Annotated in this window: 42 protein-coding genes and 1 tRNA gene (2 of these 43 cut by a window edge); 20 read left to right on the forward strand and 23 right to left on the reverse strand. The window is 58.5% G+C overall.

Annotated features, from left to right (window positions below; translation table 11 throughout):
- Positions 1-625 carry the 5' portion of a DUF1559 domain-containing protein gene (locus H0921_RS13955; RefSeq protein WP_228499737.1) on the reverse strand. 395 nt of this gene lie to the left of the window's left edge, so the window shows 625 of its 1,020 coding nt (coding positions 1-625); the start codon lies at positions 623-625; its stop codon lies off the left edge, out of view.
- Between the two features lie 347 nt (positions 626-972).
- Between H0921_RS13955 and H0921_RS13960 the strand changes: the two genes are divergently transcribed.
- Entirely contained in the window at positions 973-2,379 is a 1,407-nt protein-coding gene (locus H0921_RS13960; RefSeq protein ID WP_194539129.1) for a tetratricopeptide repeat protein, read from the forward strand.
- 116 nt (positions 2,380-2,495) lie between these two features.
- Here H0921_RS13960 and H0921_RS13965 read toward each other — a convergent pair whose 3' ends face one another.
- The gene (locus tag H0921_RS13965) at positions 2,496-2,963 is read right to left on the reverse strand and encodes a carbohydrate-binding domain-containing protein (protein ID WP_194539130.1); all 468 of its coding nucleotides are present in this window, start codon (positions 2,961-2,963) and stop codon (positions 2,496-2,498) included.
- A 277-nt stretch (positions 2,964-3,240) separates the two neighbouring features.
- Between H0921_RS13965 and H0921_RS13970 the strand changes: the two genes are divergently transcribed.
- Together H0921_RS13970 and H0921_RS13975 are read left to right on the forward strand one after the other, a co-directional pair.
- Complete coding sequence (locus H0921_RS13970; protein ID WP_194539131.1) at positions 3,241-5,184, forward strand: ABC-F family ATP-binding cassette domain-containing protein; 1,944 nt, start codon at positions 3,241-3,243, stop codon at positions 5,182-5,184.
- Positions 5,185-5,393: 209 nt separating this feature from the next.
- On the forward strand, positions 5,394-6,779 hold the full coding sequence (locus tag H0921_RS13975; RefSeq protein WP_194539132.1) for a metallophosphoesterase family protein: 1,386 nt from the start codon (positions 5,394-5,396) through the stop codon (positions 6,777-6,779).
- A 250-nt stretch (positions 6,780-7,029) separates the two neighbouring features.
- Here the strand turns inward: H0921_RS13975 and groL are convergent, their stop codons facing one another.
- From groL to H0921_RS13995, 4 genes are all read right to left on the reverse strand, one after another.
- Positions 7,030-8,670, reverse strand: coding sequence for a chaperonin GroEL (gene groL, locus H0921_RS13980; RefSeq protein WP_194539133.1), 1,641 nt, complete (start codon positions 8,668-8,670; stop codon positions 7,030-7,032).
- A gap of 235 nt (positions 8,671-8,905) precedes the next feature.
- Positions 8,906-9,205, reverse strand: coding sequence for a co-chaperone GroES (locus tag H0921_RS13985; protein ID WP_194539134.1), 300 nt, complete (start codon positions 9,203-9,205; stop codon positions 8,906-8,908).
- Positions 9,206-9,645: 440 nt separating this feature from the next.
- Positions 9,646-10,866 carry a TerC family protein gene (locus H0921_RS13990; RefSeq protein WP_228499740.1) on the reverse strand — a complete coding sequence of 407 codons (1,221 nt, stop codon included), beginning with the start codon at positions 10,864-10,866 and terminating at the stop codon, positions 9,646-9,648.
- 30 nt (positions 10,867-10,896) lie between these two features.
- The gene (locus H0921_RS13995) at positions 10,897-11,682 is read right to left on the reverse strand and encodes a hypothetical protein (RefSeq protein WP_194539135.1); all 786 of its coding nucleotides are present in this window, start codon (positions 11,680-11,682) and stop codon (positions 10,897-10,899) included.
- 301 nt (positions 11,683-11,983) lie between these two features.
- Here H0921_RS13995 and trpS point away from each other — a divergent pair, with 301 nt between their 5' ends.
- On the forward strand, positions 11,984-13,027 hold the full coding sequence (gene trpS / locus H0921_RS14000; protein ID WP_390622567.1) for a tryptophan--tRNA ligase: 1,044 nt from the start codon (positions 11,984-11,986) through the stop codon (positions 13,025-13,027).
- 315 nt (positions 13,028-13,342) lie between these two features.
- Positions 13,343-16,108, forward strand: a complete 2,766-nt coding sequence (locus H0921_RS14005; protein ID WP_194539137.1) for a serine/threonine-protein kinase — start codon at positions 13,343-13,345, stop codon at positions 16,106-16,108.
- A 220-nt stretch (positions 16,109-16,328) separates the two neighbouring features.
- On the opposite strand, the gene H0921_RS14010 is transcribed toward H0921_RS14005, so the two are convergent.
- Positions 16,329-20,498, reverse strand: coding sequence for a hypothetical protein (locus tag H0921_RS14010; protein WP_194539138.1), 4,170 nt, complete (start codon positions 20,496-20,498; stop codon positions 16,329-16,331).
- Between the two features lie 118 nt (positions 20,499-20,616).
- On the opposite strand from H0921_RS14010, the gene purN reads away from it, so the two are divergent.
- The gene (purN, locus tag H0921_RS14015) at positions 20,617-21,282 is read left to right on the forward strand and encodes a phosphoribosylglycinamide formyltransferase (protein WP_194539139.1); all 666 of its coding nucleotides are present in this window, start codon (positions 20,617-20,619) and stop codon (positions 21,280-21,282) included.
- On the opposite strand, the gene purD is transcribed toward purN, so the two are convergent.
- Together purD and H0921_RS14025 are read right to left on the reverse strand one after the other, a co-directional pair.
- Entirely contained in the window at positions 21,265-22,638 is a 1,374-nt protein-coding gene (gene purD / locus H0921_RS14020) for a phosphoribosylamine--glycine ligase (protein ID WP_194539140.1), read from the reverse strand. The two genes, purN and purD, sit on opposite strands and share 18 nt — an antisense overlap.
- Before the next feature lie 311 nt (positions 22,639-22,949).
- A complete protein-coding gene (locus H0921_RS14025; protein WP_194539141.1) occupies positions 22,950-23,900 on the reverse strand; it encodes an HPF/RaiA family ribosome-associated protein in 951 nt (316 codons plus the stop codon).
- Positions 23,901-24,148: 248 nt separating this feature from the next.
- Between H0921_RS14025 and H0921_RS14030 the strand changes: the two genes are divergently transcribed.
- Both H0921_RS14030 and H0921_RS14035 read left to right on the forward strand, forming a co-directional pair.
- Complete coding sequence (locus H0921_RS14030; RefSeq protein ID WP_194539142.1) at positions 24,149-25,132, forward strand: metal ABC transporter solute-binding protein, Zn/Mn family; 984 nt, start codon at positions 24,149-24,151, stop codon at positions 25,130-25,132.
- Positions 25,133-25,224: 92 nt separating this feature from the next.
- Positions 25,225-26,028, forward strand: a complete 804-nt coding sequence (locus H0921_RS14035) for a metal ABC transporter ATP-binding protein (RefSeq protein ID WP_194539143.1) — start codon at positions 25,225-25,227, stop codon at positions 26,026-26,028.
- Positions 26,029-26,177: 149 nt separating this feature from the next.
- On the opposite strand, the gene H0921_RS14040 is transcribed toward H0921_RS14035, so the two are convergent.
- Together H0921_RS14040 and H0921_RS14045 are read right to left on the reverse strand one after the other, a co-directional pair.
- Positions 26,178-27,329 carry a chromosomal replication initiator protein DnaA gene (locus tag H0921_RS14040; RefSeq protein WP_228499743.1) on the reverse strand — a complete coding sequence of 384 codons (1,152 nt, stop codon included), beginning with the start codon at positions 27,327-27,329 and terminating at the stop codon, positions 26,178-26,180.
- 1,154 nt (positions 27,330-28,483) lie between these two features.
- Positions 28,484-29,884, reverse strand: coding sequence for an inorganic phosphate transporter (locus tag H0921_RS14045; RefSeq protein ID WP_194539144.1), 1,401 nt, complete (start codon positions 29,882-29,884; stop codon positions 28,484-28,486).
- Between the two features lie 801 nt (positions 29,885-30,685).
- Here H0921_RS14045 and H0921_RS14050 point away from each other — a divergent pair.
- The 6 genes from H0921_RS14050 to H0921_RS14075 all read left to right on the forward strand — a co-directional run bounded on the left by H0921_RS14050 (position 30,686) and on the right by H0921_RS14075 (position 33,908).
- Positions 30,686-31,237 (forward strand): hypothetical protein, encoded by a 552-nt coding sequence (locus H0921_RS14050; RefSeq protein WP_194539145.1) that lies wholly within the window; start codon positions 30,686-30,688, stop codon positions 31,235-31,237.
- 118 nt (positions 31,238-31,355) lie between these two features.
- On the forward strand, positions 31,356-31,742 hold the full coding sequence (locus H0921_RS14055; protein WP_194539146.1) for a hypothetical protein: 387 nt from the start codon (positions 31,356-31,358) through the stop codon (positions 31,740-31,742).
- Between the two features lie 42 nt (positions 31,743-31,784).
- Positions 31,785-32,255 (forward strand): RHS repeat-associated core domain-containing protein, encoded by a 471-nt coding sequence (locus H0921_RS14060; RefSeq protein ID WP_315851908.1) that lies wholly within the window; start codon positions 31,785-31,787, stop codon positions 32,253-32,255.
- 252 nt (positions 32,256-32,507) lie between these two features.
- The gene (locus H0921_RS18000) at positions 32,508-33,029 is read left to right on the forward strand and encodes a hypothetical protein (RefSeq protein WP_228499746.1); all 522 of its coding nucleotides are present in this window, start codon (positions 32,508-32,510) and stop codon (positions 33,027-33,029) included.
- A 21-nt stretch (positions 33,030-33,050) separates the two neighbouring features.
- Complete coding sequence (locus H0921_RS14070; RefSeq protein WP_194539147.1) at positions 33,051-33,347, forward strand: hypothetical protein; 297 nt, start codon at positions 33,051-33,053, stop codon at positions 33,345-33,347.
- A gap of 363 nt (positions 33,348-33,710) precedes the next feature.
- On the forward strand, positions 33,711-33,908 hold the full coding sequence (locus tag H0921_RS14075) for a hypothetical protein (protein ID WP_194539148.1): 198 nt from the start codon (positions 33,711-33,713) through the stop codon (positions 33,906-33,908).
- A gap of 159 nt (positions 33,909-34,067) precedes the next feature.
- Here the strand turns inward: H0921_RS14075 and H0921_RS14080 are convergent.
- Positions 34,068-34,140: transfer RNA gene (locus H0921_RS14080), tRNA-Ala, on the reverse strand.
- 297 nt (positions 34,141-34,437) lie between these two features.
- Here H0921_RS14080 and H0921_RS14085 point away from each other — a divergent pair.
- On the forward strand, positions 34,438-35,706 hold the full coding sequence (locus tag H0921_RS14085; protein ID WP_194539149.1) for a hypothetical protein: 1,269 nt from the start codon (positions 34,438-34,440) through the stop codon (positions 35,704-35,706).
- A 40-nt stretch (positions 35,707-35,746) separates the two neighbouring features.
- On the opposite strand, the gene H0921_RS14090 is transcribed toward H0921_RS14085, so the two are convergent.
- A complete protein-coding gene (locus tag H0921_RS14090) occupies positions 35,747-36,181 on the reverse strand; it encodes an ACT domain-containing protein (RefSeq protein ID WP_194539150.1) in 435 nt (144 codons plus the stop codon).
- A gap of 229 nt (positions 36,182-36,410) precedes the next feature.
- On the opposite strand from H0921_RS14090, the gene H0921_RS14095 reads away from it, so the two are divergent.
- Complete coding sequence (locus tag H0921_RS14095; protein ID WP_315851906.1) at positions 36,411-39,140, forward strand: amidohydrolase family protein; 2,730 nt, start codon at positions 36,411-36,413, stop codon at positions 39,138-39,140.
- A gap of 267 nt (positions 39,141-39,407) precedes the next feature.
- On the opposite strand, the gene H0921_RS14100 is transcribed toward H0921_RS14095, so the two are convergent.
- Positions 39,408-40,328 carry a DUF1559 domain-containing protein gene (locus H0921_RS14100; RefSeq protein ID WP_194539152.1) on the reverse strand — a complete coding sequence of 307 codons (921 nt, stop codon included), beginning with the start codon at positions 40,326-40,328 and terminating at the stop codon, positions 39,408-39,410.
- A gap of 110 nt (positions 40,329-40,438) precedes the next feature.
- Positions 40,439-40,864: a hypothetical protein gene (locus H0921_RS14105; RefSeq protein ID WP_194539153.1), complete on the reverse strand. Its 426-nt coding sequence runs from the start codon at positions 40,862-40,864 to the stop codon at positions 40,439-40,441.
- A gap of 446 nt (positions 40,865-41,310) precedes the next feature.
- Between H0921_RS14105 and H0921_RS14110 the strand changes: the two genes are divergently transcribed.
- Positions 41,311-41,622: a sigma factor-like helix-turn-helix DNA-binding protein gene (locus H0921_RS14110; RefSeq protein WP_315851907.1), complete on the forward strand. Its 312-nt coding sequence runs from the start codon at positions 41,311-41,313 to the stop codon at positions 41,620-41,622.
- Between the two features lie 204 nt (positions 41,623-41,826).
- The gene (locus tag H0921_RS14115) at positions 41,827-42,504 is read left to right on the forward strand and encodes a TIGR00266 family protein (RefSeq protein WP_194539155.1); all 678 of its coding nucleotides are present in this window, start codon (positions 41,827-41,829) and stop codon (positions 42,502-42,504) included.
- A 62-nt stretch (positions 42,505-42,566) separates the two neighbouring features.
- Here the strand turns inward: H0921_RS14115 and lptB are convergent, their stop codons facing one another.
- On the reverse strand, positions 42,567-43,778 hold the full coding sequence (gene lptB, locus H0921_RS14120) for an LPS export ABC transporter ATP-binding protein (protein ID WP_194539156.1): 1,212 nt from the start codon (positions 43,776-43,778) through the stop codon (positions 42,567-42,569).
- Positions 43,779-44,275: 497 nt separating this feature from the next.
- Here lptB and H0921_RS14125 point away from each other — a divergent pair, with 497 nt between their 5' ends.
- Entirely contained in the window at positions 44,276-46,033 is a 1,758-nt protein-coding gene (locus tag H0921_RS14125; RefSeq protein WP_194539157.1) for a Gfo/Idh/MocA family protein, read from the forward strand.
- Positions 46,034-46,338: 305 nt separating this feature from the next.
- Here the strand turns inward: H0921_RS14125 and H0921_RS14130 are convergent, their stop codons facing one another.
- The 5 genes from H0921_RS14130 to H0921_RS14150 all read right to left on the reverse strand — a co-directional run bounded on the left by H0921_RS14130 (position 46,339) and on the right by H0921_RS14150 (position 52,615).
- The gene (locus H0921_RS14130) at positions 46,339-47,610 is read right to left on the reverse strand and encodes a DoxX family protein (RefSeq protein ID WP_194539158.1); all 1,272 of its coding nucleotides are present in this window, start codon (positions 47,608-47,610) and stop codon (positions 46,339-46,341) included.
- Positions 47,607-48,677: an FAD:protein FMN transferase gene (locus tag H0921_RS14135; RefSeq protein WP_194539159.1), complete on the reverse strand. Its 1,071-nt coding sequence runs from the start codon at positions 48,675-48,677 to the stop codon at positions 47,607-47,609. Before H0921_RS14135 ends, H0921_RS14130 begins: the two co-directional genes overlap by 4 nt.
- 104 nt (positions 48,678-48,781) lie before the next feature.
- Positions 48,782-50,167: a DUF4912 domain-containing protein gene (locus tag H0921_RS14140; RefSeq protein ID WP_194539160.1), complete on the reverse strand. Its 1,386-nt coding sequence runs from the start codon at positions 50,165-50,167 to the stop codon at positions 48,782-48,784.
- Between the two features lie 637 nt (positions 50,168-50,804).
- Complete coding sequence (locus tag H0921_RS14145; RefSeq protein ID WP_194539161.1) at positions 50,805-51,434, reverse strand: hypothetical protein; 630 nt, start codon at positions 51,432-51,434, stop codon at positions 50,805-50,807.
- A 335-nt stretch (positions 51,435-51,769) separates the two neighbouring features.
- On the reverse strand, positions 51,770-52,615 hold the full coding sequence (locus H0921_RS14150) for a VWA domain-containing protein (protein WP_194539162.1): 846 nt from the start codon (positions 52,613-52,615) through the stop codon (positions 51,770-51,772).
- Positions 52,616-53,114: 499 nt separating this feature from the next.
- Here H0921_RS14150 and H0921_RS14155 point away from each other — a divergent pair, with 499 nt between their 5' ends.
- A complete protein-coding gene (locus H0921_RS14155) occupies positions 53,115-53,498 on the forward strand; it encodes an STAS domain-containing protein (protein WP_194539163.1) in 384 nt (127 codons plus the stop codon).
- A 40-nt stretch (positions 53,499-53,538) separates the two neighbouring features.
- On the opposite strand, the gene H0921_RS14160 is transcribed toward H0921_RS14155, so the two are convergent.
- The gene (locus H0921_RS14160) at positions 53,539-56,514 is read right to left on the reverse strand and encodes a valine--tRNA ligase (protein ID WP_194539164.1); all 2,976 of its coding nucleotides are present in this window, start codon (positions 56,512-56,514) and stop codon (positions 53,539-53,541) included.
- Between the two features lie 47 nt (positions 56,515-56,561).
- Positions 56,562-57,671, reverse strand: partial view of a citramalate synthase gene (cimA, locus tag H0921_RS14165; RefSeq protein ID WP_194539165.1) — the 3' portion only. The gene runs 492 nt beyond the window's last position; the window shows 1,110 of its 1,602 coding nt (coding positions 493-1,602); its start codon lies beyond the right edge, outside the window — the gene reads right to left on this strand; it ends in the stop codon at positions 56,562-56,564.

Consider the following 57,671-nt stretch of genomic DNA (forward strand, 5'->3'; position numbering starts at 1 on the left):
AACCGGCGCCCAGGATGGTTTGCGACAAAAGCAGCGTGTTGGAAGTGCCATCGGTAATGTCAGTCAACTTGACACGAGAACCACGCCAGAAAACGCCATCGGTCGGCGCAGAATGCGAGACATACGGACCCACGCCGCTCCCCACGTTGATCACGTAATTCGTGCCGGCCAGGGTCGCCGCGAAATAGTTGCGGAAAAGAGGGTCCTGGCCATCCGCCGGGCAGAGGAACAGCTTGACCACCGTTTGAGCCGCGGCAGCATGGACGGGATTGAGTGTCCGCCACGGCCCGCTGCCGAGGTAGAGCGGCTGCCTCAAGTCGATCAAGCGCTGCAAGTTTTCCTGCTCCACATACGGCAGAATCTGGGCGTGGGCTGAGAAGCCGTAGTTGATAGAGCCGCTGACCGGGCCTTCCGCCGCCGGCAGTACTTGCAAGGCATCATGATGATTGTGCATCGCGAGTCCCAGTTGCTTGAGATTGTTTTGACTCGACAAGCGTGCCGCGGCTTCACGGACCTTTTGCACCGCGGGGAGCAGCAGGCCGATCAAGATGGCGATAATCGCAATCACTACGAGCAACTCGATGAGGGTGAACGCCGCCCGCGACATTGGCCGGATAATCTTCATGGTGTATCCTCCACATGACTACGATAAACCAGGTTCCATGATTGACAACATTGATATTACTAAGTAATACCATACAGTCAATCCTCCGAACAAAAATTTTTTCCGGACTTACGTAAAATATCTTTTTACAACATATTACGATTAGGAAATTTGAAGATTCCGAGCATCAGCTTTCCGCTAGCGGGATCGCGTCGTGGTGGGAGATAATGATGGTCGAGGGGTGTGACGTGGTCGAGTGGCACGGGGATGATTCCTCGAAGCCAGAGGCATCAAGCCAACGGTCAAGGTGTCTGAGTGTTGTGAGTGCAGGAGTGGTCTCCAGGAAATGCGGCAGGGAGGATGGAATCATGGGCCGCGGAGTGGCAAGTCTGGCGGTGGTAGTAGTGCTGATGCTGGCGGACGGTTCAGCAGCATGGGGCCAGTTCCGGGCCGGTTTCTTGCCTCCGTCGGGCCGAGGGGTGGTGCGTGGCGGTGGGGTTGGCGTGATCATTCCGGGCCGGCGCGTCATCATCTCCGGTTTTGTCGGAGGGTTTGGGTATCGCTATTGGGATTGGGGGGGCTGGGGACCCGCCGGCTGGTATGGCAGGGGTCCTTGTGGTGGAATCTTGGGATGGGGCAGCACCCCCTGGTTTGGACCTTCGCGGTGGTGGATCGGCGGCTGGTGGTATCCACCGGTGACCACGTGGACGCCGGCTGGGTGGGTCCCTGGCTTTTTACCGCCGGGTTGGGGCGTAGGGCCGGGATGGAACGTTGGTCCTTGGGGCGTCTGGCCGGTGATGTGGGACGATCCCTGGCTGGGGCCGCTGGGCTGGCCGTTGGTTCAAGCGCCGCCGGACCCCGACCTGCCGGGAGCATTTCGAGCGGCAGACCAGATGGCAATGCGTCCGGCAAACCCGCTCCGTGAGGGGAGGATAAATCCTCCTCCAGTCCAGGCACGGGATGCAGAAGTCTGGGATGGCCATCGGCTAACACCTCCGCCTCCGGAAGCGCCGCGGGAGTTCCTCGTGATCAGCCCGCAACAACCAGGAGCAATCGCCGCCTCGTCGGTGCCGCGTCGTGTTGCCCAGGCAGAGCCTATCCCTCCCGCGACTTCCCAGAAGGGGGGAGCACAGCCTTTCGGGGATTATTTGGTGATCAGTCCCCAGAGAAGTGGCGTACCGAGGATTCAGGAGCCGAAGGTTACACCGTCAGTCCATCGCGGCGCAGAACCGGTCAGCACAGTCCCCGAAGCGGCCGTCGGGGCTATGCCTTTTCGGGTGGACCCCTTTGCAGTACCCCTCGCCTTGAAGGTGGAACAGCCCGATCCCGATCCTCGCAAGGAAGCGCAGCGTCTGGTTCAGCAGGGCCGGGCGGCCTTTGCGGCGGGTGAATATGGTCGGGCAGCTCGGTTATTCGCAGGGGCGGCAGAGAAAGACCCGGATTTACCCTTTCCCCGTTACTGGCAAGCTCAAGCGGAGATCGCCGCCGGGCGCTATGCCGATGCCTTTGCCGCTTTACGCCTGGGACTGCAACGCCATCCCCAAGCGGGGCCGCATTTCGATCCCAAGGAACCGTATGGTTCCCAGCCCCGAAAATATGCCGATCATCTAGCGGCACTGCGTCGGGCGGTGGCGGATCAACCCCAGGAGCCGGCCCTCGCCTATCTACTGGCCTGGCAACTCTGGTTGGCCGGAGAAAAAGCCGAGGCCCGCCGCTGGTGGGAGCGATCCCAAACCCTCGGCGGACCCACGGATTGGCCGGCCTTATTCCCGTGATTTTTCCTCCCTGTCAGTCCAGTGCCAGCACACTATTCAGTGTCATTGCAGTGGCAGCAACCAGCATCACCTCAGTTCGCAACGAACCGGGTTCACAACGAACCGTAAGAGGGGAGTTACTTCTTCCGAATCTGGACAGCATGGAGGAAGAAGTTGCGGTCGTATTCATTTTCCTTGTAAGCGTCGTTGAGGAAGGCGATTTCCAGCTTCTGCTTTCCGCCGGCTAGTTTGGCTGTGAAGGAGTACTTTTTTCGCTCTTCACCGGTGCAGGTGTGCTCTTTGACGACGACCGTCTCGCCGCAGGTGATCCGGAACTTCGCCAGTTCCTTTTGCGCTTCGGTGCAACTGGCTTCGATGGTGATGGCGTACTCGCCCGCTTCCGGAAGATGAATTTCTGCCACGGCTGACCCATTCGTGTAAAAGTAAAAACGCTCTTCGCCGGGGTCGTAACCGCCCAATTCCTTGCCGCCTTCAAAAGCCGGCTTCCATTGGAATTCGCTGAGAGGGGGGATTTTCACGTCCTCGGCTGCGAGGATCGTACTGCAAAGACCTCCTGCTAGTGCGAGACAGACGACCAGACGCATGCGAACGGCCTCCTGGAAAAACATGGGTTTCCGGCAGCGTAGATGATGCAGGGAGCAGACTTGACTTGAAACAATAATAGGACAAAACCGATAACCCAGCCAGAGCGCAACCGAGGAAAGGGAACCGAGGAGGAGAGGAACGGCATTCCGCTAAAATGTTAGCCCAGAAGCCGATGGCCTTGCATTCGGAATGCATCCGTAAGAGGGAAGGAAGTACGTACGGGAAGGGAACGCTGATTGCCCAGAAGACACCAATTTCCAGAGGGATGGATCGGGGATGTTGCTATTGTCCTGTAGCGGATTGAGCCGAGGGTATTCGGCCACCCCTTTGTTTGAGGGCGTCGAATTCGAGCTGCACGCTGGGGATCGCCTGGGGCTTGTGGGTCCCAACGGGGCGGGAAAAACCACGTTACTGCGGGTCCTAGCGGGACAGGATAGTCCGGACAGCGGGCGCGTGCAACATCACGCCGGCGCACGTGTCGGCCTGTTGGAGCAACAGGCCCATTTCCCGCCAGATTGGAGCGTGTATCAAGTGGCCCAGAGCGGCCTTGACGAGCTGATAGCCGCCCAACAGCAATTTGAGCAAGTCGCCAGCGAACTGGCCCACTGCACCGATGAGGATCGCCGCCGGCAGCTCAGTGCTCAGTACGATCGCCTGCACGAGTGGCTGCGCCACCACAATGCGTATCAACTCGATCATCAGATCGAAGCGGTGCTGAGCGGCTTGGGGTTTGGGCCAGAGGATTATCACCGACCCGCAGCTACCCTCTCCGGCGGGCAACAGCGGCGCTTGCTGCTCGCCCGATTACTCCTGGCTGCCCCAGATGTCTTGCTGTTGGACGAACCGAGCAACCATCTGGATATTCACATGACCCGCTGGCTGGAGGAATACCTGGTCCGCCAAGCGGAAGGGATGGTGATCGTCAGTCATGACCGCTATTTCCTCAACCGAGTGGCGACCCGCATTTTGGAATTGCATCAGCGGCGGATCACGAGTTATCCCGGCAATTACGACCAGTACGTCCGGCTTCGCCAAGAACGCTACGAGCGGCAACTCAAGGAATACGAGGCCCAACAGGAGTTTATCGCCCGGCAGGAAGAGTACATCCGGCGGGTGCACTACGGCCAGCTTGCGCGGCAGGCGCAATCGCGAGCCAAGGTCCTGGAGAAACTGGAGCGATTGGAAAAGCCAGTGCTGCCGGGTATGCCTCGCATCCGTTTCCGCGAGGTGCCTCGCTGCGGCGATGTGGTCGTCCGGGCGGAAAACCTGGGCATGCGCTACGGACAGCGCGTGCTCTTCCGCAATCTGAACCTGGAGTTGCCGCGGGGCAAGCGCCTCGGCATCCTCGGACCCAACGGATGTGGCAAATCCACCCTCCTGCGCATCCTGATCGGAGAGGAGGCGCCTAGTGAAGGACGGGTCGAGATAGGACATCGTGTTGTCATTGGCTATCTGGATCAGCAACTGGCTGTCTTGAATCCGGAACAGACCGTATTGCAGGCGGTACGCCCTGCCGATGATCCGGACATCACGGAACAGACCCTCCGCGATCTGCTCGGGAGTTTCGGTTTGTCGGGGGAGGTGGTGGAGCAGCCGGTGGGCAGTCTCTCCGGCGGGGAGCGCAGCCGGGCTGCCCTCGCCCGTTTGACCTTACAGCGGGCCAATCTGCTCGTTCTTGACGAACCGACCAATCATCTGGACATCTGGGCTTGTGACGCTCTGGAAGAAGCCTTGCGAGCCTTCGATGGCTCCGTCATCGTGGTCAGTCATGACCGCTATTTCCTCAACCGGGTCGTTGATATGCTCATTGTTTTCGACCACGGCACCACGGAGGTGGTTTACGGGAATTATGACTTGTACGAATCCTTACGGCAAAGCCGCCTGTCGGCCGCTGCGGCCAATAAAGAAGCGGGGGGTTCGGCTCCATCCGCTTCCCGTTCCTCCCGACACGCGGGGGCAGAGGGAGGAGGTATGCCGCGATCCTCTAGCAGTAAGCCGCGGCGCAAACGCCGCTTCCCCTACCGCAAAGTTGCTGACATCGAAGCCGACATAGCCGCGGCGGAAAGCCGCTTGGCTAGCCTGGAAGCTGAATTGCAGAATCCCGACCTTTACCGCGATGCCGATCGTGTCCGCACCACTTTACAGCAGATCGAACAGCTCAAAGCCGCCTTGACCCAACTTTATGAGCACTGGGAAGAGGCCGTGGAACTCAACGGCTGATTCTGGGAGTCCGCCTTTTCCCGCGAGAACGTGCCATCTTTTTTCTAGGAACATGCAACTGTCATAGATTCTGGCTACTCCTGGTGTTACTGTGAAGCACGGAACTTTTGCACGTTACGGTGAAGGACGGGAGTCGGCATACAGACCTCGGACCATCCCGAAACAGGGTTCCGTGGCAAATCACACGCCAAGGGCATGAGGGCAAGGGCATGAAAATCCTGCACACCGCCGATTGGCATCTCGGCGACCGCTTGGGGCAGCGGATCGATCGAACCGAGGATTTGCGTCGTGCTGTCGAGCAGATCGCAGAGTATTGCCAGCAAGAAGAGGTGGATGTGTTGCTGGTGGCGGGCGATCTGTTTAGTGAGATGGTACGGCCCGACTCCTGGAGGGAACATATCGAACACCTGGAACAAACCTTTCGCCCCTTCTTACTCCGCGGGGGAACGATTGTAGCCTTGACGGGAAACCACGACAATGAGCATCTCTGTGGTACCATTGTCGAAGCGATGGGATTGGTTGAACCGGCGGAAGTGACTCCCTCGGCTGCCACTCCTAGCCGCAGCGGCCGCTTCTATTTGGCGACACGTCCCACCCTGCTTTGTCTAGCGGACCGCCGGAATACACGCGTGCAGTTTGTCCTCATGCCTTATCCTCGGCCTACGCATTTCGCGCCGGATTTCTTCGTGCCCCGGTCCGGCACCACCCCCCAGGAACGGGCTAACATGCTGAGTAGCTGCTGGGTCCGAACCTTGGAAAAAATATGCAGTGCGCCGGGATTCGATCCGACCATACCGGCGGTTCTAGCGGGCCACATTCAGCTTTATGGGGCAGACATCAGTCATGGCCTCTTTCGTATCCATCCGCCGGATGATGTGGTGATTCCAAGGGCGCAGTGGGTCGAATGGTTCGACTACATCGCCCTGGGACATATCCACAAGCCCCAGGTGTTGAACGGTCAGCCGCACATCCGCTACAGCGGTAGCATCGAATGCTTGGACTTGGGGGAAAAAGATGATCGGAAGGGTGTGGTCATTGTGGAAGTAGGAGGCCAGGGCTTATCCGCCGAGCCGCGGTTCTTGCCCCTTCCTGCCACTCCCATCGAAGAAATCCACATCCGGGACTCGGAGTCGGACCTGCCGCGATTGGAACAGCTGTATCCACCAGAATGGCGGCAGCGAGCGCTGGTCAAACTTGTCATCCACTATCAGGCCGGCCACGACATCCTAGACGACATCCTAGAGAAAGCTGCCCAGCTCTTTCCTCGTTGGTATGAGCGGGACTGGAGAGAGGTCAACGCTCTGGGGCAACCCTGGCCTCTCGAAGAGTATGAGGCCTGCCATCACCAAAGTGTCGCCCAGGTGGTACGGGAGTATGTGGAGCACAACCTGGCCGATCAACCGGAAGAAGAACGGCAGGCTTTGTTGCAGATGGTGGAAAAAGTGCTGCAAGAGTGCGGGGAAATCCCCACCGGGGCAACGGTGACTTCATCGGGGATTCCCTCCTTATCCTCCTGCCCTGGAGCAGCCGCAATGGAAAGTGAGGACGAGGCGGATGCCGGCGGATTCCTCTGGGAAGAAAGCGAAGGAGAATAAGCGGTTCCTGGTGGGGGACTCTGCCCACTCGCGGCGAGGCATGAGAGCGAATAGCACCGGTGAACAACGCGGGGGGTAAAAAAGGAATACCACCGCACCTGCCTGAAGGGCCGAGTCTTATCGTCGGCGATGCCAGGCGCGGTGGTAGCAGAAAAATGAAGGTTGGCTGATGCGGAGGTGATCGCCGCCCGAACCTGATCAGCCGTCGAGGCTAGCCGCCTGACTGCGACCAAGGTCAATGGCAGAACGATCAATAGAGGTCATCGTAGTTGCCGCCGGCGGCGCCCTTCTTGGCTTCCTCCTTCTTCGGCTCCTCGGCGACGAGCGCATCCGAGGTGAGCAGGAGAGTCGCCACGCTGGCAGCATTTTGCAGGGCACTGCGGACGACTTTGGTGGGGTCGATGATTCCTTTCTTGACCATGTCGCAGAACTCACCAGCCCGCGCGTCGTAGCCGTAGTTAGTGTCCTTGTTTTCCAGGATTTTGCTGGCGATGACATTGCCATCCTCGCCGGCATTTTCGACGATCTGGCGTAGGGGTGCCCGGCAGGCACGCAGGATGATGTTGTAGCCCACCTTTTCATCATCGGTGAGTGATTCCGGCGGCTGGACGGCTGTTGCCGCCCGCAGCAGAGCGACACCGCCACCAGGAAGGATCCCCTCCTGGTAGGCCGCTTTCGTGGCGTGCATCGCGTCCTCTACCCGCATCTTCTTCTCTTTCACTTCCGTTTCTGTGGCACCACCCACATTGATCTTGGCGACCCCGCCCTTGAGCTTGGCGATCCGCTCGCTCAGCTTCTCCCGGTCGTAGTCGCTGGTGCTCTTCTCCAGTTCCTTCTGGATGCTGGCGATGCGGGCTTCGATGTCGGCCTTCTTGCCGGCTCCCTCGATGATGGTGGTGTTGTCCTTATCCACCTTGACTTTCTTGGCCCGGCCCAAGTCCGCCAGGGTGACATTCTCCAGTTTGATGCCCAAGTCCTCGAAAATGGCCCGACCGCCGGTGAGGATGGCGATATCCTGGAGCATGGCCTTGCGGCGGTCGCCGTAGCCCGGCGCCTTGACGGCACAGACGCGGAAGGCCCCCTGCGAGCGGATGACATTGACCACCAGGGTAGCCAGGGCCTCGCCTTCGACTTCTTCCGCGATGATCAACAACGGGCGCCGCTGATCATACACCTTCTCCAGAATGGGGATCAGGTCCCGGCTGCTGGTGATCTTCTTTTCGTGAATGAGGATGTAGGCATCCTCCAGTTCGCATTCCATCGTTTCGGGGTTGGTGATGAAGTAGGGGGAGAGGTAACCCCGGTCGAACTGCATTCCCTCAACAAACTCATAGGTGGTTTCGATGGTCTTGGCTTCCTCCACCGTGATCACGCCATCCTTGCCCACCTTGTCCATGGCCTCGGCAATGATGTTGCCGATAACTTCGTCCCCGTTGGCAGCAACCGTAGCGACGTTTTTGAGATCAGCCTTTCCCTTGACCGGAATAGTCATGTCCTTGAGTTTGGCGACGACATCTTCGACGGCCTTGTCCATGCCGCGCTTCATCAACATGGGGTTGGAACCGGCCACGACGGCGCGCAGTCCCTCCAAGAAGATGGACTCCGCTAGAACCGTCGCTGTTGTGGTTCCGTCCCCGGCCACGTCGCCGGTCTTGGAGGCCACTTCCTTGACCAAGGCGGCGCCGATGTTCTCGGCATGATCGGGCAATTGGATTTCCTTAGCCACGGTCACGCCATCCTTGGTAACGGTTGGGCTGCCGAACGACTTCTGAATCACCACATTACGGCCCTTTGGTCCCAACGTTACCTTGACAGCGCGGGCCAGCTTAGCGATGCCCCGCTTCATGGCCTCACGGGCTTCCTGATCGAAAATCAGTTGTTTGGCGCTCATGCTCGTTTCCTCAGTATTAGTTCAGTGACACCACAAACTTCGGACCCACTAGGAACCTCATGGACCTGCCGCCAAGGCTAGCCACGGAGGCAGGTGTTGATTTTCCTCAAAGCCTGATCGTTTTTTGTACCCTTCATGCCGGGAAGGCAGGCTCCGGCTGGAGAGTTTCACCATGATAGGATCCCGTCCCGTGGAAGGCATCCTCTTCTCCCCCGGCGTTATTCTCCACTCCGGCTTACTTCTCCTCGATCACGCAGAGCACATCTGATTCATGCATGATGAGGATTTCTTCGTTCTTGGCTCGATCTTTGAACTCGTCGCCGGCCCAAGAGGTGAACAGAACCCGGTCCCCAGCTTTCAGTTGCATCGGGGCACGCGTTCCGTCCTTCTTCAACTTGCCAGGCCCCACCGCCAGAACGACACCCCGTTGGGGCTTGTTCTTGGCAGTATCCGGGAGAACAATCCCTCCCGCCGTCGTCTCTTCGGGGGCTTCCCGACGTACCACAATCCGGTCACCGAGAGGTCGCAAGGCCATAATATCTGTCCTCGTGATCGCTCCTCCACATTCTGGCTGGACGCCAGATTCGCCACAATCCAGGCGATTTCGCCATAATCCAGGCGATACGTGTTCCCTGCAAGTCGCGTGCCGTCATGGAAATAAGCGTAACAGTTTATTTGGCAAAGAATTATGGATCATCCCTGGGACGCTATCCTGGAACTATTCTGCCAGAGTGGCGCGGTTGGCGTCCTGGACCTGTCGCTTTGGCAGGACCGCCTTTGCGCCGCGTGGGAATTTTGACTTTCCCACTCTGAGCCTGGTTGGATGGGTCGAAGTCTGCGTGGTTCCGTCTCCATTTGGCTCCGTCGGAGTCCCATTGCTGTGAGTTTGGCTGGGTGCGGAGTTCACATTCAGCCCCATTTGGAGCCTACCCCGTCCGGTTGCTTCGGAGGAGTTGTCTTCAGGAGTGTGGGGGATCAGGGGTGGGGTTCAGCGGCGAGCGGTCCGGATGTGTGGCTATCGGGGAGCAGAGGCGCGGCTCCTTTGCGGAGCTTCAGATTGATCATCTCCACAGCCACAGCAAAGGCCATAGCGAAGTAGATGTAGCCTTTGTCCAGATGTTGGCCCAACCCTTCTGCCGCCAACAACACACCGATGAGGATGAGAAAACTCAAGGCCAGCACTTTGATGGTCGGATGGCGATCCACAAAGGTGCCGATGGGGCGGGCAAAAACCAACATGACGAGCATAGCCAGCACCATCGCGGTGACCATGATCCAAACCTCTTCCACCATGCCAATGGCGGTGATGACAGAATCCAGAGAAAACACAATATCGATCAGAGCAATGGTGATGACGGCGGAGAGGAAGTGCGTGGGTCGCCGGGTCGGGGTAGCTGATCGACTTTCAGGACGAGCCTGTTCCAGCTTCTCATGCATTTCCCGGACGCTTTTGCCGATGAGGAACAATCCTCCGCCGAGGAGGATCAGGTCCCGCCAGGAGATCACGCGGGCTTCCCAGTCATGGAGGAAGGGAAGGGGGGGCAAGGTGAACAGAGGAGCGGTCAAGCCTATGAGGAATGAGAGAAAGAGCAGCAGCAGCAGTCGCATTCCCAGAGCAGCGGCTAAGCCGAAGCGGCGGGCCAAAGATTGTTGCGCCGGTGGCAATTTGCCCACTACGATCGTGAGGAAAATGATGTTATCGATGCCCAGGACGATTTCCATGAGTGTCAAAGTGACCAAACCGATCAAGAGAGCGGTCCAACTGCTGGGTCCAATGTCGAGGAAGCGAATTTCTGCCAACTCGGTCCGCGGCCAGGATTCCTGGCCGGTTGCCGTAAGCACGGGAAACTCGCGCACTAAAATCTGACCGCGCAGAATCGACTTGTCCCGCAGTTGGACCACGTCCAGCGCGGGGGAATCGGTGTCCTCGCGAGCAAACGTCAGGCGGAGGATCTGATCGCTTCGCAGTTCCAAGATGCCGATGTCGCTTTGGAGTCGAATGGCGGGCAGCAGTAGGGTTGCCTCTTGAGGGGTAGGGGCGGCCTTCCGGCTGGCTCGGATGCGAAAGCCGGGGGACTCCGAGGCTGAGGATTCCGCCACCGGTGTGTGTGTTCCTGAGGCTGCCATGACCGCAGAACCCCAGCCGATCAGCGCAGCCAGCAGTAGCAATGTTCCTCGCAAAGAGTGGGCAGGCATGGTGATGTCTCCCTCTGGCAAGCTCGGAGGTCACCGTTGAGCGGCATAGAGGAGTTGCCCGCGATGGACCAGGGCAAATTCAGGAGCTTCCACTGGCTCATGGGGCAGCAAGCGGAGCAGGCGGAGTTCATCGAGCTGGATCAGCCCTTGATGGAAGGCAGGAATGCCGAGGGCGGGATGCCGGGTCGCCAAAGCGGCGAACAGTTCTGGCAGCAGGCAGGGAGCGGGAGTCGCTGCTGCCCGCTGATCCAGGTAATCCAGGGCATCGGCGGCCCAGGGGATCAATTGCCGGACTGGTTCGCCCAAAAGGGTCCGGTCCAGTTCGCAGCGGCGCAGAGCGGCCTCCAGCCTTTGGCTCAGGTGCTGAAGGCGTTCTCGGAGGGCATTCGCCTGGGCTTCAAACCGTTCGGCGAGTGCAGCTAGCTCTTGGCGAAATTGGACCATCCAGGCAGGGAGGCCAGCGCGGGTCAGGTCCACCGTTTGCTTCCATTCCCGCAAGATAGCCTGGGGAGAGTCGTGCTGATGGACGAATTGGACGGCAGCAGGTGTGGCCCGGACCCATTCGGTGAGGATTTTCCCGCGAGTTTCCCGCCGGGTGATCTGGAGCAAGCCATGACGCAAGGCCAGAGCTGCCGCCGTGGCTGCGGGTCCGACACGTTGGGCGAACAAACCGGGGAGCTTCCCGGAACGGAACAGTCGCTGCTCCCCTTCCTGACTTAGGGCGGCGCGCAGGGCCAGAAGCAATGCCTCCAGCACCGCGGGGTCGGCTGACAGACGATTCAGTTCCTCAGCGGGGATGGGTTCGGGAGCGTCCATCCGTGGCTTCTCCTGTTGCTGGCGCAAACAGAACAGCTTTCCGGAAACTGACGTGGCCCTAGTCTATCGATTCGAGAGCATTGCGGGAAAGACCAAAAGGTTGGGCGGCTGGTCTCGGCGGGTACCAAGCGGGCGGCCCCAAGCAAGCAGCATCTGTCTTGACGACTCCCGGCGGCTTGAAGGATACAATGATCAGTCTGGTGTGAGAGGAGGCTCAACCGTGAATGCCGGAACCCATGCCGAAGGCGTCCCTACAGAAGGGACCACAAGTCCCTCCCGCCTGGATGGGGTGGATCGAGGAGTGGATCGCCCCCGGATTCTCAGCGGCGTGCAACCCTCTGGCAAATTGCATTTGGGGAATTATTTCGGGGCCATCCGCCAACACATTCAGCGGCAGGACCAGGGGGATTGCTTTTACTTCATCGCGGACTATCATGCTCTGACCAGTTTGCGGGAAGCGGAGGAACGGGAAAAGGCCATCGCGGCGAAGAACAAGGCTTACCTTCCCCGTCCGGCACGGCAGATTCTCGCTGAGAATATCCGCGATGTCGCCCTGGATTATCTCGCCTTGGGTTTGGACCCCAAAAAGGTGATATTTTTCCGCCAGTCCGATGTGCCGGAGGTGACCGAGTTGGCTTGGATTCTCTCGACCGTCACCGGTATGGGGCTATTGGAACGGGCCCATTCGTACAAGGACAAACTGGCCAAGGGGATCACGCCGAATGTGGGGTTGTTCACTTATCCCGTCCTGATGGCAGCGGATATACTGCTCTATCGGTCGCATTTGGTTCCGGTGGGGAAAGATCAGGAACAGCATCTGGAGATGACGCGGGACATTGCCGGAGCCTTCAATCACGCCTACGGGGAGGTATTCCCTTTGCCGCAGGCCGTGTTCAACGACACCCCAGTGGTGCCAGGGACCGACGGCCAGAAGATGAGTAAGAGCTACGGCAATACCATCGAGATCTTTGCCGAGGGAAAGGCTCTGGAACGTGCGGTCATGAGCATCGTGACGGATCAAACGCCCTTGGAGGCGCCTTTGGATCCAGAGCGGTGCCATGTGTTCGCCTTGTACAAGCTGTTTGCGACGCCGCAGGAAGTGGAGGAGATGGCAGCACGCTACCGTGCCGGTGGATTCGGTTACGGGAATGCCAAGAAGGCTCTGCTGGCCAAGATCGATGCGTATTTTGCTCCTGCTCGTGCCCGCCGCAAGGCTCTGGAACGCGACCCCGGTTACATCGAAGAAGTGCTGGCCGAGGGTGCGCGCCGCGCGCGGGCCGTCGCACGGACCACACTCCAGCTCGTTCGGGAACGGCTCGGCCTGCTCCGCTCACCCGCGACCTGAAATCCGCGCTTAGCCCGTTCCGACCTCACTCGCCTGCTCCCCTTCGGACGCTACCCAGGACGATTCCTCCCGAAGGACGCGGAGGGACTCTTCTGGAAGCCGAACATTCGCCGGAAAGGCCGAGTTGGTTTTCACCTGCGGGTAGGATTTTCGCCCCGGATCAAAAAAAGGGCGAGAGACACTTCCCTCCCCCGAAGAGAAGGGCGGCACGGCGATGGTCGGCATTCTATGGTGGAGTGTAGGCGATTCAGGCAGCGACCCCTGAAGCTCCCTCCAAGCCTGCGGTCCCCTCCCCGTAGAGTGGCACAAGCGGTTATGAATACCGTTGGGGTGAATCTCTGTCCCTATTGCCGTTCGTCATTGGAGCCACCCGGATCGACGGTCGTAGTGGATAGTTCCTCTCCTTTGACGGCCTCGCCGGCGGGCGGAGAAGACAAGGCGTTTTGGGAACAGCCAACCCAAGTGCTGCCCGCCTCCGTGATTCGATTACGGTGTCCGGTGTGTGGGCGTACCTTGCAACAGTCTCGCGAGGCGGATTGGGAAGGGGTTCCGGGAACATTTCCCCCTAAGGCGGCCGATGGTGTGCCTCCCTCCGAAGCACAACATGTCACTCCTCGTGGAGTAGCGGCATCTGCACCCGCACCGGGGAATGACTTTCCTGCCTCTGCGAAGCTGTCCAATCAGACCGGTGGGGTGTTGGCACCGGAAGATTCTCCAAAGCCGTCCCCCGCTTCACCCTCCTTTACGTGCAAAGGGGGCCAAGCGTCGGTTCCACCTGTCCAAATACCGGGTTATGTGATCGAAGGGGTCATCGGGAGTGGCGGGATGGGAACCGTCTATTTGGCTCGGCAACTGTCACTGGACCGGCATGTGGCTTTGAAGGTGATGAGTACACGGTGGTTGCACGATCCGGTGTTTCTTGCCCGTTTCACGCGTGAGGCGTATGCGGCGGCCCAGTTGTCGCATCCCAACATTGTGCAGATTTACGACATAGGAGAAGCCGATGGGGTGCCGTTTTTCAGCATGGAGTACGTGCGTGGTCGCAGCCTCAGTGATCTGGTACGGCGTCAAGGCCGGTTGGACCCCCAAACAGCGGTCAGCTACATTTTGCAAGCCGCTCGCGGATTACATCACGCTCACAGCCGAGGTTTGATCCATCGGGATGTCAAGCCGGACAATCTGCTGCTCGACGAGAATGGATTGATCAAAGTGGCGGACCTAGGGCTGGTGAAGACCCCCCACGGGGAGCTTACGCCGCGAACTCCCCATCCGCGCCAGCCGGATTATGCGGAGTGGGCCACTACCCCGGAGATGACGGGGGCGCAGATCGCCTTGGGGACCCCCGCCTACATGTCTCCGGAACAATGCCGGGATGCCGCCAGTGTCGATCACCGCTCGGATATCTATTCGCTCGGTTGCACCTTGTATGTGCTTTTGACGGGCCGGCCCCCGTTCGAGGGGAGCAGTGCCGGCGAACTGATGAGCAAGCATGCCTATGAGCCGCCGCCGCCGCCGGAGCAATGGGTCCCGCGCTTGCCGCGCGAATTGTCCGCCATCCTGTTACGCATGATGGCCAAAGACCCGGCCGAACGTTACCAGACGATGGAGGAGGTGATTCAGGCGTTGGAAGGCTGGCTGGGTCTGCCCCCTCCGGGACAGTTCCTGCCGCGACCGGAACATATCGATCAGGTCGAGGCCTGGGCGAAGCAGTTTCGCCGCTCGCCGGCTGCTCGCCGCCGGAAACGAGTTCTGGTGGCAGCCTGCTCCGCGTGGGCTGTCACGGAGTTGCTCCTGCTGTTTTTTGCGGAACCGGCCTGGGCGGTCGGATGGTGCAGCCTGCTCCTCCATACGGCCCTGAGTTACTTTGTCATTCACGGTTGGCATACGCGCGGGCCGCTGTTCAGCCGCGTGCGCCGCAGTGTCCTGGCCATTGCCTGGAGTGATTGGTTCCTGGTGGTGATCGGCCTGCTGCTTTTCTGTGTGCTACTGGCGGTTCTGGGCATTTTCTGGGTTTGGTGGGGTTTTGCCTTAATTGGCCAAGGTGTGGCCGGGTTGATCTACTATCTGCTCGACCGTCCCGTCTTCCGAGAGCGGTGCCGGCCGCTGGAAGCCTGCGAGCGACTCCTCCGCCGGCTGCGCAATCAAGGGATCGCCGAGGAACAATTGCGCCTCTTCGTGGCTCGTTATGCTGGACGAAAATGGGAGGAGTTCTTCGAGGCTCTCTTTGGCTATGAAGCCAAGCTGGAGGTCCGCGCTCGGCTCGGCGCCGTGTCCTACTCCAGTTATCGCGAACGCTATGCGGCCTGGCGGGAACCGTTGATCGCTTGGCTGGACCGCTGGGAAGCGCAACGCCAGATGCTTCGAGAGCGAAGCTGGTTGATCCGTTGGGAGAAAGCTCGCCTGGTGGCGGATGGCGAAAAAGCTGAGGTGGCCGCCGTCAAGGCTCAGCAAACTGCCGAGGCGCTGATGCAGCGGGCGGAACACCTGCGCGCTGGAGAACGCCCCTGGCTCTCGTCATCGCTGTCCCTGACCTTGCCAGTTTCTAGTCAAAGCCTGATGGGTTCGAGTTTATTCCTGAGCTATCCGTCCCTGACTTCCTCGACTCCGGCTAATATCTCGCGACCCTCTTGGTCAGATCGCCTGGTGGCCCTGCTCCTGGGAACCGGGACGCGCTGCCTGCTGGCGGCCTTCCTCCTCGCCGCCTGGAGTCTCTGGGTCTACCAGAATGCCGGGGCCTATCGTTCTGTTCATGTTTCTGAGACTTCCACCATCATCGGGGTTGGTGAGGCGCTGTGGCAGTATCTGAAGCATCCGAAGGAACCATTACGCGTAAGTGGCATTCCTGCGGAGCTGACGAGTTGGGTCGATGGCTGGAATATCGGGGTCGCTGCCCTTTTGCTGCTCGTGTCCCTCTTCTATCGCGGGCATGTCATGGGGCTGTTTGTGTTGTTGGGGGCTGCGGTCACGGCCTGGGGTGCTCACTATGGCATTCGGGCACCGGAGCCGCTCCGCCCGGAACATACCGCTTTGATCCTAGGCACAACCCTGACCTTGCTGGGCTTGCGTTGTGCCCGTTTCTGATGAGCACAACCCCGCGTGTGGTGGCCCGTGAGCGAAGTTTCCCTCTCAAGCCGTCCAAGCTCAAGTGAAAGAGTCAAGTTTCCCTCTCAAGCCGTCCAAGCTCATGTGAGAGCAGGATACATCCGCGGTGGTCGAGCACCAGGAGCAGTGTGGAGAAACGTCCAATCCACGGGCCGAGGACTTGACCCGCACATCTGAAGTGCTGGGGGCAAAAGGGCTGTCACGATTCGCTGATGGGGCGGTCCCAGTCGGCCAGTTGCTGGCGCAGGTCTTCGAGTGCGGGAATCGAACGGATCAGAGGGGGGCGCTGGACGAGTTGGCGGGCATCCCGCAGGGCATCTTCCAGGCGGCGGACCCAGGCGGGAACATCCAATCCAACGCCGCTGATTCGGGCCGCCAGGGGAGCGATCGCCTCAGCCAAGCGTTCAAAAGCGGGGTGGGATTCCGTGTGTCCTTCGGCGGCAGCGATAGCGGCAGGAGCGACACGGGCTAAGGCCTGATCGACTTCAAAGGGGAACAGAAAACGCTCTTCGAGGCGATCCCGGACGGTCCGCAAGCGGATACCGTGCCGCTGTTCCAACTGGTGGAGGCGTTGGAGCAGTTCTTCCGCTTGGGCGGCAGTGTGTTGGGCCACGTGTTCGCGCCAGCGCTGGGCTAAGGCATCCTGTCCCCGGCGGCAGAGCACTTCGTGGGCCATAGCCAGAGGACGTAAGCGCCAGGCATATCGCTCATAGTTGCTCTTGAGGCGGAGAAAATCCAGGAAGATGTGCAGGTTCTCCCCGTAGTCCGATTGCGTTGTTGTAGCGTTGTAGTCGCGATACTCTTCGTAATGTTCGATCAGGGCCTGGAGAATCCATTCCAGGAGACGAGCGTGGCGGGGACGATCGATCCGTCGGGCCGCCCAGTCTTCCACTAGACGGGGGCGTTTTTCTTCGGTTCGTTCCGCTTCGCTGTCGAGCCAAGCGGCTGTTCCGCGTGCGATGATCCCGCGCATGTTCGAGAGAACCAGAAACTGCACGGTGAAGAGGTCCGAGCCGTATTTGCGGATGAAGCGACGGATTGACTCCCAGTCTTCTTCATCATGAAGGGTTTCCAGAATGGACAGGCGCAGAGATTGGCTATGTTGCAGCCACAGCCCCTGGAAGGTCTCCACGATGTGGAAGAGCAGGTCGGAAGCGGGATGGAGCGGTTCTGCTGGCAGAGGGCCGGCGGCATCAAGCAGAGTTTCCACCACGCCGCACAGCGCGGTGTGGAAGAGATGATCGAAACTGCTGATCCGGCGTCCTTCGGGCGGTTGATTCCATTCCATCTGTCGGGCCAGTTTGGTCAATTGGAATGTTTCACGGATCAAGCCCAAGCGCGGGAACAGCGTCAGCAATTCGTCCAGCACGTGCAAGGCGGTGTGGGTCCGCAGCACGTCAGAGTATTTGCCACCGTCTGCCAGGGGGCAGTACAGGAGCGGTTCGTGTCGGAAGCTGTGAATGAAGGCGGGGAGCAATTGCCGCACGCTGTCGCGCTGCTGCTGCACCAGGGCCTGGAGTATGCGGATGAACGCCGATTCCCAGGCGGGCGCATCCGGCAGGCGAAGGTCTTCGGGGGGTGGGGGCAATTCGGGGCCAGGCAGAAGTAGAGCGGACAACGTCCGTGCGGTCTGCTCACTTTCGACGCAGGCGGAGACAGCCAATTCTAGGATATGCCCCTTCAAGGCGCGCCGCCGGTCGAAATGGATCATTCCTTCCGGTCCGCTGGCGGGGTCAGGAACCGGCAGGGCACTGACCTGTTCCAGCAGATAACGCAAGCCGGAACGCAAGCGGATCAGGGTGGTATGCCAGAGGCGCAAAGTCTGTTGGGCTTGCGGGTCATAATGGAGCCAGCCGGGGGTGCTGACCGCTTGGCGTAGCAAGCGAGCCAGGGTGTGGACGAAGCGCAAGCCTTGTTCCAATTTTTCGGCATCCTCTTCCAGCGGGAATTCCTGGTCTGGTGCGGAGGGGCTGTCAGCGTCAGCGACCGATCCTTCCTGGCCGTCATCGGCCGAATCCCGGTAGGTCATACCTAGATACGCCGTCTCGAACTCGGACTGCTGCCGCGGGCGCTCGCTCGGCTCCTCGACCTGAGGTTGCCAGTGCTGAATCCAGCGTTCGGGATGCAGCCATTCCTCATCCGCGTTGGCTTCGAGCAACTCCAGGAAGCGGCGGATCAACGCGGCACGCGCCTCTTCAGAGAGGGAGCTATCCGTGGTGACGGAGTGGAGCCAGCGGTGGGCCAGTTCATCCAGGGACGCAGAGGTGTCTTGCAAGGGGATCCGTCCTCCCTCCGCCAGCCAGGTCATCAAGAGGGCCATTGCGGCTCGGTAAGCCTGGCGGCGGATGAGCGCCTGCACCACCTGGGCGAAAGCTGCCGGAGTGGTTAGACTTGTACGATGTTGCCGCCAGAAGGTAATGTCATCGGCGGCTCCCTGCCGCTGGGCCCAATCGGCCAAAGCGCGAGCGACTCGTTCCGCGGCGGCCACACGTTCCCGGCCCATCACCTGCGGCAGATCGCTGACCGTGTGGGTAGCAAACTGGTCCCACCACTCGGCAGTTCGTTGCATTCGCCGGCGGATCTGTTCACTGAAGCGAGGATGAGCAGAGGGCACGTCTTGGGGGTTTTCTCGGCTAGCATCTGATGACGCTTCTTCCCGTGGCCGCGAAAGGCCCTCCGGGGTCATCAAGGACAGCATTGGCTTACTACCGCCTGAGCGGGGCTTGCGCTTGCTGGAGGCAGCAGGCGGCGGGGAGGGAGGGTGGCCCTCGCGGCAAGCGGCGGCAGCTAAAGCCAGAGCATAAAGATCGAATTGCCGGCCCATCAACTCGATGAGTTCCTCGGCACGAGGATCGCGGACGGTGTCTTCCCGGCCGGGGAAAATAGGGAACAATCCCTGGAATCCCAGGATGTTCCAGGGGTCGATCAATGCTCCGCATTCGATACCGCGGTGCAACAGTTCTTCGACTTCCGCTAGGCACTGGACGGCATGTTCCACTTGGCCGCGTTCTGCGGCAAAAGCAGCTTCCGTTTGCCGGATGCGGATTTCTGTGTTGAAGCGGACGGCAGGGGCCTGAATGCCGGCGGCCTGGCGTCGTGCTGCTTGAGGGTACCCCATAGCTGCGTACCATTGGGCCAGTCGCCGATCCTGGAGGTGGGCTGCCCGTTGAGTGGCCAGGGCCTGATTCAAGTACTGGCGTACACTGGCGAAGGGTTGCCGACGCTGTTGGGCCTCCTCGCGGAGTCGGTCCCCTTGAGATCCTGGTACTTTCCGTAATAGTTGCTCGTAAAAGGCGTCCCGATATCGGGCCACACGGGGTACCAGCCGGGCGAGGCTGACGCTGGAGTCGTGATACTGCGGGCTGGCCCCACAAATCCCCGCTCCCATGAGAATCGTCCCGGCCAGTACGGCGGCGGCTTCTAACAGCCGCTCCTCGGGATCACCCGGACTTTGCGGCTGGGGCATGCCCCGCCCTAACGGCTTTTGCTCAACCCAGGACATCAAGGTGTCCAGCGTGAGTTGGCGGAGCACGAAGCGGCGGTAATACCCCCGCGCGTCGAGATGATGCGGGTCCCACTCCCCGAACAGAACATTGGGGCGCTTATTGATGGGATGGAAATGGTCATGTGCTCGCGGGTCGAAGGCAAGTTCTTCCAGCATGTCCCATTGGAAGGCTGCCTCATCGAGGATCACCGGATCGGTTTGCTGGAGAAGTTCTAGGGCGCGCGCCACGAGAGGGGCATACTTGCTTGGTCCCACTCCGACACCCTGAATGTACAGCGGCACAGGACGGACCTTCTCATGAGGGTAGTAGTCACGATCCTTGCGTTTGTGCAGAATGGCAACGGGGCGGTAGCCGACGTAGTCGTTGAGTTGCCGCAAGGCGCCCCGGACGAGCCGACGGGTTTCTTCCCACGGTCCCCCTTGTTGCAACACAGCCTCGCAGACTCGGGCCAAAAACAACGGGGTAAACAGATCACTGTCCGATTGATGGGCGAGCAGGTCGGCATGGTGCTGACGATACAAGCGGGGGAATTCGCGCAGAGCCGCTTGGATGACTCCTTGGGCCTGGCGGATGTCGCGAAAGGCCGGCGCTTGGGAGGCATGTAACCGATCCAGTTCCTCCAGCAAGTCAATGGCGAGGCGCTCTGGGAGCGGTTCGGCTGGGTATTCTGCAGATAGAACCGCTCCCCACTCAGCGAAGGCCCGCTGGAATTTGGGGTCACACCGCCCATCTGAAAAATTGAGATACCCTAACAACTTGGCGGAGTCAGGGCGGCTCGTAGCGGTTATGAGGAAGCCTTCCATCGGCGTTTCGATTCCTTGAGGTTGCCGGCACCACAACTGTTGGGCCGTTGTTACTAGCATAAAACATCCAAGTAGCCAATGTCGAGGTGCTCTGGCTCCGCTCCGGGAAGAAACAACAGCATCCTGGAGCCTTCAGGTCTGCCGGGTCTGAAAGTGATATCGGGATAAGGGGTACTGCATGACAGAGTCGCAATCCGTCCGGTTGGCGGTGCTGATTTCCGGAGCGGGAACGACGTTGCAGAATCTGGTGGATCGGATCACCCGTGGCCAATTGGCTGCGGAGATCGTCCATGTCATTTCCAGCCGTGCTGGGGTGCTCGGTGTGGAACGTGCCCGGCAAGCCGGTCTGCCGGTGACTGTGGTCGAGCGGCGAGGTTGCATCGATGCCGAGTTTCAGCAGCGCGTCTGGGAGGCGATCCGAGCTGCCGCCCCGGACCTCGTGTGCCTGGCGGGCTGGCTGCATCTGCTGTCCATTCCTCCCGACTACCGCTATCGTGTTCTCAACATTCATCCGGCTTTGTTGCCCGCCTTTGGTGGCAAGGGCTTGTATGGCCGGCATGTTCATGAAGCTGTTCTGGCGGCAGGCGTGAAAGTCAGCGGTTGCACGGTCCATTTTGCAGATGAAACTTATGACACTGGTCCGATCATTGTGCAGCGCTGCGTGCCGGTACGGGACGACGATACGCCGGAGACGCTAGCCGCTCGTGTCTTTGCAGCGGAGTGTGAAGCCTATCCCGAAGCGATCCGACGGGTGGCTTCCGGACGCTGGCGGATTGAAGGCCGCCGCGTGCTATTTCCAAGCGATGAGTCGGAGGCATTCCGCCCCTCAGCCGGGAACGGATAAGGCTTTCAGGCCGATGTCAGTACGGTAATGCATGCCAGGGAAATGGATCCTCCGAACGGCTTCATAGGCCCGTTCTCGAGCCTCGCGGAGGTCCTGCCCCAAAGCCGTGACGCCCAGGACACGCCCTCCATCGGTGACGAGCCGCCCTTGTTCATCCCGGCGTGTGCCGGCGTGAAAGACTTTCACATCCGGGAGAGCTTCCGCCTCGGCCACGCCGTGAATCACCTTGCCGGTCTCATATTTTCCGGGATAACCGCCGGAACACAGCACGACACAAACCGCCGGCCGCGGATCGAAGCGAATCGTCTCCGGCCACTGGGATAACTCCCCTTCCGCCGCGGCATAGAGCAGGGGCAACAGATCGCTCTGCAACCGCATCATCAAGGGTTGAGTTTCGGGATCGCCGAAGCGGCAGTTGAACTCCAGCACACGCGGACCTTGGCTGGTGAGCATCAAACCGGCGTAGAGCACACCCTGGAAGGAGCGGTGTCCGCGTTTGAGAGCATGGATGGTCGGTATGAAAATCTGCCGTTCGATGTCGCGCATCAATTCCGGTGTGGCTCGTGGGGCGGGGCAGTAGGCTCCCATCCCCCCGGTATTCGGCCCTTGGTCGCCGTCAAAGGCCGCTTTGTGATCCTGACAGGCAGGCAGCATGACCAGTGTCCGCCCGCTGACAATGGCCAGCACGGATAATTCTTCGCCTTCTAGCTTTTTTTCCACGACAATGCGCCGTCCCGCGGCAGCTCCGAATTCCTCCTCGGTCATGATGCGCCGAACAGCGCGCACTGCTTCCGCCGCATCCCGGCAGACGATGACTCCCTTGCCCGCCGCTAGTCCATCCGCTTTGACCACCACCGGGTAGTCCCGTGTCTCGATATAGACCCGTGCCGGCTCGGGATGATCAAACACTTGAAATTCCGCCGTCGGCACGTAGGCATGGCGCATCAGTTCCTTGGCAAAGACCTTGCTGGCCTCGATCTGAGCTGCCGCAGCGGACGGCCCGAATACGCGGATTCCTTTAGACCGCAAATGGTCGGCCAAACCCGCCGCGAGGGGTTCTTCCGGTCCGATGACCACCAAATCGATCTGTTCCTTGAGGCACAATCGAGCCAGGCGATCCTTATCCAAAGGGGCGATTGCGACATTGATCGCTCCCTCGTCGGCGGTCCCGGCATTCCCCGGCGCACAGAACAACCGTCCCAAGTGTGGAGATTGTTTCAATTTCCACGCCAACGCATGCTCGCGACCGCCTTTCCCGATCACCAGCACGTTCCAGCGGGGCGCAGATGTTCCCTCAGCGGCACCTTCCGGTTTCGTCAGGGATGCACCCTGGGCACGGCCACTCCTATCGTCCATATCGTCTTGGCTCCTGTTCCCGCAACACTTTAGGGCATTCACCGCCGGGTATCTGCAAGAAACTCGGTTTCTGTACGGCGACAAGGCGGTCACCCGGTCAGCCCAGCGGCACACCAGACATCTTATGCCCTGGCTTGCCCTTCGGGGGTGTGTCCGAGGCCACCGCCTGTCTCTTCTTTTCCTGCGCCTGGATCTTATCCAGATGACTGGTGATGAGTTGACCCAATTGGGGGGTGAGATGAGCGGCCAAGGATGGGGAGGGCAGGTCGGGCCCCTCGTCGCACCGTGGGGGATGGAGGAAGGAAGCCGGGTTACCGCCTCGTAACGGGGCTCAAAGCCTCCCGGCGCACAGCCTCGCGGAGTAAATGTTGAATGGTTTGCCACGCTTGCTCGACCTCTCGTTGCGGTCGTTCCGTGATATGAGCGATATCCTCTAACTCAAAACCGGCGATATAATAAAGATCAAAAACTTCACGGACTAAGGCGTCAGTATGAGCTAGAATATGATCGAAATGAGAAATCAATGTAGAATTTGGCGGAGAGATAGTTTCTCCTGAGTGAGCAGGCGACGGAACGGGTGTATCGGCATGCAGTTTCTGTAAAGCAATGTGGAAGCTTCTAGCCTTGTCACTGAGTTGGGCAAGGCGGCGGCTGAGAGGCGCGGAACGTTGATTCTGGACGGCTTCGAGATAATCAGCGACCTTGTGGTCGGAGATGCCGCTGGACGAGAGCTGTCGCTGGACGAAGTGGTGCAATTCTGCTGCATATTGGGCATAGTGGCGGGCTGTGGCTTCGGCCACTGTGGCCGGTCCTTGATCTGCCGCTTGAGGCGTAGTGGCGAACCGCAGCTTGGCTCGGCGGGCCTTGCGCTTCCAAAGCGGCTCCCCGCGCAAGCGCGCTTTCAGCGCTTCCAACTGACGGACCAAAGCCTTAGTCGCCTCTCCCACAGCCACCTCCACCTGGGCGTGCCGTTTCTCGCTTTTCAACAGATGCTCCGGAAGACTCAATACCATCTTCACCTCATATTTTTCCGTTTTGGGAATCTTCTCGATATGAATGTATAGGTGCACAGCTTCAGGATCAAAAGATTGCAAATGCTTTTCCAAAGTGCCAATCCGCTTCCGTACTCGTGGGATGAAATCCTCGGCGACTTCCATCCCCTTGCAGACCAGTTTCCAGGGGAATTCCGTCAGTCCTTCCTGGCTGTCCGGAGTTGTTTGAGTCGGGACCGGGTAAGCTGTGAGATTCGATTCGCTGCTCATAACGTACCTCTAGGGGTTAAGTTTTTGCTGGGATGCAGTCGCTATTCCGCACTCCGTTGAACAGCTTGCGCGCTATCTTCTGTTGGTCATGAGCTTAGAGGTAGCAGGGCCGGCATAAGATTCGAGGGGATCCGAACACGCTCTCAGCATGCTGCTGGGTTAGAATTGCTCTAGTCCGCAGGCTAGGATCGTTTATAATGCATTGAGGAATTAGTTTCGCCTATGTCGTCCAGTTCGTGAGGTCGAAGATGGCAGACGACGGATGGAGCTGCGGATGGAGGCGATGGCCGCGGCTGCTGCGGGTGTTACTTGCTGTCTGGCTGGCGGGGGCCGCCGGTTGCACTGGCCGTTTTTCCCCCCATTCCGCGCAGGAGCAGTCCAAGGTGCGGGTGGTGTGTACGACAACCATCGTCGCGGACTTGGTCCAGCAAGTGGGGGGGGAACGGGTCCACGTCGAAACCCTGATGGGGCCAGGGGTGGATCCACACAAGTATATTGCCGGCATCGGCGACATCCGCAAGCTCCAAAGCGCCCAGGCGGTGTTCATTAATGGTTTGCATCTGGAGGGGAAAATGGCGGACTTATTGGAGCGCAACCGCCGGCAATGGCGGGTCCATGCGGTTACGGACCCTTTGCCGCGCGAACAGCTCCTCCCCGCCGAGGAAGATGCGACGGTTTATGATCCCCATGTTTGGTTCGATGTGCTGCTTTGGGCGCAGACTGTCGAGGGAGTACGGCAGGTCTTGAGCGATTTGGACCCCCAAGGCGAGGCATACTATGCGCAACGGGCCGCCGCGTATCGAGAGCAACTCCAGCAACTGGACCGCGAAATCCGGCAAGAGTTGGCGCGCGTCCCTCCTGAGCGTCGCGTCCTGATCACAGCTCACGATGCCTTTCGCTACTTCGGCCGAGCCTACGGCTGGGAGGTCATCGGATTGCAAGGTGTCAGCACGGCCAGCGAACTGGGGACCCAGCAGCGGGAGCGACTGGCTCGCCTGATCGTCGAACGGGCCATCCCTGCCGTCTTCACGGAAACCTCCGTGCCGCCTGAAGGATTGCAGGCTGTCTTAGACGATGTGCGGCGAAAGCAAGGACCGCTTGTCCGCCTCATCAGCGATCAGGATGCCCTGTATTCCGATGCCCTGGGACCGGCGGACTCTCCAGCGGGCACTTACACGGGCATGATCCGCCACAACGTCCGTGTTCTGGTCCGTGCTCTTGGCTCTAGTTGATGTCGTTTTGTCAGGAAGGCTCGGCCAGATATTCCGCCCCTGACGCTCGCGTTTTGCGGTGGATCGGGCCGGTTCCGAGATGTGATAGGGACATGACACCAACGTCTCCCACCCCTCCGTCCTCTGAGCCAGCCAAGGCGGTCGCGCCGCGGCCTCCAGATGCGTCCGGCCCATGTGCGGCCGATTCTGCCATCGACATTCACGACCTGACCGTGGCCTACGGCGAACGCCCCGTGTTGTGGGACATCGACTTGGCGGTGCCGCGAGGCGTTCTGGCGGCGGTGATCGGTCCTAACGGTGCCGGCAAAACTACCCTGATCAAAGCCATATTGGGACTGGTACGTCCGCTCACAGGGGAAATTTGTGTTCTGGGTGAACCGTATTCTCCCCGTCGGGGTTGTGTGGCTTACGTTCCCCAGCGTAGCAGTGTCGATTGGGATTTTCCCACAACGGCCTTAGATGTGGTTCTGATGGGTACCTATGCCCGGTTGGGCTGGTTCCGCCGCCCAGGACGGCGCGAACGTCAGCAAGCCCTGGAAGCCTTGGAACGGGTCGGGATGCAAGACCTGGCTTATCGGCAGATCGGGCAGCTCTCCGGCGGCCAACAACAACGGATTTTTCTAGCTCGTGCCCTTGTGCAAAACGCCCCGCTCATCCTCCTCGACGAACCGTTCCAAGGCGTGGATGCTGTCACCGAACAGACCATTGTGACACTACTCCGTCAGTTGCGCGATCAAGGACATACCCTGTTGGTAGTGCATCACGACTTACAAACGGCGGCCCAGTACTTCGATTGGGTCATTCTCCTGAACGTCCGTCTCATTGCCAGCGGTCCGACAGCTTCCACCTTCACCCTGGAAAACCTCCAGCGGACTTACGGTACCACCGTTCGCTGACAAAGCTGGACCCACCTGAATGGCGCAGCAACTCGCGGCTATTGGTCCCAAGCGGGAGTCCTTACGCAATGGATTCCGCTGGCCAAGTCGGAGCCGGATCAGGAAGTAGCGGTACCGGTAGGGGGTTCAGAGTGACAGGCGGCGTTCGATCAGTGGTGCAGTTGGCGTTCGATCCGTTCGATAAGGTCCCGGACATTCCAGACCTGGCTGCCAACAGACAAGGAGGCATCGCGCTCTAGCCATTGGCGGACCTTCTTTTCGGCGGCCACGGCGGTGCTATGGGTTTTGGCCCCGAAGTGCCGGGCAATTTCGCCGTAGGTCGCCGAGGTGTGTTTGCGGCAAAGATAGACGGCAATCATGCGAGGATGAGTGACGGCCCAGGCGCGAGACTTGGATTGTAAAGTTCCCGAAGAGAGCCGCAAGACGGTGCACACGGCTGCATCCACCTCGGCAAGGGTAACAACCCGGACCGCATGCCGGATCAATTCTCCCAGGGCTTCACGTGCTAGGATCAGGTCCACAGGCCGGCCAGTTACCTTGGCATAATGGCGTAAACTGTGCACAGCCCCTTCCAACTCGCGCACGTTGCCCCGCAGGCAGTTGGCCAGGGTTCGCAGGACCAAGTCGGGGATGGGTGGAGAAGCGCCAGCCGCCTTGTGCCGCAAGATAGCCAATCGGGTTTCAGCATCAGGCGGTAACAATCCCCAGACTGCGCCTCCTAAGAGCCGGTCCACCAGTTCCGGCATCAATTCGTCCGCCAAGCGGGGATGGCAATCGAGTGTCACGACGACGGGCCGTCCTTCGGAGACCAGACTGTCCAAGGTATGCAGGAACTCGATCTGTGTAGCCTTACGGCTGGCCAGGAAATGTAAGTCATCGAAGAGCAGGGCGGTCGCTTCGCGGAATTGCCGCCGGAAGGCTGACATTCGTCCTTGATGCGTAGCGCTCACAAAACGTGTGGTGAATTCCTCGGCGGTGACGTAGCAAGGACGTTGCTGGGAGTCTCGCTTCAAACCGGCATAGATGCCTTCTAGCAGATGGGTCTTTCCGACTCCCACCGGTCCGTGAAACACGAGGGGAGTCACAGCTTCATCGGGAGCCTCTACGACGCTCATCGCTGCGGCGTGGGCGACCCGATTGCATGCCCCCACGACAAAATCTTCCAGCCGCTTCCACCGCCGTGGACCGCGGACTACGGTTTCGCCACTGTCCACGCTCCTGCGGCTTCCGCTGCGGCGGGGTGAAGTTACTGCCACCGGCTCGCCGAACAGATTCATTTCTCCCAAATCGCCACGAGTCATGGAGGATGCCGCGGCATTCTCCCGAATCCCGGAACGAATGCATTCATCTCCTTCAAGACCGTTACGTTCTCGATGAGTCGGGATGTTGCGAGGCGTGTGACCGTTCCGGTTGGCCCTGGGTTCCCCGTTGGCCGGTTGGCAATTATGGTGAGAACGGGTGTGTGATCCGCAGAGCATTGGTGGCGGTAGTGGGATAGATACGTCCTCTCTTTGCCATGTGTTTTGGGTCTCAGTGCGGGAAGGAGGTACCGGCTTTGCCTTGCTTGGGGAATGCTCCGTCGTCGTGGCTAGCTTTTCGGATGGGGTGGGGACGGACCCAGAGCTGGCCGCCGCTCCGCCTCCTTCCTCCTCCTGGACGGCAGCAGGGTCGATGGTCCACTGAAGGGGTACAAGGACACCGCACACTTCTTTTACCGCTTCGCGCACAGCCAGACCAAAAGTGTGCTCCAACCAGTCACGTACCTGCAAGTTCCGTGTGGCGACGACAATCGCCCCCTGATCCCGCCGGAAGCGGGCCTGCCCTCGGAACCACAAGCCAAAGCGTGCGGGACCGATCCGTTGGATGAGTGCCTGAACTACGGCGGCCTCCACGTTTGCGGGGCACACGGTATGCTCAGCCTGAACTTCAACGGCTGCTGCTGTTCCTGCACGCCGGGATGCTATCACCTGGGAGTGGGACGGTTTCCGTGCCGGCACAGCAAATCTCCCTCGCGAGTGGTCCCCCTCCTGACGGACCTGCCTCGACCTGGCTCGACCATCTCTTCCTGCTCTTTGTTCCTTCTGAAACATCACAACTATTGCCTGAGCTGGGGGAGAAACAACGGCTCTTGGACCAGCTGCGGCCTTTTGCCCCACCACCGCGCAGGCGCATTCCCTACTTCCTGGCGCCGCCAGCAAGGTCATTCCTTCCGCGCCAGAGATTACAACCCCGCCTGCATTGGCGCTGCCGTTAGGTCCGTCACGGGAGGAAAGCATCCCATCGCCAAATGGAGTGGAGTGGCGAGTCGTGGATAGAGAACCGGGTCGATGGCAAGGCCAAGGGGGGATTCATCGCAGGCGGAGTCTCTTGTCAAGGCAAGCCCAGGAACAGCTCAAGTAACTTCGGGGATATGGAGAAAAGGGTGGCGGCTGTTGGAGGCGATCCCTGGAAAGGCTCAACCGGTGATGAGGCGGCCTATGACGAAAAGGATACCCGCCAGACCCATGGTTGCTGGGAGAGTGAATGCCCACGCCGTGAGAATTTTGATCAAAGTTTGGTGTTGTACACCGGAGCGATTGGCCACCATAGTTCCAGCCACTCCGCTGCTGAGAACGTGGGTTGTGCTGACGGGCAGGCCAGTAACTGCTGCAAGCAGAATGGTAGCAGCCGCGACGGATTCAGCCGCAGCCCCTTGCGCATAGGCCAGATGCTGCTTCCCGATCTTCTCCGCGACGGTAATCACAATCCGGCGGTAGCCAATGCAGGTTCCAATGCCCAAAGCTAAAGCCGTGCCCATGACCACCCACACTGGGACATACTCCACCGCGGGGAGCAACTTTTGCTTGCGGAGTTGTTCCAGTTCCTGACGCAGCTCCGGTGATACGTTGGGGTCGGCTACTAGAGTTTTAAGATGGCGGCTGATTGTCAAAATGGACTGCCGGACTTCCCAGCGCACCTCACGATCCAAGGGTAGTTCATCAAAGGATGTTTTCTCCGCCAACTCACGCTCCAACAAATCGATGGCTTGACGCACGGGACCAGGTAGTTCGTGACCTTGATCTGAAAGCTTGTCCCGCAAGTACTGGGCCGCCTCACGGACCTGCGGCGCTCGCTGCGGCTCGGTTACAGTCAGGGCGTAATGCAGCGGCAAAAAGCCGATCAGGACCAAGAGTAATAATCCCATCCCTTTCTGGCCGTCGTTGGAACCGTGGGCGAAACTGACCCCTCCACACGTCCCGATCAGCAAGGTCCGAATCCATCCCGGAGGACGATCATGATCCGGCGGCGGCTGATACAACCGTGGAGAGCGGACCGTCGCTTTCAGCAGCAGCAGTAATAACCCCGCTAACAGAAAACCCAATAAAGGGGAGATCAACAGGGCCAGGCCGACTTTCAAACACTCTTGCCAATTGACCCCCGCTAATCCTTGGCCAACCCACAGACTGTTGGCCATTCCCACGCCGAGAATCGAACCAATCAAAGTGTGAGAGCTGGACACCGGTAGACCAATATACCATGTTCCCAGATTCCACATCACCCCCGCCAGGAGCAAGGACAGCACCATCACCAAGGCTGCCCCAGAACGTGCATCGACCAGCAAATCCACAGGCAACAAATTGACAATACTGAAGGCGACTGCTGTTCCCCCCAAGAGCACACCGAGAAAGTTCAAAAAGCCGGAATAGATGACGGCCGCCAGCGGAGGTAAGCTGCGCGAATAGATCACCGTGGTCACCGCATTGGCTGTATCGTGAAACCCGTTGATGAACTCGAAAGCAAAGGCCGTCGCCAATGCCACAAATAACAAGAGCAGGGGACCAACAGGAAGACTGCTGATGGCTTCGAGGAAACTCATGGCATGTAAGATAGAGTTATCAGAATTATTACCGGGAATCCTAAACTCTTCTGACAAAACCCTGACCCGCAAACATCCGTATTCGCTTTGAAAGTCAGAAGCTTCAGTTTTTGTCAACTCCTCCCTGTGCCTAAGAAGCGGTACAAGCGTTCCCTGACCTTCAACCAATGTGAGGGCCAAGGAAAATGGTCCGCCCTACGACGGTATCGCCCGACTCCTCACTCAGTAAAAACCTGTCGATCCGTGAAGGCTTATCCCATCTGCCATCAAAATAATTTCCCTTCCTGTTCGTCGTCACCCGGAAGTTGTCTGCCTTCAACAAATCTTCATATTCCTTGGCCCTTCTCCCTCGTTCATATTCTCCCACTACGCCATTCGCTCGCACCATCAACGGTACTTGGCGATTGGGAACCTAATACATCGGCGATATGTGAGGGGGCCTGGATAAACAATCGTGCCATTAGACTGTTGCGAAACCAGGGAAGAGGAAAGCCAAGGTAGATGTCTACTCTTTGCTTCTAACGAATTCCAGACGCCGGAACTGGTTCGACCAACTGTCTGTCCGCTCCATCAACCTCCGGTGAAGCTCCAGATCTTCGAGTATTCCATTCCTACCGCCTTATCTTGTTCTTATTCTCCGTTGTTCCAGAGACTCATTCCTCTGCCGCGCATCATGCGCCCTGTCGATAAAAGCTTCTCAGATTCCTTTGGTGTAGGATAATTGACCGAAAAGATATTCTCCCTTATTATATTGTTAGTATTCCGAATCCTGTAGATTATACAGAATGTAGAAAGATGGTTATGATGTACCCGTCCGATCATGCACTTGCCCTGGCTCGCGTGTTGCGAGTGATTGAGATCATCGCTAACCGACCTGATATATCAAACGAGGAACTAGTAGAGCAGTTAGTTAGCGACGGGATCGATCCTGTCGATGCCCACCTTCTCATGGCCTTTGTTCCGACTGCACTCTCATATCCGATTGTAGTAAGCATGGGAGCTTCCAACTTGCCTTGGTATTACACGGTCGGCAAGCGACCAGGGTCGAGAAGATTAGTACTTTTGCCATTGAAAGAGGAGCATTACTTTACCGCCGCGCTACAGTGGGTCACTGAGCTGTTAGCAATGGACCCAGCCGCACGACCTATCACTCTGGAAGCATTCAATGCGGTAGTTGTTCGTAGCCCGGTACTGGATGCTGCCAACGGAATGATAGAAAATTACGGACGAGATGCCCTCCGTGGGGGTGTGTTTGCCCCGTTGGTTATCTGTGGTGTCACCGCAGAGGAAATCGAAGCCAGCCGCCGCGCCTTTCGGTCCAAAAGGCGGTGGTGGCAATTCTGGCGACGATGAAACGATCACAGACGCGTCCCAAATCCGCCACATCCAGAGCAATCCTTGCCTGGGTAAAGAATTAGGTAGACATCGGCCCTGGGAAACTTTCCAGAGAGGATAAGTCTTGGAGGGATCGATGGTGACATTGCCCATCATTGTTATTTCAAGAGGCGATATAGATGTGTATGACTCCGTTGAAGAGGCGGCCCTCTCGATGGAGTCAATTGATGTGCTCGAGGGTGAGTACGTCGTTTTTGATTCTCAAGGTTATCTTTTGGAGTTGTACGTTGATGACCTTTACAAACCGCGAGGACCAAAGTGGCTTCGATGGTTCCTTGGTGTGCCGATTGGTCCTGTCGAAATTCGCGGCCGTAAGGAAGCTGAACCACGCGAAGGAGAGCTACGCTCACGGATCATAGAGTATCTAACTACGCTGCAAAAACTTGGCATTGTGCGTGCGGAGTTAGATTGGTTGTCAACCGCATCGCTGTCCGAACTCATTAATGCTGTACGCGACCCCTGAAGGCTCAATCGCTAACAGCCGAGCATACGACCTAACGATAAGATCGTAGCGCTCTTTGAGAATTCGGGCAAGGTCGTCGAGCATTATCTCTACGACCCCTTCGGTCAGGCGGCGGTGCTGGATGCGGAGTGGAACGTTCAGTCCGGTGGCAGTGCCTACGATTGGCGCTATCTGCATCAGGGTGGACGGTACGATGTCACCAGTGGTCTGTATCACTTCCGCCACCGCGACTACTCGCCCACCCTCGGCCGCTGGACGAGCCTCGATCCCCTCTCCTACGCCGCGGGAGATGTGAACCTATACCGCACCGTCGGCAACGACCCCCTCAACTCCCTCAATCCGAGCGACCTGCACGATGTCAAAACAGTGTCCATGACACCACCTTTGCCCCCGCCTCATCATGTTCCCCCAGTGCCCAGTCCCAGCAGCTACAACAGACCAAGCCCAACCCCTTACCAACGTGTCCTGATCCTGCGCTGCGCCGTCTGCGACGGCACAGCCGATGGCCAATGACTCCCACTTGCCACCTTCCCCGAACTGATCTAATACGCCCCGCCCGACCAACGGCACGCCTTAGCCGACATCGATTAGGCCGCCCTCGACCACCGCTTCCAAGCCAACTTCAACCCGTTGCTGCCCTCCGGTCCCCTGGCCGGGCAGGCACGCTTAGGCGGCAGCGGCGAAGTGCTTGGGACAGCCTTCAGCCACTGGGCGGATTATCTGTTTGCGCCATTGCCCGGTAGTCCCAGTTCAAGGGTGGGGGCGATGACGCCGGTGGTCGGTCCGGCGCGGGAGACAGTCGCGGCGATCCAAGCAGAACGGTGTGATCGGGCGTTGTTCTACGGCGGCTCGGCGATCGTGGATGTAGTCCTCGCCAAATGGCTGGCCAATGGAGTTGTCTCCACTTGGCGACGAGCGCCGGGGAACGCTCCACGAGGATTGCTGAATGAAGGAGCAAGAGCCACTGAGTTGGCTAACGAGGCTCTCTTAAACAAATTGCGGGCACGAGGCTACACGATTGACCAGAGTGCCGAGGTTCAACGCTACCTGGACCAACGGGGAGCAAATGCAGCAACCTTCCTGAATAAAGACTTGCTTCTCCGACCAGATGCTCGCAAAATCGAAGCGCTGGAGGAGTACCTGCATAACGTACAACAAGACATTGGTTTGCTGAACAAGATGACCCCAGCTCAGATGGAGATTCATGTCAAGGAGTTCATGCTTCGGCACAAGAAGATGCTCGGCATCTCTGATGCCGATGGCTCAGTGGCTCAAGAATTGGCTTGACAAAGCCAAGGGGTTGTGAGAATGGACCGAGCAATGTTGACCGCCAAACCAATCAGAGCATTTGTCCTGGCAGGTAGACGGATTCTCACATGCCGTGTTGTGGGCCAGAATCCGCATGCCTTCATTGGCAAAGACCTGTACTTCTACGCTGACAGTAGAGAGCCGAAGCGTATCCATATCGAGGGCTTGTCCACGGCAAGTGACATTCAGGGAAACGAATACGATTTCCTCTACACCGGTGACGAGGTGTTGCCATCCGAGATTTCTGAAGAGGCTATTGTCGCTGAGGGGTCATGCGAAGAGACGATGGCAAAGTAGGTGTCGCAGGATGGCTAAAAACCGAAGTGCATCCGCTACCAGAGGCCCGGCCCTACCACCCCTTCCCCCAGGTTTTCTCCAAAGAGCTGTTTGATTGAAAACTCTGCAACACCGATCGCTCGACGCCACGACCACGCTGACGCCAACTTATGTACCGATCCCGACGCCCTTGCTGGCGATAAGCAGACAGCATATGGACGACGATGGCTCGCCACTGAGCCGCTAAGGACAGTTTATCGACAGCGTTCCAGCGACAACGAGCGGGCAGCGACGACTGAGGCCGAGGTCGCTGGCTCAGCCGTTGCAGCACTATGTCCGCCTAGCTCGACGCCGACTCCACATTTGCCACTTGATTTAGCTGTAGTGGGTTCTGGTTGTCGGCGGATTGATGAGATCACGATTGATGACGAGGTGTTGTCACGGGATGAGCATGATCCGAGTGGGCCGCTGGCGTGGGAGAAGGTAGAGGAGACGTTCGGGCGGGTGGGGTGGGTGCTGAAGCTAGAGGTGGGCGGCCGGACCATCGGCACGACAGCGGAGCACTACGAGCGGTCAACCTAAGATGGCACAGAAAGCGTCACACAGGCGGCACAGTTTGCGGCACAGCAGGATGCAGCAGGGAGCGGCAAGACGTTGAAGGGATCAGGCGTAAGTGCTGGTGAAAGTGCAAGTTACGCATCATCTAGCAATGTGGCTCCATCTGCTGCCGCAATACCAAATTGGAGCAGAAGGGATTCGAACCCTCGACCTCTTCGTTGCGAACGAAGCGCTCTCCCAACTGAGCTACTGCCCCGATCAGTTCCGCCAATCGGAAACTCTGTCAATTCTGGAAATATCGTAGCACTTCCCCTGAATGCGGACAAGGGCTGTCGCGCTGCCCAATGATCGCCACGTCTGAAAGGAGTTCTCAGCAGCAGGATTCGCCTGATAGGGAAATGGTACGTATGGTAAGCTGAGAAAGGCTGATGTTGAAGATCGCCACGGTTAGGGGAACAGCATCAGCAGGGGAATCCTGTGTTGAGGTTCCCAGCGAAAGCTAAAAAATAGGCCAGAAGCGCGAAGCCAAGAATCATCCGTCGGGAGTTGAGGAATGGCGCCTAACACGTGGGGAACCGAGGAATGGGGAGCCGAGGGAGAGGAAGGGACAGGGCAGGAGAATACGCGCTGGAACATATCCTGGTTCGAGCGGCTGCGGGGCATACTGGAGGGTTCCGGAGAACAGAGAGCCATTGAGACCCTGATCGCGGAATTGCGAGCGGCGGAGGATTACACGAATCTGTTTTACGCACTCTTGCTGCGGAAACGGTGGGAGTTGGGGGTCTCACCATTTCCAACAGGGCCGTCCACAGAGCTGCCGCCCGAAACGCATGAGGAATACGAGCAAGCCATCCGCCAGGCGGGTCGCGAAGTCGGGCAGGCCTTGCTCCAAAAGCGGCGGTTTCTTCAGGCTTGGGCGTTCTATCAGATGCTGGAGGAACCAGAACCGCTGCGTGCCGCTTTGGAGACCTACACGCCAGCGGAAGATGAGGATATCGGGCCATTGATTGAGGTTGCTTGGCATCATCGAGTCTTGCCGCGCAAAGGCTTTGATTGGGTTTTGGAACGGCATGGCGTCTGCTCGGCGATCACGTTGGCAAGCAGCACCGACTTCCGGGAAGATACTGCTTTGAGGGACTACTGTATCGGCCGGCTGGTGCGGGTTGTGCATGAGCAATTGTGGGAACGCTTGCGTTCGGATATCCGTGAGCGTGGCTGGGGGGAAGTCCCAGAAGAAACCCGGATCTCGACCCTCCTGGAGCGCTTTCCCGCTCTCACAGCAGAAGAGAGTTATCACATCGATGTCTCCCACCTGTCCAGCGTGGTGCAGATGAGTTTGCATCTTCCTGCTGGGGAAGAGAACGTGCTGGCTCAGGAACTCTGTCACTATGGCCGGCGCCTCTCACCGGTGCTTCAAGGACGGCATGAACACCCATTTGAGGAGGGATACGAAGATTATTTGGCCTATCTGGAGGCAATCGGGGGGCGGAATGTGGATGAACATCTGCTGCGTTTTCGGATCAAAGCGGAACGTGCAGCAGCGGAGGGTAGCACCTACGCGGCACAGGTCTATGTGAACCTGCTATTGCGCGTGGGAAGGGAAGGAGAAGCATTGGCGGCTGCCCAGCAATTTCTCCTGCGGGAAGACGAACGGAACCTCATCTGCCCTGGAGTTTATGAGCTGGCACGACGGCGGGGGGACTACGCAGCCATTGCTCAGGCTGCTGCTGCACGAGGCGATCCGGTCGCCTTCCTAGCCGCTCTGCTCAGTGGCCGGAAGCAAGCCTCTGTTCAGGCCGGCACCTCTCCGCCCATCTCTTGAGCTGGAAGGGCGATGAGTTGCCGTCCGACGCGAAAGCTGCTTAATCCGAGGTTCCCAATTCTGCCAGAATGGTGGCCGCGCGATTAGCGTCTTCCACACTGTCGAACGTGACGTAGCCCACGAATTTGCCCTGGATCACCGTCATCACCAGACCGTGCAAATTGATGCCTGCCATTTCCCAAGCCTGGGTCAGCCGTCCGCCCAGCCCTTTTTTGTCGTCCCCCTCGATACGCATGACGATCGGTTCGCTAACTTCATGCATACCGGCAGCCCGTGCCGCAGCAATCTGGCCATTGCCATTGAGAGGTGCGACGTACAAATCTCCCATCCCCGGCCTCGTGGCGGAACGTTGACTATAAACATACTCCAGGTGGACACCGGCCTCGGCGAGCTTCTTCAGTTTGGCAGCGATACCGCCTGGCTTATCCTCAACCTCAGCATGGTAGACATGGACTCGCTGCATCTTGAAACTCATGGGAAGACCTCCTCAACGAATGGCTCACCGGACAGGACCTGCCATGATGGCTAGCCGTGCACCCGCACCACTAGCTATCTCTACGGATGATACCGCCGCACCCCGACAGTTGGCAACCTTCTGGTTTTTATTTTCCTCACCTTTTCTTCTGCGAGAGTACACAATGCACTCATCCTGCAATTTCCGCCTATCGTCCCTCCTATGCCTGGGACAAGTTTGGGATAAGTTGGTGCTGATTGTTCTCCTACTCTTAGCTTTGCTGGGAGGATTGTTGCCAACGCAGGCAGTTCCTTCCGAACTGAATCGAGCGGCTACGCCTGAAAAGAATGGTCAGACGGCTTCCCCGCCGGGCCTCCAGCCGGCGGCACTGCCTGTTCGTGTGTTTCATCGTTGCACTCTATACGATGGCACCGGAGCGGCTCCAATTGCCGATGCTGTTCTAATCGTGGCCGCGGATGGTACCATCCAAGCTGTGGGTTCGCGCCAGCAGGTGGGAGCGTGGCCGAAGGAGGCGGAGGTCATCGATCTGCAAGGGGCGGTAGTGATCCCCGGCCTGGTGGATACGCATTCGCATGTGGGTCTGTGGTCACGTCCCAGTGTTCCGGGAAATGCGGATGGAAATGAAATCAGCGGGCCGGTTCAGATCACGTTGCGTGCCTTGGATGCCGTCAATCCCGACGATCCTGGTCTAGCCATGGCGCGTGCTGGTGGCATTACCACGGCGAATATCATGCCCGGTTCGGCCAATGTGATTGGGGGTGGCACGGTCTATGTCAAACTCCGTCCAGCGGCCACCATCGAGCAGATGCTTTTGCAAGGTCGGCTGGCGGATGGCACTCCGATCCTGGGCGGATTGAAAATGGCCAATGGGGAAAATCCCAAAGGGTACGGGCGGCTACGGCAGCAGGCTCCGTTCACCCGCATGAAGGTAGCAGCTTTGCAACGGGAGGCCTTTGTCCAAGCCCGACAACGCTGGCAACGGCGGGGAGAAAAGGCGGAACCGCAGGCGGAGGATTGGGATTACCAACTGCTGGGGGAAGTCTTACAGCGCCGCCGCACGGTGCACTTCCATTGCCATCGAGCCGACGACATCCTCACCGCCGTCCGGCTCTCAGAAGAGTTCGGCTTTGAGGTGGTCTTGCATCATGCGACCGAGGCCTACCGGGTGGCGGACATTCTCGCTCGCAAGAAGATTCCCGTGTCCTTGACCCTCATCGACAGCCCTGGCGGAAAAGCGGAAACCATCGGCCTGCTGGAGGAGACCGCGGCAATCCTCGTGCGTGCCGGTGTCCCTGTAGCCATCAATACTGACGATGCTGTGACAGAATCTCGCTATTTCCTGCGTACCGCCGCGATTGCCTTGCGTGGGGGTCTGAATGAGGTGCAGACCCTGCAAGCTCTGACTTTGACCCCTGCTCGTCTCTTGCATTTGGATCACCGCCTCGGCTCCTTGGAGAAGGGGAAAGATGCGGACTTCGTAGTACTTTCTGGACCACCCTTTTCCGTGTACACCCAAGTGTTGCAAACTTGGATCGAAGGACGGAAAGTTTTTGACCGGAATCGCAAGTCGGACTGGCACTACCAAGTCGGCGGTTTCGCCTTACCTGACGGCGGGGCGGAATTGCCCGGTCCGTTACCACCTCCGCGGCCACCAGCGACTGTCCAGACGCCGTCTCTTCCTTCTGGTCTGGCACCGTTGTCCCAAGAGGCCCCGCCTCAACTAGCCATCTTGGCCGGACGGGTGCATATCGGCGATGGCACCAGTATCTCTCCGGGGGTCGTTCTGATTGCTCAAGGTCGTATCCGAGCCGTTGGTACGCCGCAACAGGTGGCCATTCCGCCAGGAACGGCTGTGCTGACCGCCGCGGAGGTCACACCGGGCTTGATTGATCCTTTCTGTGTCGCCGGACTATCCGGGGCGTGGAACATCCCCGCGGATCAAGATCAGGATGAACTGAGCCATCCGAATCAGGCGGAGCTGAGAGTCGTGGATGGATTCAATCCTCGCGAGCCGCTCCTGTCGTATCTCCAGGCCCAGGGAGTGACGATCGTTCATGTGACACCGGGGCGTCAAAATGTCATTGCCGGGCGTTCTGCCATCTTCCGTACCGATGGCCCGACTGTGGAGGCAGCCCTGTTGCGGGCGGATGCCGCTTTGGTCGTCAACTTGGGAGAAGTCCCCAAAGCGGCCTACAAGGACAAGGCTCCGCAAACCCGTATGGCGATCGCCGCCATAATCCGCAAAGCCTTCGCCGACGCACAGCATTACCGCCAACGAGGAGGAGCCAAAGGGAAGGATGAAACCGTTTCGCTGAAACAGGAGGCCTTGATACCTGCTCTGGAAGGACGCATCCCGGTCATCTTTGTCGCCCAGCGCCGCGATGACATTCAAACCGCCTTGCGGATCGCTGCCGAGTTCCGCCTGCGCCCCATTATTGCCTTGGGAAGTGAGGCCTACCGACTCTTGTCGGAATTGAAACAGGCTGGTGCAGCAGTGTTCCTCCATCCCCCGATGCAGCGTGTCGGCAGCAGCTTAGAGACACTCCACGCTACCACCGTCTCTGCATTCCAATTGGACAAGGCCGGTATTCCGTTTGCTCTCTGCACTGGTTTTGAGGGGTATGTTCCCAAGGTCCGGGTCCTGCGCCACGAAGCGGCGATGACCTTGGCTCGCGGCGGCCTCGATCATGCTCGAACTCTTCGTGCCGTGACCCTCGATACCGCCCGCCTGCTCGGTCTGGATAAAGACTACGGCTCCCTCCAGGTGGGCAAAGTGGCAGACTTGGTGCTCTACGACGGCGATCCCCTCGAACATGCCACCCACGTCACCCACACCATCATGGCCGGCCGGGTGGTCTATAACCGTGCGGACTACCTCAAACTGCCTTTGGATCGCCGTATCCTCTCGGCTACCGCCGCGGTATCATCGGAAGCCCCTTGCTGCCTCTTCGGCTGGTAACCTGCCCAAAAACCGTTCATGGGGCACCGAAAATGCCATGCCCTTGTCACGGGAACCTCTTTTCTGGTCATAGCGATGTTCTACCCCCAGCAAGCTGGTTCCTAAGAGCCTAAAGGGGACTTCGAGCCGCGAAAAAAACCGGCTTCCCTCCATATTTGAAGGGAAACCGGCTAGTTTTGCGGTGGGGAAAGTGACAGTCCTGAGCTATGGCAGGGGGATGAGAAAGATTCTCTCGCCGGAGGCCAGTTCAGTGGAGGTGGTTACTGTTTAATCCAACTGCACGACCTCACGTCCCGAACGGGTTCCCATGCCCTGCCAAATGGCCGGGTTGATGTCCTGCCGAATGAAGCGAACGCTGCCGTCACCTAAAGCGACGTTGACCCCGCCAGGATGCTGACTGCGCGAGTACATCACACTGGGATTGGTCGTGGTGGGGGTCCCGATGCAGGGCAGTCCCTGAGCGGGTAAATTGTTGCAATAATAGGTCGTGTAGATTACGTCGGGGCTAGTGGTGTTCGGTGGCATGAAAGTGCTCACACCTGCCGCATCACCCCACCAGATGAAACCACGCAGATCTCGCCCCTGACCCTGTCGCACTTCTGCGATCATCACGGTGTTGGACAAGCCGTCCACCACGTCGGTCAATTTCCAGCCAATCTGCGATCCGCTTTTCCACTCGAACATCCCTCCCAACTGCGGCACGCCGGCAATGGGACGATTATAGCCTGGATAGCCTCCCTGGCTGTGCACCACAGCATAGTTATGATTCGTCAAGTTACCGAAGGGTCGGTTCTCCTGATCGCTGGGACAAGTCCACACCTTGAGGCGTTGATTGGTCACATTCGTAGTGTTAGGAGCTGAGCTGTAGCGCGGTCCCGTAGAATCGTTCCCACCCCAGTTCTGGTACAAGTTGAAAAGTTGTTGTTGCTCGATGTAGGGCATGACCTGGATGGTCCACGTTCCCCAACAACAGCCATAAGGCCCCATCAGGTTCGGCAATGCCTGATTGACATCATGGTAGCTGTGCATCGCTATTGCGTTTTGCTTGAGATTGTTCTGGCAGCTCATGCGGGCCGCGGCTTCCCGCACCTTCTGCACAGCCGGCAGCAGCAACCCGATCAGGATCGCTATGATGGCAATGACCACCAGCAGCTCAATCAGCGTAAACCCACGTCGCACACGGTACATGATCAACCCTCCCACAAGGGACCATGACAAAAAAGACAGGGAGAGAAACCAGGATTCGGATGAGAACCGCTCCCATCCAAATTAGCTCGCGTATGAGCCGTTACGTGGACTCACTTGATATCAAAGTCAAACTGGTTGTTGTTGTTCGCTTGGACTTCCCGGACGATATCGCTGCGGACATTATACTTTTCCGGAATCAGTTCCTTCTGCAATTCGCTGACGCCAGGCGGTTCGTCGGGATTCTTGGGAGCGCTGCCACCCGCAGCCGCTGAGATCATGACCTTATACTTCCCCGGCGCCAATCCTCCGCCAGGCGGTGACTCATACTTGCCATCCTTGATGGGAATCGAGGCACGGGTCCCACCAGTACCACCTTCCGGAGTGAACATGATCACTCCTTCAGCCAAGGGTGCTCCCTTGAAGGTTACTGTGCCGAACACCTTGTAATTCTGCGGTCCTTTTTTCCCGCAACCGACCAGACCTACAGCCATCAAGCATCCCGCGATCCCTGCTACAATCCTGATGCTCCCGACCATCCAGTTAGCTCCTTTCCTGTTCAGGAAGTGAACTCAATTCCCCTATAATTACACTCATTCTTTCCACGCTGGCGCATGGCTGCCATGCAAGGCCGAGGTTATTCCGGTTTGTCGACTCTTTTCTGAGGATCGCCATGTGTCGCGACTTCTGCATCAGCATGATATCCCTGATGGTAATGCCCTGCAAGGGCCATCGTGTTTTTTTGAGATTCTAGGTGGTCTTCGCTGCCCCCAAGGATAGTACGCATGGGACAGCATAGGATGGAATCCCTCAGGCCGTCGTTCGATGATGATAGGGTGCGAAGGAAACAAAGATGTCGAGACCAGTGAGATGCTTCCAGACACCCTAGCCCAATTTTGACTTGCACAGCAGCGGAAGCTATGGTAAGAATTGTCAATAGTACTATCTCGTACAGTATAAGGGCATGTCTTTTCTGGGAGCAGATATGTCCCGCATGAAGTTGCCGAGCATGGGGGAAATTCATCGTCTGGGTCGGCTGGAGCCGCGGCAACGAGCGGTGCTCAAACTTCGCACCGGTTGCGCCCCCCTCAACGCTGAAGAACTGGCCTTCGTGATTCCCGAACGGCGGGAAGAAGCCGCGGTGGTACGCCCTCGGACCCTTCAGGAAGTGGGCAATCTCTTGGGGCTAACTCGCGAGCGCATCCGGCAAATCCAGGATTCTGCTTTGCGGACCTTGGAACAGGAGGAAGAAGAAGCGGTGGTTCGGCGGCGCGGACGGCGCAAGGTCTCTCGCTAAGTTCCCGCGGAGTCAGGGAGCGGGGGACTTGGTCCTCCCCAATACCATCATCTAAGAGCCTGCTGGCGATCAGCAATGGGTCTAACGACCCCAGGCTGGGAGGTTCAGGGACATTCCCATTCTTCAGACTGGGAAAGGTGCGTCAGAGAAAGTAGGTGTGGATCGCCCAATCTGATGCTTTGTTACCCCTTTCAGGAGTCAGCCATGCGCTACGAATTAGTCAACCCCGGTCCATTTGTTATGCTCAAGGTCCAGTTGGACCTGGGAGAATCGCTCAAAGCAGAAGCTGGTTCGATGGTCGCTATGAGTGACACTGTGGATGTAGAAGGGAAGATGGAAGGGGGTATCCTCAAAGGTTTGGGCCGGATGCTCGCGGGAGAATCGTTCTTTTTCCAGACTCTGACAGCCCGCCGCGGCCCCGGTGAGGTGCTGCTGGCTCACGAGTTACCGGGAGAAATCTATCCGATCACGCTAGACGGCCGGACCAACTACATCCTCCAAAAAGACGGCTTCTTTGCCGCCAGCCGGGAGGTTGAGATCAGCACGAAGGTACAAAATCTTCTCAAGGGTCTCTTTTCGGGTGAAGGGTTTTTCGTTCTGCGGGCCAGTGGCATGGGAACGCTTTTTGTGAGTTCCTATGGGGCGATCCATCCGATCGACTTATCCGAGGGACAAGAGTTTGTTGTGGATAACGGCCATCTCGTAGCCTGGCCGGAAACCATGGAGTACAAGATTCAGAAGGCTTCCAGCGGGTGGATTTCCTCCCTCACATCCGGTGAAGGTTTGGTCTGCCGCTTCCGTGGTCCGGGCCGCGTGCTGATCCAAACCCGCAATCCTGGGGGCTTCATCGCCTGGATTACGCAATTTCTACCGAAACGTTGAGCATCCTGTAGCCCTAGTTGTCGGCATTCGCCTCCGGTATCCAATTCCAGGGCGTACCTCGCTCAAGCCCCGAGGCGCAGGCGAAGGAAGGCCAGTTGCCGCCGGCGCAACTCCGGCGGCCCTGCCGGGTCGAAAGGCAGCAGGATCGGTTCATTTCCCTCATGGGGGCCGTGCGTGCGAACCAAATAACGTAACACCTCAAAGGCGCGTTGCCGGAGGAGCAGTTCCTGGCGTTCCAGAGCATCCAGGAGTAAGGGTACGGCCCGCGGTCCGCTGCGAACCAACTGCACAGTTGCCTGCGACAGCGCTGCATCATCGATCAGCGCCTCGATGGCTAAGCGGAGGCGTTCCAACTCCAGAAGTTCTAGCGGTAAGTGGTGCTCGTCGCGGACCGACGGTCCTGTTTCAGGACCCCGGCTTGACACAGCTCCCGAAGTTGGACTGGCGGCCAGGGCGGCACTCGCCGCGGATTGTAAGACGGACTCCACATTGCGGTTAGCACGGGCGGCCATCTGCCGGGTGAATCCGTCCTCCTCAAAACTTCGACCCAAGTATGCTTTGATGGCGATCTCGTCATTGACCAGTTGGTGGGGAGTGCCGTGAGTGACGACCTGGCCATCGGTAATCAGATAGACCCGGTCGGCGGTGCGGAAGACCTCTCGGACATTGTGGTCGGTGATGAGGATGCCAATGCCGGATCGGGCCAGCTCGCGGATATTATGGCGAATATCTTCCGTGGTCAGGGGGTCGACCGCGGCGAAGGGTTCATCCAGGAGGATCAGCAGCGGCTCGCACACGAGGCAGCGGGCAATCTCCAGGCGGCGTTTTTCCCCCCCGGAGCAGCGGGCCGCAATGTTGGAACGGACATGTTCGAGTTTGAAACGCCGTAGAGCTTCCTCCGTGCGTTGTCGGCGTTCCCGCCGGGTCAAAGGGCGTCCCAAGGTTCGGCTGCGCGGCAAGGCTTCCAGGATGGCCAGCAGGTTCTGCTCCACGGTCAGTTTGCGGAAGACGCTCGGCTCTTGCGACAAATATCCCATCCCGCGGCGTGCGCGCTGGTACATGGGCAGATGGGTCACGTCTTCACCATTGAACAGCACCCGTCCAGCATTTGGGGTGAGCTGACCGGTGGCCATGCGGAAACTGGTTGTCTTCCCGGCACCGTTGGGACCGAGCAATCCGACTACCTCGCCCGCCTGGACTTCAAAGGAGACCCCCTTGACCACCTCGCGGCGGCCAAACACCTTGACCAACCCTTGAACTTCCAGCAGCGCCATGATGTCAGCCGGCCTCCTCTAAATCCCGTATGGGATGAGTGGACCTGTCGGAGTGATGGCTTTCCGCCTTTACCCTAAATGCGACGCCCATGCAAGGTGGCTTGCCAATTGGCCAGATCGTGGACTCGTGCATATCCTCATTCGCGATGGAAGCAACATGCCCAAACGGCCCCACTTTCTTTCCAACGTGAGAATAATTCCCTCCCGATGTCCGCATAAGCGTTGTCCTTCTCTTTCTGGAGAGGTAAGAGGAAGGTAAGAGGAAAAGATGCAGCTCCCGTGCCTTACCGAGATGTGGATAGATGGCCCATAGAATAACAGTGATGACAGCGGTGGGTAGATGGGGCGCAAAGAGGCAAAAAATCGGTGCTAGGTCTCCCCGTCAAGGCGGGAATCGGTCAGAATAAGTAGGATAGGGTGATGATCCATAAGATGGCACCACTTGGGCTGCGTCGACCGGCCACCGTGGGATTCCTATCCATTGGGGAGCGGCAAATATGGCACTCGATCTGACTCCGGAGCAGAAGGCAATCGGCAAGGCGAATTTCGAGCAAGCCGTTGGCGATCTCGCTCGGCAAGGGAAAATGTCCTCCGTGGTGGTCGGGGGCGCCCCCGTGGATCCGAACCACCCCGATCGGCGCGATTTTCTCAAAGCCGGTCTGGCCGCGGGTGCCGTAGTGCCAGTCTCCGCTGCGGTCTATTACGGTTACCACTCCTGGAAAGGGAACAAGGCGGTACGTACTGCCCTGATCGGTTGTGGCGATGAAGGCGGCGTGCTCGTGGGCGACCACAACCCTGAATTCAATGAGATCGTGGCAGTTTGCGACATTCGCCCCTCGAATCTCAAGCGGATTTTCGAGGGTGAAGATCGCGGACCGCGCAAGGGCCTCAAACGGATTTACGGCGTAGAAACGGCCCGCAAAATCCGCACCTATGACCATGTGGATGCCCTGTTGGCAGACAAAGAGAAATTGGGATTGGAAGCCGTCATCATCGCCACCCCACTCAATACCCATGACGTGCTCACCCGCAAGTGTTTCGACGCTGGTCTGCACGTGCTCTGCGAGAAGCTTATGGCGCGCGATATTGCGCGCTGCAAAGCGATGATCCGAGCAGCCAAGGAGAAAGGATTGCTATTGGCCATCGGCCATCAACGGCACTACAGCACTCTCTATGCTCACGCCATCGAAGTGATCCACAACGGTGTACTCGGAGATATCCGCCACATCCGAGCCTTGTGGCATCGGAATAATTCCTGGCCGTTCAACCCTTCAGCCAAAGAGCGAGCCACTTATGCCAGCGGCAAGGACCTGGATGGCCAACCCTTCGACGTCCCCTTCTACCGTGATGGCTGGTACAAACCGATCCTTCAGGAAGACGCTGATGTGTTCCTCCAGGACCCGAAAAAACTGACAGAAGCCGGCTTCAGCACCATCCGGGAACTGGTCCGCTGGCGACTCTATGAGAAGACGGGAGGCGGCCTAATGGCCGAATTGGGAAGCCATCAGTTGGACGCCGCCTCGATCATCCTCGGTCACGTTCATCCCCTCGCGGTTCAAGGGGTGGGTGGAAAGTTCTTCTACCGGCCTGGTCGGAACGACCGCGAAAGCGATGATGCGGTCTTCGTCACCTATGAGTTTCCTGGTCCCAATCACCCCAAAGCCGGCAAGGGGGGCAACGACCCCGACGACATTGTCATTGTCACCTACTCCTCGTTCAACACAAACAGCTTCGAGAAATACGGCGAGTGTGTAATGGGCAGCCGGGGCACCATGATCATCGAGGAAGAACGGGAGGTGTATCTGTTCAAGGAACCGGAACCGGGTAAGGCCGGCAGCGGCGGTCGGGAAACGCGGCTGGTGGTCAGTAACGCTGGCAAAGGCCCTGTCCTGGAAGCCACCAGCACCTGGGGGGGCGGCGGCGGAGCAGCGATTTCCAAGTCAGCCTCGGCACCCGCCTGGGATAGCGCGGTCCGCGGTTATCGCACGGAAATGGAGCACTTCGCCTACTGTGTCCGCCGCTGGCAAGAGATGAAGCAGCCCGTCAGCTACGACAAAGATACCAACGGCCGCCTCAAATATGCCGACATCCTACCGCGCTGCCACGGTGAAGTCGCTCTGGCGGATGCCATTGTCGCCCTCACCGCCAATCTAGCGATGGCGAACCGCCAGCGGATTACCTTCGAGGATGATTGGTTCGATGCCGACAAACCCACTGCCACACCCGAGGCCAAATACGCCCGCTCCCGTGCCTGAAATTACCCATTTCGGAGCGAGAGATTTTCTAAACGAGAGACTCCCAGGCAGAAGATCGGAATGTCCCGTTGACTCGTGGGCATGGGCTTGGCCCCGTCGGAACACAATGGGTGCAACCCTGTTAGGCCCTTGCCTCCAAGCACCGCAAGGCCGGAGCCGCCTGGCCCGGTTTGGGTGTTTTCCTGGCTCAGGTTTGCCTTTGGTGGGTCTTGCTGGGAACCGGCCGTCTGTCGCCTACTTTTCTGTCGCCTGCTTTGATCTATCGCCGCCACCCTTTCAGGTGACACACTTCCAAGTGACGCTCCTCAGGCGGATGGAGTCGGACTCGTCGTGGAGGCCGACGGTTGCGTGGTGCAGCGCCGGCGGCAGCAATACGTCCAAAGGGCATCCAATCCCAGCCATCGGCCTGTCGGATGAACCAGGATGACGCATAAAGCCAGAGCTTCGATGACGTTTTTGTTGATGAAGATCGGATTCCCCTCGGTACCAGGTGGTAAGGGGAACCAGGGGAAAGGGGGGTAGGTCAGGTAAGTGAGCACCAGAAAGCCGATGGCACCGAGGCAAGCCAAGGGGGTGAACAAGCCCACCAGCAGCAAGGTTCCGATAACCACCAGAAACCACATGGTTACACGATCGAGAAGATCCCCACGACTCCGAGTCGGTGGCGGGGGCGTCCAGGCGTCACCGAGCAGTTCCTTCTTCAATTCCTCGACAAAGGCTTGAGCATCACGTGCCAGGTCGGACAGTGCATTGTAATAATCGCTCTGCAATTCGGTGACACGCTTCTGTTCAATTCCATAACCCTGACCCAATCCCAGGCGGAGTCGATCTTCTGCCTCTTGAAGGGCTTGCCGGAGGTGGTCCAAGTATGCGAGCCGCTGCGGTGCTGTCAGAGGCACCTCGTCATTGCCGATGAATTTGATGCGTGTAGGTCGAGGCTCCACGCCATGAACCCAACGCGCATAGGCTGCTTTGGCGGCTTGGACTCGTTCCCGGGCGATGGAACCGTAATTGTCCTGTTTCTTCCGGGCAGCGGTGCGGGCAGTTTCTGCCTTGCGCCGCACCTCAGCTTTCGCAGTGTCTGTAGTGGCTTGGGCCAGGCCGAGAGCTTCCTCTTTATCAGCGGCGGCCAACTCCCGCTCGGCTTCCTGGCGGACAGCCTCCTCCACTTGGGGCAAGAGCGCCTCCAGTTCTTCCGCTACAGCAGGCGGGCAGGCACCAGCTTGGTCCTCCAGGGAGGAACGCCGCAACAGGTCGGGATTGCTTACGGAAGAAAGCCGGACTCGTGCCGCAATCACCGCTTCCGGGTCCTCGAATTGACGCCGCATGAACGGTCCCAATGGCCCCGGCGCCGAGCGGAAATACGCCGCACTGCTGAACGGGCGGTTGGTTTCCGTCGGCCCGACATAATGCGAGTGGATTTTATGCAAGCCTTCAAAGAGAAAGTGCCAGCCGATAGCCAGACGCAGCGCCAGCAAGAAGAAAACACGCGGGGAGCCACGTTGGAACGCTGTGGCGACGACCAGGGCCAGCAGTAAACCGCCCAAACCCACATAAATCACAGGTAACGGAATCATGACACTCCTGTCCCTAATCCCGATTCGGCGCCGGGCGATGGGAGCGATGGAATAAACTCGCTCGCGGAACGTTGGCTTCCCTGAAAGAGTAGAGGGTGATGGGGATCCTGGCCGCTGGCATTTTCTGGCAGCACCACGAGGGTCACTTCGGGATATAAGCGTGTCAGGCGTTCGGCCCCGGCTGGGCCGAGGACAAAAGCTGCGGTGGACAAGGCATCCGCTTGGGCCGCCGTGGGAGCAATGGCAGTCGCACAAGCTACCCCCTTGGCGGGCCAGCCACAGCGGGGATCCAGAACATGTCCCAGTCTTTGCCCGCGGTACTCGAAATACTGAAAGGTGGCCGCACTTACTCCCAGAGCGGCATCCCGCAGGTACACTGTACCTAAATGGCAATGAGGGTCGTGAGGATGCCGCAAGCGGATGGGCCAGCCTCGCTCACAGGCCGGTGAGGTTCCCAGGGCGAGAATACTGCTACCCCCGCCGTGCAAGAGAGCCTGCGTGATCCCCCAATCCCGGCGCAAACACTCCCCGGCCTGGTCCAACGCATACCCCTTTCCCACAGACCCCAAGTTCAGCTCCAAACCCTGGCGGCGAAAGCGGATCAAGCGCCGTTCCGGGTCCAATACCAGGTGGCGCAGACCACTACACTGCATCGCATGAATGCGTTCTTCCGCCGAGGGGACACGACCCATGCGCCGGTAGAACCCCCACGCTTTGATCAGAGCACCACAAGCAATGTCGAACGCTCCGCCGCTAGCCAGCCCCCATTGGACACAGCGAACCAATAAGTCGAACAATCGGGACTCGACTTCGATGGCTTCTGTGGCCGCCGTTGCATTGATCCGCGAGACTTCGGAATCTTCGCGATAGACTGTAAGCTGAGCTTCCAGGGAGTCGATGGCGTCTAGAGCTGCTTCCGCCGCTTCCCACGGCGCCGGAGAATGACCGGCTGGCAAAGCAACCTCGAAGATGGTTGCCATTGCCCGACGTTGAAAGCGCAGGAGCAGGCATTCCTCGACGCCTTCCTCTGCGGCCTCCCACGGAGTCCCGGCCAGCATTTCCCACATCCGACCCGTCCTCGCAAGCGAGTAGTAACGGTGACCTCCACCAGCGGCCTTACCCGCTTGGTGAGCGCCTCACAGCGGTTTGACATTCAGAACGCTCACTCCCCTCAGTTTTCGCTGATCTGGTCGTGGATAATGGGTTCCAGATATTTCGTATTGCGTTCGATGGCGAGAACGATGGTCCGTTCTTCGACCCCATCCGCAGAAACAGCTACAGCCGGGATGATCTGCCGGCTATCAGGTAGGCTGAACTCCATCACAAAAGTTCCATCTGGCCGCAATTCGACGGGGTCATTTCCCAGAGTGAGATGAGCTTGCGGATCCGTTCGGCCAAAGACAATGAGCCGGGCATCCAAGTCAAAGTAGAACTTCTTGAGGTGATGAGGTGGCGTCGCGCCGCTGCCAAACGCGCTTTCCCGTGGCGAGCCGATGGGACGGCGAAACCGTTCCTCGAAGATGGCTTTAAGCTGGGGATGAGCAGCGCTTTCAAAGCCGGTGGACATGGCTGCGATTCGCTCCGCCTTGCGGGGGTCAGTTTCCCAGCCCGCATCGAGGGCTTCCGGCGTTCCAGCTTTGGGTGTGGTGACGACATTGGAGCGCGCCAAGACAAAGAATTCCCCCCGCCGGGACATATAGCCGATGTCGACGCGATAAGTTCGGGGCGGTTGCGACACGTGAATATACCAGTTGTGGCCATCCTCTTCCACCGGAATATCCTGGAGCGGCGTTTCGTAGGTGCTCGTGGTGTCCTGACTGGTGACATCCCAGAGGCGGATGGTGAGTTTGGCTCCGTACCAGTCTTGCTTCAAGGCCGCCTCCGCTCGCTGCACAGACTGAGCTGATAACTCCCACATGACGTGCAGCCAGTAAGGATCATTGACTGTCAGAATAACCCGATCTTTGGCTGGCGGAGTGCTGACGCGGGGCGGTACTGCCACCGTAGCCGATGCGATTCCACCGCTGCTAGGTCGGGAAACCACTGCTGCCAACTTGCTCCCCCCGCCGCCTACCAGGTCGACGGCTTGTCCTTTGTCAACCCCGCCAGTTGGGGACGCAGTTTTTTTCATCTTGCCAGCGGTGGATTGCGCTGGTTCCCGGCTCTTTTCTCCTGCTGGGGCAAGTGTTTTGCCAAGGCGCGGGGGAGCAGCAGTCTCTGGAACACGGTCATTTGTTGCAGTCTTCTTACCGCTCCTGGAAGCAGGAGCCGGGGTAGATTTGTGGCGAGATGCCACTCGGCGGCTCTTGGCGCTTGCCGTACTAGCTGAACCGGCACCTGACGCACGCCGCTGGGACGAGGAAGTTCGGCGAGGTGTGGTGACTTTGGCTGCGGACTTGACTGTAACCCGTCCTTTTTTACTACCCCCCGTAACTTTCAGAAGGGCTGCCACGAGGGCCGTCTTCGTCATCGTTTCCCAGCCGCGGATTCCCCGGCGGCGAGCCATCCGCTCCAACTCTACCTTCGGACGGCGCGACAACGGCGTTGCTTTGCTCATCGACTTTCATCTCCCGTCCGCTTGTCTCACCAGCGGCTTATCAAACTCCCATCCCTGTGCCTCCACTTCAACCCGCGTTCTCCCCCGCGGAACCCGACACGCCGTTCCTCTTCAAAATATCAGTATATCGATGATTTATCTAAACTCAAGGAACTCAACATATTACGGAGTAAAGCTTCAACAGTCTTGGTGATTCCTGGGTGGCCCCCTGCTCCATTAAACACCCCTAACTCCCTTGACTTGCATGACATTATAACAACTTGGACGTGTCATGGCATCCTGCTGTCTGATGACTTTTCCTATTCCGGTTTCGTGATCCCTCCCTTACCACCCCACCATCTGCGAATATCCGCCCACCCTTTGCTAACCCTCTGTCCCGTCCGGATTGCTGCGGAGCCAACTTGTGTGGCCAATAAGGCTGCTCCCTGCGGCAACCTGCTGTGCTCCACTTTAGCCTCGGTCTGGGTTGTGATAGGGCCTGAAATTCCAGTTATTCTGAAGTTTCCGGTATGGCGGATGTCGGTTGCTCCGACTCTTCAGCAGGCGGGCTGGAGTGAGGGGAAGGTTCCGAAGCGGCATTGGACTCTAAGTTCGGCGGGACCGGAGTTGTCGATTCTTCCGACTCCTTGGCAGCCCCCTACGTCCCTTCCCTCGATTCGAAATGAGTTTGTGCGGCGCTGTCGAGCCACTCTTGGGGGCACTCCATGTCCTTGATTCGAATAATCATCAAAGTGACGTCGTCGTTCCTTAAATTTTTTCGTCCTTGTTCCTCCTGAATCCTCTTCTCAAACTCGTCAAAGTTACTGATCTTTTGGATTTGCGAGATGATTTCCGGCTCGCTTTTCTGAACGCGGAGGAACCAGCATGCCAGAGCGTCGGTCATCAGCCAAAACTCATCCCCCTCTTGACACGTTATCTCGATTGGCGAACGGTCCGAAGATGGGTTGTTGTGAGGATCACCCTGATCCGGGCATACACTTTGCCGTGTACTGATGAGTACAGGTGAGGAATTGAAGGCGCCGGGGTCGTCCAAGGGAAACGCTCGGGACAATCCGTCGCCACGAATGTGGAAGAGACAACAATCCCCTACAGCGTTGGCACGGCAGCACCACTCTCCGCCCTGATGTGAAAACTCGACGCCCAGAAAAGTGGCATGAGCACCCCAACGTAACCCCTCCTCGAGGTACCACTGGTCGCTTGTCGGTCTCTTATTGATTTGGTTGCGTTGCTGCTGATACCAGGCCTCATGGATTCGCTTGTCGTACACTTCTCCTGGTGAGGAAAAATGCCCCTGGACATACGCCTGGACCAGATGCTCCGCCCACGATTTCGCCCACGTGCTTTCCGTGGCTCCATCAGCTATGGCCGCCCGAAAGGTGTCTTCTGACCGAAGTTGAACCTCGCAATGTTGGAAATGATCCCCCCCTTGATCCCCCTCTGATGGGACCTGCTCGTCCTGAGAACAGCCATCGCTCCCTGCCCGATCACTTTTCTTGGGGTGGAAGGCGAAAGCATCCTCGTATTCTGCCTTGGTATTTCCCGTCTTGGGCAGCCAATATACTCGTACTTCCAATTTCATAGGCCCGGAAAAGTAGGAGGAGATTAGCGCATCTGGCGGTCCACTCGCGTACCAATATCCAGAAATTGGGCGATGGCGACGGCATCAGCATTGAAAACGTAACCACGAGAGCCTTCTTGGGCCGGCAGTTTGCGCTCCTGAGCTGCGGCGACAAACATTGGCGGCATCACACTCGACATCCGGTAGAGCATCCGAGCCGCATCATCTGGCAGTCCCGCGTCCGTCACGGGATACTGGATCGGCTTGGCGTTACTGGACGAGATGTGCAGGTTGAACAGCAGCACCTGGCCATCATTGGTGAATAACTCACGGATGGATTGGGCGTCTTGCTCGGGGTTGCCGTCGGTCGGTTCCCCATCGGTCAGATTAAGCACAACCGGCGGGAAAGAGTCGGGATGCTCTTTGCAAAATCTCTCCACGATGTAGTAAGCTTGTCTCATCGCTTCTGTCATCGGAGTCGAGCCGCTCGCGACAGGCTCCAAGAAAACCGCGAACTTGTAAGGTTCTTCGTAAATGCCGCCTGCTCCATCCGGCGACCTTTTCATTCGCTCTTCGACACGGATTGGATGCTCCGCAATTTTACTGATGGGAATCAGGTCATCTGAATGGTTTGCCAACTCACCTCCCAAGGCTCGCCCAACGTGAGCACCGTATCCCAGCACGGCAATGTGAAAGTAGTCCCGCACTCCTTCGGCCTTGGCGCAGCGCAAGATCAGATTCTGGAAGATGCGATTGACGACATCGGCGACATATTCGGCTTTACTCCGGTTTTCAAAACCAGGGCAGGGGTCACTCATAGAGCCGGATTGATCAATCATAAACAAAAAGCAGGTGGGATTTCGGCGGCTGACTTCGGCGCTGTAGGGCATCGGCAATCTCCCGCTACTTCCCGTTGTATCTACATCCTCTATCGATTCTAACTCAACGAATGGCTAATGGAAGAGCAAAAGGTTGGGAAAACACTACAACCCTCAGGGATAATGTTGGTTTTGGTCCGGTGGAAAACGACGCCGCCGCTGGGTGGAGGAAGCTCTTTCATCTCCAGGTATGCACAGTGTTGAATACCAACCCAAAGGCGATCAGGAAACGGACTGTTGGGTTCGCATAGGATTAGGATAAGAGAGTCGTCAGGGACGACCTATTCTCCTGTTGAGTCTGGGGCGGGCAATGTCAGCGATGAGCGGAGACGGTGGCGTTTGGCCTGGCGGCATCAGAGGGCTGGTGATTGAAATGTTCGGCTTAGGGGAATGAGGGGAAGATAAAGGCGGAAAAAGAAACGGCGGCGGGACTGCTTGCAAGGAGCCGGACGAGTGGTTAGTCTGGAGTCACTTAGAAGGAGATTGACCGGTGCGTCCCCAGGAGAGCACTATGGCGGGGGAGATGGATTGGAGCGAGGAGTTCTTTCAGGTCCGTCGCCACGGCGATGTGGCGGTGATTGTGCCATCTGCCCAAGTGGAACACCTGGCTGAGACTCTATTGGAGCCGGCTGCCCAAATGGTCCTGGAACCTTTGCGCCGGGATCCGCCGGGACATATTGTGGTGGACTTGTCGGATGTGTCGTATTTCGGCTCTTCGTTCATCACCTTTCTCTTGCGCTGCCATGAGATTGTCAAGCCGCGGGGTAGCGAGTTGGTGCTCGCGGGGGTGAATCCCCGGATTCGGGAGCTGTTGCAAACCACGGCTCTGGACATGCTCTGGGCGATCTACGCTACGCCGCAGGAAGCCCTGGCTTCGCTCGGCGGCTCCTATTGATTAGCCGTCGCTGGACGGCTGTTGTTGTTGAGGATAGAGATCATTTCCCGGCTGCCTGCAACTCGCGCAGGTTTTCTTCCAAGGCGGCAATTTGCCTTGTCAGGTCATGGAGCAATTCTCGTTGTTGCTGCACGATCTCCGGCGGCGCATTCTGGACAAATTTGTCGTTGGCCAACTTGGACTGGACCGTCTCGCACGCCTTGCGTTTTTCGGCCAGTTGTTTTTCGAGCCGGCGTACTTCAGCCGCCAGATCGATCAGACCGGCGAGGGGGACATACGCCTCAAATTGGGGGTGAACGATGCTGCCAGCCAATGAGGGTTTCTGGGTTGCCGCCCCCGCTTGTAATTGGCCGATACCTGCCAAGGGAGCCAAAAAGCTTGCTACCGACTGGAGGTCCTCCGCCGTTTGTTCACTGCATTTGACGAATACATCGATTTTTGTCCGTTCGTCCATTTGATAACGGCCTCGAAGTTCGCGGATTCCCCGAACCAAGTCTTGTAGCAAGGCAAAACGTTGTTCCACTTGAGGATCGATCCATTGAGGCGGCAGTAGCGGCCAGCGGGCGATCACGACGCTTTCCTCAGCGGGGGAGGGGGCCGGTAAGCCCCGGTGAGGGGCGACCTGACCCAGGGCCTGCCATAGCGACTCGGCGACGAACGGCATGATCGGTTGCACCAGGCGCAAAATGGCATCGAGAACACCTACAAGCACTCGCTGAACCAAAGGACGTGATGCTTCTTCTTTCAGCCTTCCTTTAGATAATTCGATGTACCAGTCGCAGAACTCGGACCAGATGAAGTCGTAGAGGAGGCGGCTGACTTCGCTGAAGCGGTAGGCTTCGAGAGCGGCAGTAACATCCTGAGCCGTCCGGCTTAAGCGGGAGAGAATCCAGCGGTCTTCTGTGGGCAAATCGGACCAGGTCAGCAGGGCCGGGGAGTAGCCCTCCAGATTCAGGAGCAGGAAGCGGGTGGCATTCCAGAGTTTGTTGGCGAAGTTGCGTCCAACTTCAAAGCGATCAGAGCCTTGTTTGGCGGTAGGCAGCTCCGGGTCGTCGGAAGGCCAGGGGCCGCCGGGACGGAAGGGCTTTTTACACTGCGGGCAGGTGATTTTCCGCGTGCGCATGTACATATGTTCTTGTCGCACAGGAATCTGGGCCTGGCAGTGCGGGCAGATGTTGACCACCGGCATCCGGCTATCCTGTGTCTCTGTTGCCAAATGGACCATGCCGTAACGCAGGGCATCCACTCCGTAGATGTCAATAACGTCGAGGGGATCGACGCCGTTGCCTTTGGTCTTGCTCATGGTTTCCCCAAAACCGTCGAGCACCTTGGGGTGAATGTAAACGTGGTGGAAAGGTACTTCCCCGACGTTGTAGAGGCTGGCCAGTACCATCCGTGCCACCCACAGGGTGATGATGTCCCGGCTGGTGACCAGGACGGAGGTGGGGTAGTAGTACGGCCGCAATTGCTGCCAGTCCGGGGCGACACGATCGGGCCGGTCTTCCGGCAATGCAGGACCGGGCCAGCCGAGGGTACTGTGGGGCCACAAAGCCGAAGAAAACCAGGTGTCCAGTACGTCTTCGTCCTGGCGGATGGAGACACCCGGGCCGAACATGCTCGTGTCGATGTCCTGACGAGAACAAACCAGCCACTCTTCCCGTTCCGCATCATAGTGTGCCACCAGATCAGGTCCTTCGGCGGCGCGGATAGCGTCCTCCGGCCCGCGCACATACCACACGGGAATCCGATGCCCCCACCACAGTTGGCGGCTGATACACCAGTCCCGCTTCTCCGCTAGCCAGGATAGATAACCTTCCTTGTATCGTTCGGGGAAGAAACGGACTTTGCCGCTCGTCACTGCATCAATTGCTAGTTGGGCCAAACCAGGCTTGCCATCGTCGCGGTCTCCCATGCGGATGAACCACTGGTCGGAAAGATACGGTTCGATGGGTGTCTTGCTGCGGTCGCTGTATTTCAAGGGGATGAGCCGCTCTTCGCATCCTTCGTAAAAGCCCAATTCTTGCATCTTGCGGATAACTGCCTCGCGGGCGGCATAGCGGTCCATGCCGGCAAACTCGCCGCCATTCTCGTTGAGGGTGCCATCGGGGTTGAGGATGTTGATCATTCCGATTTCCGGATGGCGCTGCCAGCAGGCGTAGTCATTCGGGTCATGGGCGGGGGTGACCTTCACGCAGCCGGTTCCCAGCTTCGGATCCGCGAGAATCGCGTCGGCGATGATGGGAATGCGCCGGCCGTTGAGAGGGATGATTGCCGTTTTGCCGATCAGATGTTGATAGCGGGGATCGGCAGGATGGACACAGACAGCGGTGTCGCCCAACATGGTTTCGGGGCGGGTCGTGCTGAAGCGGATATAGGTGTCGGGCATCCCCTCTACGGGATATTTGAACGTCCAGAAGAAGCCGGGGGTTTCTTCGGTGTAGGTTTCATCATCGGCAACTGAGGTTTGCAGTTGCGTATCCCAGTTAACCAGGCGCTTACCGCGGTAGATGTAACCGTCCCGAAACATGCGAAAGAAGGTTTCCCGCACCGCACGGGCGCAGACAGGGTCCAATGTGAATCGGGTCCGGCGGTAGTCGCAGCTTGCGCCCATCTGTTGCAACTGGGCCAGAATACGAGCCTCGTACTTGTCCTTCCACGCCCAGATGCGTTGCACGAGCGCCTCGCGGCCCAAGTCATGCCGGGTCTTTTTCTCTTGCTGGTAGATGAGGCGTTCCACGACCGACTGGGTAGCAATCCCGGCGTGATCTGTGCCAGGAATCCACAAGGCGTTATACCCTTGCATGCGACGCCAGCGGATCAACACATCCTGAAGCGTGTTATTCAGAGCATGCCCCATGTGCAGGGCACCCGTGACATTCGGGGGAGGAATCACGATGGTGAAGGCTGGCCGCTGCGGATCGGGATCGCTGTGAAAATATCCCCGTTCCTCCCAGAAACGCAGCCACTGCTGCTGGGCCAGTTTCGGATCGTAGGCTTTGGGTAACTCCATGGCCATATCTGCGCTTGCTCCTGCTCTGAACTCAGAGAAAAACATCCGACGGATTAGACATCCGAACCGCCCGCTGGGTGATCGCGCCCGGCGCCTTCAGTTTCGCTATCTTTGAACAGCTTGTATTCAATGCTGTCCACGAGGGCCAACCAACTGGCTTCGATGATGTTTTCGCTCACGCCTACGGTCCCCCAGACATCGGTGGCATCGCGGGATTCGATGACGACGCGGACGCGGGCGGCTGTACCTTCCCGAGCGTTGACCACACGCACCTTGTAATCGACCAGTTGCATCTCCTGCAAGCGGGGATAGGCGGGAGTCAGCGCTTTCCGCAACGCTCCGTCCAAGGCATTGACCGGACCATCGCCTTCGCTGACCGTATGGGCAATCTGATCTCCGATGCGGACCTTGACCGTTGCCTCTGTCACGGGTGCGCGTTCGCTGTCATGTTCGATGTTGACCCGGTAAGCCAAGCGTTCAAACCAGGGGCGGTATAATCCCGCCGCTTTCTTGACGAGCAGGTCGAAGGAGGCCTCCGCCGCTTCGAACTCGTACCCCGCATTTTCCAGGTCCTGCACCTGATTGAGTATCTGCGTCAACAGGGCCTTGTCATGATGCAGGCGGTATTTCATGGTTTTGGTCAGAATGGTCGAATGGCCGGATAACTCAGAGACCAGAATGCGCCGTTCATTGCCGACCATTTCGGGCCGGATGTGTTCGTAAGTGGCTGGATCGCGGTTGACGGCATGTGTGTGCATTCCTCCTTTGTGGGCAAAGGCGCTGCTGCCGACAAAGGGTTGATTGGAACGGAAATTCATATTAGCCAACTCGTACACATAGCGGGAGATTTCCGTGAGTCGCTGTAAACTCGACGGTTGCAACACCTCGTAACCGTACTTCAGAGCTAAATTGGCAATGATGCTGATCAGGTCAGCATTGCCGCAGCGTTCGCCAAGGCCGTTGATAGTCCCCTGCACCTGCGTGGCTCCCGCTCGGACGGCGGCGAGGGAATTGGCCACGGCCAAATCGCAATCATTGTGGCAGTGAATGCCGATGGCACAGGGAAGCGCTCGTCGCACGGCGGCCACCGCCTCGGCGATCATCTCCGGCATCGTTCCTCCGTTGGTGTCACACAGGATGATGGTGGATGCACCACCCTCTGC

Source organism: Thermogemmata fonticola (genome assembly GCF_013694095.1).
In the GTDB taxonomy this organism is placed as follows: Bacteria; Planctomycetota; Planctomycetia; order Gemmatales; family Gemmataceae; genus Thermogemmata; species Thermogemmata fonticola.

What these genes read in the sequence shown, in the direction of transcription:
- H0921_RS13960 (WP_194539129.1), top strand. Translation starts at nt 973, where the DNA reads ATGGGCCGCGGAGTGGCAAGTCTGGCGGTGGTAGTAGTGCTGATGCTG.
- H0921_RS13965 (WP_194539130.1), bottom strand. Translation starts at nt 2,963, where the DNA reads ATGCGTCTGGTCGTCTGTCTCGCACTAGCAGGAGGTCTTTGCAGTACG.
- H0921_RS13970 (WP_194539131.1), top strand. Translation starts at nt 3,241, where the DNA reads ATGTTGCTATTGTCCTGTAGCGGATTGAGCCGAGGGTATTCGGCCACC.
- H0921_RS13975 (WP_194539132.1), top strand. Translation starts at nt 5,394, where the DNA reads ATGAAAATCCTGCACACCGCCGATTGGCATCTCGGCGACCGCTTGGGG.
- groL (WP_194539133.1), bottom strand. Translation starts at nt 8,670, where the DNA reads ATGAGCGCCAAACAACTGATTTTCGATCAGGAAGCCCGTGAGGCCATG.
- H0921_RS13985 (WP_194539134.1), bottom strand. Translation starts at nt 9,205, where the DNA reads ATGGCCTTGCGACCTCTCGGTGACCGGATTGTGGTACGTCGGGAAGCC.
- H0921_RS13990 (WP_228499740.1), bottom strand. Translation starts at nt 10,866, where the DNA reads ATGCCTGCCCACTCTTTGCGAGGAACATTGCTACTGCTGGCTGCGCTG.
- H0921_RS13995 (WP_194539135.1), bottom strand. Translation starts at nt 11,682, where the DNA reads ATGGACGCTCCCGAACCCATCCCCGCTGAGGAACTGAATCGTCTGTCA.
- H0921_RS14005 (WP_194539137.1), top strand. Translation starts at nt 13,343, where the DNA reads ATGAATACCGTTGGGGTGAATCTCTGTCCCTATTGCCGTTCGTCATTG.
- H0921_RS14010 (WP_194539138.1), bottom strand. Translation starts at nt 20,498, where the DNA reads ATGCTAGTAACAACGGCCCAACAGTTGTGGTGCCGGCAACCTCAAGGA.
- purN (WP_194539139.1), top strand. Translation starts at nt 20,617, where the DNA reads ATGACAGAGTCGCAATCCGTCCGGTTGGCGGTGCTGATTTCCGGAGCG.
- purD (WP_194539140.1), bottom strand. Translation starts at nt 22,638, where the DNA reads ATGGACGATAGGAGTGGCCGTGCCCAGGGTGCATCCCTGACGAAACCG.
- H0921_RS14025 (WP_194539141.1), bottom strand. Translation starts at nt 23,900, where the DNA reads ATGAGCAGCGAATCGAATCTCACAGCTTACCCGGTCCCGACTCAAACA.
- H0921_RS14030 (WP_194539142.1), top strand. Translation starts at nt 24,149, where the DNA reads ATGGCAGACGACGGATGGAGCTGCGGATGGAGGCGATGGCCGCGGCTG.
- H0921_RS14035 (WP_194539143.1), top strand. Translation starts at nt 25,225, where the DNA reads ATGACACCAACGTCTCCCACCCCTCCGTCCTCTGAGCCAGCCAAGGCG.
- H0921_RS14040 (WP_228499743.1), bottom strand. Translation starts at nt 27,329, where the DNA reads ATGACTCGTGGCGATTTGGGAGAAATGAATCTGTTCGGCGAGCCGGTG.
- H0921_RS14045 (WP_194539144.1), bottom strand. Translation starts at nt 29,884, where the DNA reads ATGAGTTTCCTCGAAGCCATCAGCAGTCTTCCTGTTGGTCCCCTGCTC.
- H0921_RS14050 (WP_194539145.1), top strand. Translation starts at nt 30,686, where the DNA reads ATGATGTACCCGTCCGATCATGCACTTGCCCTGGCTCGCGTGTTGCGA.
- H0921_RS14055 (WP_194539146.1), top strand. Translation starts at nt 31,356, where the DNA reads ATGGTGACATTGCCCATCATTGTTATTTCAAGAGGCGATATAGATGTG.
- H0921_RS18000 (WP_228499746.1), top strand. Translation starts at nt 32,508, where the DNA reads ATGACGCCGGTGGTCGGTCCGGCGCGGGAGACAGTCGCGGCGATCCAA.
- H0921_RS14070 (WP_194539147.1), top strand. Translation starts at nt 33,051, where the DNA reads ATGGACCGAGCAATGTTGACCGCCAAACCAATCAGAGCATTTGTCCTG.
- H0921_RS14085 (WP_194539149.1), top strand. Translation starts at nt 34,438, where the DNA reads ATGGCGCCTAACACGTGGGGAACCGAGGAATGGGGAGCCGAGGGAGAG.
- H0921_RS14090 (WP_194539150.1), bottom strand. Translation starts at nt 36,181, where the DNA reads ATGAGTTTCAAGATGCAGCGAGTCCATGTCTACCATGCTGAGGTTGAG.
- H0921_RS14100 (WP_194539152.1), bottom strand. Translation starts at nt 40,328, where the DNA reads ATGTACCGTGTGCGACGTGGGTTTACGCTGATTGAGCTGCTGGTGGTC.
- H0921_RS14105 (WP_194539153.1), bottom strand. Translation starts at nt 40,864, where the DNA reads ATGGTCGGGAGCATCAGGATTGTAGCAGGGATCGCGGGATGCTTGATG.
- H0921_RS14110 (WP_315851907.1), top strand. Translation starts at nt 41,311, where the DNA reads ATGTCCCGCATGAAGTTGCCGAGCATGGGGGAAATTCATCGTCTGGGT.
- H0921_RS14115 (WP_194539155.1), top strand. Translation starts at nt 41,827, where the DNA reads ATGCGCTACGAATTAGTCAACCCCGGTCCATTTGTTATGCTCAAGGTC.
- lptB (WP_194539156.1), bottom strand. Translation starts at nt 43,778, where the DNA reads ATGGCGCTGCTGGAAGTTCAAGGGTTGGTCAAGGTGTTTGGCCGCCGC.
- H0921_RS14125 (WP_194539157.1), top strand. Translation starts at nt 44,276, where the DNA reads ATGGCACTCGATCTGACTCCGGAGCAGAAGGCAATCGGCAAGGCGAAT.
- H0921_RS14130 (WP_194539158.1), bottom strand. Translation starts at nt 47,610, where the DNA reads ATGATTCCGTTACCTGTGATTTATGTGGGTTTGGGCGGTTTACTGCTG.
- H0921_RS14135 (WP_194539159.1), bottom strand. Translation starts at nt 48,677, where the DNA reads ATGTGGGAAATGCTGGCCGGGACTCCGTGGGAGGCCGCAGAGGAAGGC.
- H0921_RS14140 (WP_194539160.1), bottom strand. Translation starts at nt 50,167, where the DNA reads ATGAGCAAAGCAACGCCGTTGTCGCGCCGTCCGAAGGTAGAGTTGGAG.
- H0921_RS14150 (WP_194539162.1), bottom strand. Translation starts at nt 52,615, where the DNA reads ATGCCCTACAGCGCCGAAGTCAGCCGCCGAAATCCCACCTGCTTTTTG.
- H0921_RS14155 (WP_194539163.1), top strand. Translation starts at nt 53,115, where the DNA reads ATGGCGGGGGAGATGGATTGGAGCGAGGAGTTCTTTCAGGTCCGTCGC.
- H0921_RS14160 (WP_194539164.1), bottom strand. Translation starts at nt 56,514, where the DNA reads ATGGCCATGGAGTTACCCAAAGCCTACGATCCGAAACTGGCCCAGCAG.